The sequence below is a fragment of the Pseudomonas sp. ESBL9 genome, assembly GCF_036668715.1.
GTDB lineage: Bacteria > Pseudomonadota > Gammaproteobacteria > Pseudomonadales > Pseudomonadaceae > Aquipseudomonas > Aquipseudomonas lundensis.
Genome location: NZ_JAZEVV010000003.1, coordinates 344822 through 402492, shown reverse-complemented (window position 1 = coordinate 402492; position 57671 = coordinate 344822). Strand labels below are relative to the sequence as shown.

At 59.3% G+C, this 57671-nt stretch carries 44 protein-coding genes and 1 riboswitch (2 of these 45 running past the window's edge); of the genes, 16 read left to right on the top strand and 28 right to left on the bottom strand.

The window, feature by feature from the left end:
* Window positions 1-36: the beginning of an oligoribonuclease gene (gene orn, locus V6F78_RS11460; protein ID WP_048377049.1), read on the bottom strand. It extends 507 nt beyond the left edge of the window; the window shows 36 of its 543 coding nt (coding positions 1-36); its start codon is at window positions 34-36; the stop codon falls past the left edge of the window.
* A gap of 106 nt (window positions 37-142) precedes the next feature.
* On the opposite strand from orn, the gene rsgA reads away from it, so the two are divergent.
* A complete protein-coding gene (rsgA, locus tag V6F78_RS11455) occupies window positions 143-1174 on the top strand; it encodes a small ribosomal subunit biogenesis GTPase RsgA (RefSeq protein ID WP_047273113.1) in 1032 nt (343 codons plus the stop codon).
* Between the two features lie 42 nt (window positions 1175-1216).
* Here the strand turns inward: rsgA and motB are convergent, their stop codons facing one another.
* A complete protein-coding gene (motB, locus tag V6F78_RS11450) occupies window positions 1217-2209 on the bottom strand; it encodes a flagellar motor protein MotB (RefSeq protein ID WP_047275073.1) in 993 nt (330 codons plus the stop codon).
* A gap of 3 nt (window positions 2210-2212) precedes the next feature.
* On the bottom strand, window positions 2213-3064 hold the full coding sequence (gene motA / locus V6F78_RS11445) for a flagellar motor stator protein MotA (protein ID WP_047273111.1): 852 nt from the start codon (window positions 3062-3064) through the stop codon (window positions 2213-2215).
* 165 nt (window positions 3065-3229) lie between these two features.
* On the opposite strand from motA, the gene V6F78_RS11440 reads away from it, so the two are divergent.
* The 3 genes from V6F78_RS11440 to asd are packed head-to-tail and all read left to right on the top strand — an operon-like array spanning window position 3230 to window position 6501.
* A complete protein-coding gene (locus tag V6F78_RS11440) occupies window positions 3230-4768 on the top strand; it encodes an HDOD domain-containing protein (RefSeq protein ID WP_047291704.1) in 1539 nt (512 codons plus the stop codon).
* Window positions 4769-4812: 44 nt separating this feature from the next.
* Window positions 4813-5640 (top strand): rhodanese-like domain-containing protein, encoded by an 828-nt coding sequence (locus V6F78_RS11435; RefSeq protein WP_094990084.1) that lies wholly within the window; start codon window positions 4813-4815, stop codon window positions 5638-5640.
* A 9-nt stretch (window positions 5641-5649) separates the two neighbouring features.
* Window positions 5650-6501: an archaetidylserine decarboxylase gene (gene asd, locus V6F78_RS11430; RefSeq protein ID WP_094990083.1), complete on the top strand. Its 852-nt coding sequence runs from the start codon at window positions 5650-5652 to the stop codon at window positions 6499-6501.
* Window positions 6502-6548: 47 nt separating this feature from the next.
* Here the strand turns inward: asd and serB are convergent, their stop codons facing one another.
* Complete coding sequence (gene serB / locus V6F78_RS11425; RefSeq protein ID WP_047291636.1) at window positions 6549-7763, bottom strand: phosphoserine phosphatase SerB; 1215 nt, start codon at window positions 7761-7763, stop codon at window positions 6549-6551.
* A 132-nt stretch (window positions 7764-7895) separates the two neighbouring features.
* Between serB and V6F78_RS11420 the strand changes: the two genes are divergently transcribed.
* Window positions 7896-9434, top strand: a complete 1539-nt coding sequence (locus V6F78_RS11420) for an AhpA/YtjB family protein (protein WP_332727248.1) — start codon at window positions 7896-7898, stop codon at window positions 9432-9434.
* A gap of 111 nt (window positions 9435-9545) precedes the next feature.
* Here V6F78_RS11420 and V6F78_RS11415 read toward each other — a convergent pair whose 3' ends face one another.
* The 9 genes from V6F78_RS11415 to V6F78_RS11375 form a co-directional block, all read right to left on the bottom strand.
* Complete coding sequence (locus V6F78_RS11415; protein WP_169835834.1) at window positions 9546-10250, bottom strand: PqiC family protein; 705 nt, start codon at window positions 10248-10250, stop codon at window positions 9546-9548.
* A gap of 180 nt (window positions 10251-10430) precedes the next feature.
* Window positions 10431-12695, bottom strand: coding sequence for a DNA topoisomerase IV subunit A (gene parC / locus V6F78_RS11410; RefSeq protein ID WP_047273105.1), 2265 nt, complete (start codon window positions 12693-12695; stop codon window positions 10431-10433).
* An 11-nt stretch (window positions 12696-12706) separates the two neighbouring features.
* Complete coding sequence (locus V6F78_RS11405) at window positions 12707-13228, bottom strand: retropepsin-like aspartic protease family protein (protein ID WP_047273104.1); 522 nt, start codon at window positions 13226-13228, stop codon at window positions 12707-12709.
* Window positions 13225-14202: an esterase-like activity of phytase family protein gene (locus tag V6F78_RS11400; protein ID WP_047273103.1), complete on the bottom strand. Its 978-nt coding sequence runs from the start codon at window positions 14200-14202 to the stop codon at window positions 13225-13227. The genes V6F78_RS11405 and V6F78_RS11400 overlap by 4 nt, the downstream gene beginning before the upstream one ends.
* The gene (gene parE / locus V6F78_RS11395; RefSeq protein WP_047275061.1) at window positions 14202-16106 is read right to left on the bottom strand and encodes a DNA topoisomerase IV subunit B; all 1905 of its coding nucleotides are present in this window, start codon (window positions 16104-16106) and stop codon (window positions 14202-14204) included. Before parE ends, V6F78_RS11400 begins: the two co-directional genes overlap by 1 nt.
* 53 nt (window positions 16107-16159) lie before the next feature.
* Window positions 16160-16768: a YqiA/YcfP family alpha/beta fold hydrolase gene (locus V6F78_RS11390; RefSeq protein WP_047273101.1), complete on the bottom strand. Its 609-nt coding sequence runs from the start codon at window positions 16766-16768 to the stop codon at window positions 16160-16162.
* A 111-nt stretch (window positions 16769-16879) separates the two neighbouring features.
* On the bottom strand, window positions 16880-17695 hold the full coding sequence (gene cpdA, locus V6F78_RS11385; protein WP_169839389.1) for a 3',5'-cyclic-AMP phosphodiesterase: 816 nt from the start codon (window positions 17693-17695) through the stop codon (window positions 16880-16882).
* 106 nt (window positions 17696-17801) lie between these two features.
* Window positions 17802-18254, bottom strand: coding sequence for a DUF1249 domain-containing protein (locus V6F78_RS11380; protein ID WP_047273099.1), 453 nt, complete (start codon window positions 18252-18254; stop codon window positions 17802-17804).
* On the bottom strand, window positions 18245-18871 hold the full coding sequence (locus V6F78_RS11375) for an NUDIX domain-containing protein (RefSeq protein ID WP_169839390.1): 627 nt from the start codon (window positions 18869-18871) through the stop codon (window positions 18245-18247). The genes V6F78_RS11380 and V6F78_RS11375 overlap by 10 nt, the downstream gene beginning before the upstream one ends.
* Before the next feature lie 221 nt (window positions 18872-19092).
* Between V6F78_RS11375 and V6F78_RS11370 the strand changes: the two genes are divergently transcribed.
* Window positions 19093-19839, top strand: coding sequence for an RsiV family protein (locus V6F78_RS11370; RefSeq protein ID WP_047279938.1), 747 nt, complete (start codon window positions 19093-19095; stop codon window positions 19837-19839).
* Window positions 19840-19896: 57 nt separating this feature from the next.
* On the opposite strand, the gene cytX is transcribed toward V6F78_RS11370, so the two are convergent.
* The gene (cytX, locus tag V6F78_RS11365; protein WP_169839391.1) at window positions 19897-21159 is read right to left on the bottom strand and encodes a putative hydroxymethylpyrimidine transporter CytX; all 1263 of its coding nucleotides are present in this window, start codon (window positions 21157-21159) and stop codon (window positions 19897-19899) included.
* 112 nt (window positions 21160-21271) lie between these two features.
* Window positions 21272-23164 carry a phosphomethylpyrimidine synthase ThiC gene (gene thiC, locus V6F78_RS11360; RefSeq protein WP_047275051.1) on the bottom strand — a complete coding sequence of 631 codons (1893 nt, stop codon included), beginning with the start codon at window positions 23162-23164 and terminating at the stop codon, window positions 21272-21274.
* A 154-nt stretch (window positions 23165-23318) separates the two neighbouring features.
* A riboswitch (TPP riboswitch) is annotated at window positions 23319-23424 on the bottom strand.
* A 182-nt stretch (window positions 23425-23606) separates the two neighbouring features.
* Between thiC and V6F78_RS11355 the strand changes: the two genes are divergently transcribed.
* Both V6F78_RS11355 and V6F78_RS11350 read left to right on the top strand, forming a co-directional pair.
* Complete coding sequence (locus V6F78_RS11355) at window positions 23607-25043, top strand: TolC family outer membrane protein (RefSeq protein ID WP_047291625.1); 1437 nt, start codon at window positions 23607-23609, stop codon at window positions 25041-25043.
* A gap of 137 nt (window positions 25044-25180) precedes the next feature.
* Window positions 25181-29881, top strand: coding sequence for a dermonecrotic toxin domain-containing protein (locus V6F78_RS11350; RefSeq protein ID WP_332727241.1), 4701 nt, complete (start codon window positions 25181-25183; stop codon window positions 29879-29881).
* Here the strand turns inward: V6F78_RS11350 and waaA are convergent.
* Window positions 29878-31179 (bottom strand): lipid IV(A) 3-deoxy-D-manno-octulosonic acid transferase, encoded by a 1302-nt coding sequence (waaA, locus tag V6F78_RS11345; protein WP_047291623.1) that lies wholly within the window; start codon window positions 31177-31179, stop codon window positions 29878-29880. The two genes, V6F78_RS11350 and waaA, sit on opposite strands and share 4 nt — an antisense overlap.
* A 146-nt stretch (window positions 31180-31325) precedes the next feature.
* On the opposite strand from waaA, the gene V6F78_RS11340 reads away from it, so the two are divergent.
* The 4 genes from V6F78_RS11340 (at window position 31326) to V6F78_RS11325 (ending at window position 34759) form a co-directional block, all read left to right on the top strand.
* Window positions 31326-31658, top strand: a complete 333-nt coding sequence (locus tag V6F78_RS11340) for a DMT family transporter (protein WP_047273091.1) — start codon at window positions 31326-31328, stop codon at window positions 31656-31658.
* 106 nt (window positions 31659-31764) lie between these two features.
* On the top strand, window positions 31765-32940 hold the full coding sequence (locus tag V6F78_RS11335) for an NAD(P)/FAD-dependent oxidoreductase (RefSeq protein ID WP_314398293.1): 1176 nt from the start codon (window positions 31765-31767) through the stop codon (window positions 32938-32940).
* The gene (locus tag V6F78_RS11330) at window positions 32937-33749 is read left to right on the top strand and encodes an aldo/keto reductase (RefSeq protein WP_047273089.1); all 813 of its coding nucleotides are present in this window, start codon (window positions 32937-32939) and stop codon (window positions 33747-33749) included. Before V6F78_RS11335 ends, V6F78_RS11330 begins: the two co-directional genes overlap by 4 nt.
* Window positions 33750-33790: 41 nt before the next feature.
* Window positions 33791-34759: a hypothetical protein gene (locus tag V6F78_RS11325; RefSeq protein ID WP_047291617.1), complete on the top strand. Its 969-nt coding sequence runs from the start codon at window positions 33791-33793 to the stop codon at window positions 34757-34759.
* A gap of 41 nt (window positions 34760-34800) precedes the next feature.
* Here V6F78_RS11325 and hldE read toward each other — a convergent pair whose 3' ends face one another.
* Both hldE and msbA read right to left on the bottom strand, forming a co-directional pair.
* Complete coding sequence (gene hldE / locus V6F78_RS11320; protein WP_047291616.1) at window positions 34801-36222, bottom strand: bifunctional D-glycero-beta-D-manno-heptose-7-phosphate kinase/D-glycero-beta-D-manno-heptose 1-phosphate adenylyltransferase HldE; 1422 nt, start codon at window positions 36220-36222, stop codon at window positions 34801-34803.
* Window positions 36223-36391: 169 nt separating this feature from the next.
* Window positions 36392-38200 (bottom strand): lipid A export permease/ATP-binding protein MsbA, encoded by a 1809-nt coding sequence (gene msbA / locus V6F78_RS11315; protein ID WP_047291614.1) that lies wholly within the window; start codon window positions 38198-38200, stop codon window positions 36392-36394.
* Window positions 38201-38357: 157 nt separating this feature from the next.
* On the opposite strand from msbA, the gene V6F78_RS11310 reads away from it, so the two are divergent.
* Together V6F78_RS11310 and V6F78_RS11305 are read left to right on the top strand one after the other, a co-directional pair.
* Entirely contained in the window at window positions 38358-40226 is a 1869-nt protein-coding gene (locus V6F78_RS11310) for an O-antigen ligase family protein (protein ID WP_332727236.1), read from the top strand.
* A gap of 2 nt (window positions 40227-40228) precedes the next feature.
* Window positions 40229-41458 (top strand): acyltransferase family protein, encoded by a 1230-nt coding sequence (locus tag V6F78_RS11305; protein ID WP_332727362.1) that lies wholly within the window; start codon window positions 40229-40231, stop codon window positions 41456-41458.
* On the opposite strand, the gene V6F78_RS11300 is transcribed toward V6F78_RS11305, so the two are convergent.
* The 9 genes from V6F78_RS11300 to V6F78_RS11260 form a co-directional block, all read right to left on the bottom strand.
* Window positions 41455-42075 carry a CatB-related O-acetyltransferase gene (locus V6F78_RS11300; protein WP_332727235.1) on the bottom strand — a complete coding sequence of 207 codons (621 nt, stop codon included), beginning with the start codon at window positions 42073-42075 and terminating at the stop codon, window positions 41455-41457. The genes V6F78_RS11305 and V6F78_RS11300 overlap by 4 nt on opposite strands.
* 17 nt (window positions 42076-42092) lie before the next feature.
* Window positions 42093-42977 (bottom strand): glycosyltransferase, encoded by an 885-nt coding sequence (locus V6F78_RS11295; protein ID WP_332727233.1) that lies wholly within the window; start codon window positions 42975-42977, stop codon window positions 42093-42095.
* Complete coding sequence (locus V6F78_RS11290) at window positions 42974-44125, bottom strand: glycosyltransferase (protein ID WP_047273081.1); 1152 nt, start codon at window positions 44123-44125, stop codon at window positions 42974-42976. Before V6F78_RS11290 ends, V6F78_RS11295 begins: the two co-directional genes overlap by 4 nt.
* Window positions 44122-45006: a DUF6625 family protein gene (locus V6F78_RS11285; RefSeq protein ID WP_169839396.1), complete on the bottom strand. Its 885-nt coding sequence runs from the start codon at window positions 45004-45006 to the stop codon at window positions 44122-44124. Before V6F78_RS11285 ends, V6F78_RS11290 begins: the two co-directional genes overlap by 4 nt.
* A gap of 64 nt (window positions 45007-45070) precedes the next feature.
* On the bottom strand, window positions 45071-46465 hold the full coding sequence (locus V6F78_RS11280) for a PIG-L deacetylase family protein (RefSeq protein WP_332727231.1): 1395 nt from the start codon (window positions 46463-46465) through the stop codon (window positions 45071-45073).
* A 120-nt stretch (window positions 46466-46585) separates the two neighbouring features.
* Window positions 46586-47482 (bottom strand): antimicrobial resistance protein Mig-14, encoded by an 897-nt coding sequence (locus V6F78_RS11275; protein ID WP_047291603.1) that lies wholly within the window; start codon window positions 47480-47482, stop codon window positions 46586-46588.
* The gene (locus tag V6F78_RS11270; protein WP_314398281.1) at window positions 47482-48612 is read right to left on the bottom strand and encodes a glycosyltransferase; all 1131 of its coding nucleotides are present in this window, start codon (window positions 48610-48612) and stop codon (window positions 47482-47484) included. The genes V6F78_RS11275 and V6F78_RS11270 overlap by 1 nt, the downstream gene beginning before the upstream one ends.
* Window positions 48596-50353 carry a carbamoyltransferase family protein gene (locus tag V6F78_RS11265; RefSeq protein ID WP_095007718.1) on the bottom strand — a complete coding sequence of 586 codons (1758 nt, stop codon included), beginning with the start codon at window positions 50351-50353 and terminating at the stop codon, window positions 48596-48598. The genes V6F78_RS11270 and V6F78_RS11265 overlap by 17 nt, the downstream gene beginning before the upstream one ends.
* A gap of 153 nt (window positions 50354-50506) precedes the next feature.
* Window positions 50507-50833 (bottom strand): YceK/YidQ family lipoprotein, encoded by a 327-nt coding sequence (locus V6F78_RS11260; protein ID WP_047275030.1) that lies wholly within the window; start codon window positions 50831-50833, stop codon window positions 50507-50509.
* 173 nt (window positions 50834-51006) lie between these two features.
* Between V6F78_RS11260 and V6F78_RS11255 the strand changes: the two genes are divergently transcribed.
* Both V6F78_RS11255 and V6F78_RS11250 read left to right on the top strand, forming a co-directional pair.
* Window positions 51007-53109, top strand: a complete 2103-nt coding sequence (locus V6F78_RS11255) for a TonB-dependent receptor family protein (RefSeq protein WP_048377067.1) — start codon at window positions 51007-51009, stop codon at window positions 53107-53109.
* A 122-nt stretch (window positions 53110-53231) separates the two neighbouring features.
* Complete coding sequence (locus V6F78_RS11250; protein WP_332727227.1) at window positions 53232-57461, top strand: membrane-targeted effector domain-containing toxin; 4230 nt, start codon at window positions 53232-53234, stop codon at window positions 57459-57461.
* A gap of 96 nt (window positions 57462-57557) precedes the next feature.
* Here the strand turns inward: V6F78_RS11250 and V6F78_RS11245 are convergent, their stop codons facing one another.
* Window positions 57558-57671: the 3' end of a lipopolysaccharide kinase InaA family protein gene (locus V6F78_RS11245; protein ID WP_094990067.1), read on the bottom strand. 1335 nt of this gene lie beyond the right edge of the window; only the last 114 of its 1449 coding nucleotides appear in the window; the start codon falls outside the window, past its right edge; its stop codon occupies window positions 57558-57560.

The window sequence follows — 57671 nt, the reverse complement described above, 5'->3', positions numbered from 1 at the left end:
CAGGTCAATCCAAATCAAATTCTGTGGGTTTTGCATAGAAGGCTCCTGGGCTTAGTCGCGCAGTTTAGCTTAGGCACGCAGCCCACGTGCTAAACTCGCCAGCGTTTTACCCTCCTTATCGTTTTATCAACACGGAACACCCATGGCCAAACGCCAGCTCAACCGTCGCCAAAACTGGCGCATCGAAAAGATCCAGGGCGAGCGCGCTGCCCGCGCCGCCAAACGCGAATCCAGTGCCGTCGAAGCGCTTGAAGGGGGCGATCTGGGCCCCGAGCAACTCGGGCTGGTGATCGCGCACTTCGGTGTGCAGGTCGAGGTCGAGGCCCAGGAAGGCGAGCTCAAAGGCCAGATGTTCCGCTGTCACTTGCGTGCCAACCTGCCAGCCCTGGTGACCGGTGACACCGTCGTATGGCGCGCGGGCAACCAAGGGATTGGCGTGATCGTCGCCCAGTTGCCCCGCAAAACCGAACTGTGCCGCCCGGACAGCCGTGGCCAGCTCAAGCCGGTTGCCGCCAACGTCGACATGATCGTGATTGTGTTCGCGCCGATGCCCGAGCCACACGCCAACTTGATCGACCGTTATCTGGTCGCCGCCGAGCATGCGGGGATTCGTCCGTTGCTGTTGCTCAACAAAGCCGACCTGATTGACGAGCAAAACGCCCCTGCGCTGAATGCGCTGTTGGGGGTTTATCGTCAGTTGGGTTATCCGGTGCTGGAAGTGTCCGCACATCACGGCGACGGCATGCAGCAGTTGCAAGCCAAGCTGGACGGGCACATCAGTGTGTTTGTGGGTCAGTCGGGCGTGGGCAAGTCGTCGCTGGTCAACAGCTTGCTGCCCGAGGTCAACCTGCGGGTCGGACCACTGTCCGAAATTTCCGGTCAGGGCACGCACACCACGACCACGGCGCGGCTGTTCCACTTCCCGGGTGGCGGCGAGCTGATCGACTCCCCTGGTATTCGCGAGTTTGGTCTGGGCCACGTGAGCCGGGCGGATGTGGAAGCCGGGTTTATCGAGTTCCACGATTTGATCGGCCGTTGCCGTTTCCGCGACTGCAAGCACGACCGCGAGCCGGGCTGTGCCTTGCTGATGGCGCTGGAAGATGGCCGCGTGCAGCAACAACGCATGAACAGCTACCGCTCGATTATCGCCAGCCTGCCTGAGTCGAGTTACTGAACGGTGCCTTCACCCTCTGAGCGAGGGTGAAGGCATGCGGCATCAAGGCTTCGGTGTTGCTGGCGCCTTGTCATCAAACAGGTTCAGTTTTTCCCGTTCTTCATGCATGGCGGGTGGCACTTGGTCAGCCGGCAGGGTGATCGGGTCAATCGGGGTGGTCGGCGCCTGCGGCGTGGCCATCTCGGCGCCCTGCTCACCCTCAATCGCCTGCTGCGCTTTCTTCGTCAACACCACGATGTCGATGCGGCGGTTAATCGGGTTCAGCGGGTTGACCTTGTCGAACAGCACCGACGAGGCGTAACCCACAATCCGCGCGACCTGGTCCTGGGGATAACTGCCCGCGATCAATGCCCGGCGCGCTGCGTTTGCGCGGTTGGCCGACAATTCCCAGTTACCAAACTCCGCATCGCTGGCATACGGCGTGGCATCGGTGTGCCCGCTGATGCTGACTTTGTTCGGCACGGCTTTGATGGTGTCCGCCATGGCCAGCAATATGTCTTCGAAGTAAGGCTTGAGGCGCGCACTGCCGACGTCAAACATCGGACGGTTTTCCGCGTCCATGATCTGGATGCGCAGGCCGTCAGGCGTGATTTCGAACAACAGCTGGTCTTTGAATTTGCGCAATTGCGGATTTTCTTCGACCTTGTTCTGCAACTCCTGAAGCAGCAGTTCAAGCCGTTCTTTCTCGACCTGCTCGGCCATGCCTTCGACCTGATCGGTGTCGACCGTGATCTTGTCGGGCTGGGGCTGCATTTTTTCTTCAGGATTGAGGGTGGTGTCCGGCGCCAGGGTCGGCGTGCCCCCCAAGTCGATGATGTACGGCGTGCCGGTTTCGGTGAACCCGATCGGGTCTTTGAAGTAACCGGCAATGGCGATTTTCTGTTCCGGGGTGGCCGTGGACATCAGCCACAGCACCAGGAAGAACGCCATCATCGCCGTAGCGAAGTCAGCGAACGCAATTTTCCAGGCGCCACCGTGGTGGCCCGCCGCGAAGCGCTTGACGCGCTTAATGATGATTGGCTGATTGTTTTCCATGGATCAGCGACCGCGGACTACTTGTTCCAGCTCGGCAAAGCTCGGACGGTGCTTGGGATACAGCACTTTACGACCGAACTCGACCGCCAGCGACGGCGGCATGCCCGAGGCCGAAGCGACCAGCGACGCCTTGATGGATTCGTACACGTTGAGTTCTTCTTTCGCATCGTGGGAGAGCGAGGTCGCCAGCGGGCCGAAGAAACCGTAGGCCGCCAAAATACCGAAGAACGTACCGACCAGCGCCGCACCCACGTGCACGCCGATCATCGCCTGATCGCCGTCGCCCAGCGAAGCCATGGTCACCACGATACCCAGTACCGCAGCCACAATACCGAAGCCCGGCATGCCATCAGCAATCCCGGTCACGGCGTGGTACGGGTGCTCAAGCTCTTCTTTGAGGCTGAACAGCTCCATGTCAAACAAGCCTTCGAGTTCGTGGGGCGCCATGTTGCCCGACGACATGATGCGCAAGTAATCGCAAACAAACGCGGTCATGCGGTCATCTTTGAGCACGGAAGGGTATTTGGCGAAGATCGGGCTGGCCGCGGCGTCTTCAATGTCGCCTTCGATGGCCATCATGCCTTCGCGACGGCTTTTGTTGAGGATCTCGTAAACCAGCCCCAGCACTTCCAGGTAGAACGTGTGGGTGAAGCGCGAACCGAACATGCCGAGCGATTTTTTGATCACGTGCATGGTCATGTAGCCGGGGTTCGCCTGCAGGAACGCACCAAACGCCGCCCCGCCGATAATCAAGACCTCGAACGGCTGAATCAGCGCCCCGATCTTGCCGTGGGAAAGCACGTATCCGCCGAGCACGCTCGCGAACACGACAATGATGCCGATAATTTTAGCCATAGGAATTCAGGTACTTCTGCGTCGGGTTCAAGGTCATATTCGAGAGTTAAAAAACTCTTCTTCTACTTATCGGCAAAACTGCGCCAGACTATAGGCCATAAAGGCGAAAAGCCAGTTGGGCCCACTCCGGGCGTGTAAACAATGGATGATGACCACTCTCCCATCATGGCTAATGAAACCGGCAACGCGACTCCAATCCCCAATACCCTCGATGCGTGGGTCAAGCAGCTTGACGCTGTTCGCCTGCCCATCCCGCAAGACAGCCACGAGCGCGTCTGCAAGGCAATCAACGACAATCGCCGCTCGTTACGCGACATTGCCGAGCTGATGCAGGACAGTCCTGCATTGGCACTGAGCTTGATCCGCGACGCCAACCACCACACACACGGCAGTTTGAGCGAGCCGGCCGAGAGCCTGGAAGTGGCGATCAACCGCCTGGGGCTGGCCCGCACACAAGAACTGCTTGAACGCCTGCCCGCGTTGCCGTGGGAAGAAATCCCGCAGGCTTTTCGCCAGATTCAACTGATTAGCCAGCACGCTGCGCAACAAGCCAGCGGCCTGTTTGGCAATCGCCTGGCGCGCCTGTGGCAAGAAATCTATTGGGGCAGCCTGCTGTTTCTGTCGCCGCTGTGGGCCATGGCACTCACTCACCCCGAACAGCTCGAAGAGTGGGAACTGCGGGTGATTCACAAAGGTGAATGCGCAAGCAAAGTTGAACTCACACTGTTCGGCGTGCGCCTGTTTGAAATATGCCGCGCGCTGGCGCAATTGTGGCGACTGCCCGAATGGGTGCTGCAAGGTTACGCCGTCATCACCGACGAACAGCGCACGCTGGTCAGGGTGTTGCATATCGCCCGCGACAATCATCATCGTTTGCGTCAGCAGCAACGTCTGGACGCTGACCCGGCACTGCGCCGCTGGTTGAATCAGCCGTCGAACACTGTATTGCTGGCCAATGGCCTGGCCCTGTCGGCCCAGCAGGCCTGGGACACGCCTCACAACTTGCGCTGGCAATACCTGACCAGCCTGTACATGCAAATGCCGCTGGAAGAACTGCAACAACTGGTTCACCAGAACGCGGCCAGCAGCGCGCGCTATCACTCGATGCCCGACCTCTGGCACCCGGCTCAATCCCTGTTGTGGCCGTGGGGCGTGCGTCGCATGCACCGAGGCTTATTGCCTGCCCCGCCGCCGTCGGCCGAATCGCTGGTGGTGTGGCGCAAGCAATGCGGGCAACTGCTGGCCGAACCGAGTTCGTTCACCAATTCGATGCACCTGACCACCTGCGCCCGCGATGCGTTGGTGGCCTGCGGCATGCGCCGGGTGCTGCTGTTGATGGCCGATAAAACGTCGACCAGCCTGAGCGTGCATCAGATTGCCGGATTGCCCAAGGCAGCCTTCGACTTGAGCCTGCAAATTAACCAGAGCGCTGTCCTGCAACGCTTGATGACGCAACCGGCGCAATTTCGCCTGACACCCGAAAACAATGCGCAGATCACAGCGGTCCTGCCAAAAAGTTTGCGTAGCCTGTTTCCCGGCGAACACCTGCTGTTACGCTCGATCAGCAACAACGGCCGCGTGGTGATGCTGGTGCTGGCCGATCAGGGCGGCGGACCGTTTTCTGAGACCACCGTGCAGGCTTTCGGCAAAACCGTGCAATGCATCGAAAAAGCGCTCAACAGCTTTACCACGCGCGGACGTTGACGCTTGCGCTACAATTCGCCCCCTTTTCGCCCTGGAGACCTCACATGCCTGACTTCTCTGGCTTGCCGTTGGTGATTGAGCCCAAAGACCTGCATGATCGGCTCGACGCAGCGAACCTGATTATTGTCGACCTGACCAGCGAGGCACGCTACGCCCAAGGCCACGTGCCAGGCGCGCGCTTCGTTGATCCCAAGCGCACCCAACTCGGCCTGCCGCCTGCTCCGGGCTTATTGCCCGCGCAAGCCGCGCTCGAAAAACTGTTCAGCGAATTGGGGCACAACCCTGACGCGGTCTACGTGGTGTATGACGATGAAGGCGGCGGTTGGGCGGGACGCTTTATCTGGCTGCTGGATGTGATCGGGCACAAGGCGTATCACTATGTAGACGGCGGTATTCACGCATGGATCGCCGATGGCCTGCGCCAATCAACCGAGGTTCCGACGCCTAAAAACGCACCGGTCACGCTGACCCTGCACGACGAACCCACTGCCACCCGCGAATACCTGCAAAGCCGGTTGGGCGCTGCCGATCTGGCGATTTGGGACGCTCGCAGCCCGGCTGAGTACAGCGGCGAAAAAGTGCTGGCGGCCAAAGGGGGTCATATCCCCGGCGCGAAAAATTTTGAATGGACCGCAGGCATGGATAAAGCCCGCAGCCTGCGCATCCGCACGGACATGGCGCAGATCCTTGAGGATCTGGACATTACGCCCGACAAAGAAGTGATTACCCACTGCCAGACTCACCATCGTTCTGGCTTTACGTATCTGGTGGCCAAGGCGCTCGGTTACCCGCGCGTCAAAGGCTACGCAGGCTCCTGGGGCGAATGGGGCAACCACCCCGACACCCCCGTCGAACTGCCTGCCAAACATTAAGGACCCGTCATGAAAAAGCGTTTGTTTCTCCTCAGTCAGTACCTGTTGCCGCATCACCTGCTGTCGCGCCTGGCCGGCTGCGTTGCCGAGTGCCGCGTGCGCTGGTTCAAAAATGCCTTCACCACCTGGTTCGCCAAGCGTTATCAGGTGGACATGTCTCAGGCCCTGGTTGAAGACATCACCGCTTACGAGCACTTCAATGCATTCTTCACCCGCGCCCTGAAAGACGGCGCACGCCCGCTGGACCAGACGCCAGGCGCCATTTTGAGCCCGGCCGACGGGGCGGTCAGCCAACTGGGCGCGATTGAACACGGTCGCGTGTTTCAGGCCAAAGGCCACAGCTACAGCGTGCTGGAGCTGGTGGGCGGCGATCCGGCCGTGGCCTCGCCGTTCATGGGCGGTGAGTTCGCCACCATTTACCTGTCGCCCAAGGATTACCACCGCGTGCACATGCCGCTGGCCGGTACGTTGCGTGAAATGATCTACGTGCCGGGCCGCCTGTTTTCGGTCAACCAGACCACGGCTGAAAACGTGCCGGAACTGTTCGCCCGCAACGAACGCGCCGTGTGCATTTTCGACACCGAACGCGGCCCGATGGCCGTGGTGCTGGTGGGCGCGATGATCGTGGCTTCGATTGAAACGGTGTTCGCAGGGTTGGTCACGCCGCCCAAACGCGAGCTGAAAACCTTTCGCTATGACGAAGCGGCGCGTGCGCCGATCCATCTGGAAAAAGGCGCCGAGCTGGGCCGCTTCAAACTGGGTTCGACCGCAATCGTGCTGTTCGGGCCAGAACAGGTGAAATGGGCGCAAGAGCTGGCGGCGGGTTCGCCGGTGATGATGGGCCAGAAGATCGGCGAGTAAATCCTGGCATCGCTGCCGCAGGGTGCGGCAGCGACGACAGTGGCGGATTAACCCTGGCTGTTGCGGTCGCGCTGACCTAACAGATACAGCACGCCATCCAGGCCCAGCGTTGAAATCGCGTGCTTGGCCGACTTCTTCACCAGCGGCTTGGCACGGAACGCGACCCCAAGACCCGCGATGGCCAGCATGGCCAGATCGTTGGCGCCGTCCCCGACCGCAATGGTCTGCTCCAGGCTCAAACCTTCCTTTTGCGCCAGTTCGCGCAGCAAGTCTGCTTTGCGCTGCGCATCAACGATCGGCTCGACTGCCACGCCGGTCACTTTGCCGTCCACCACTTCCAGCTCATTGGCGAACACGTAGTCGATGCCCAGCTTGGCCTGCAACTGCTTGGCGAAATAGGTGAAACCGCCGGACAGAATCGCGGTTTTGTAGCCCAGACGCTTGAGTTCAGCGAACAGCACTTCTGCGCCTTCGGTCAAACGCAGCGATGCGCCGATGGCGTCCAGCACACCGACGTCCAACCCCTTGAGCAAGGCCAAGCGCTCTTTGAAACTGGCCTTGAAGTCCAGCTCACCCGCCATGGCACGTTCGGTGATTTGCGCCACTTGATCGCCCACACCCGCGGCTTTGGCCAGTTCGTCGATGACTTCGGCTTCAATCAGGGTCGAGTCCATGTCGAAAACAGCCAGACGGCGATTACGACGGAAAAGGGTGTCTTCCTGCAGCGCGATGTCGACGTTGAGCGCCTGCGACAACTCGAAGAACTCGGCACGCAAGGCATCAAGGTCAGCCACTTCGCCCGTGACGCGCAGCTCGATGCAGCTCTTGCTCAGACGCGTCGGCGCATCCAGCGGCACGCGGCCGGACAGGCGATCGGTCTGTTCAATGTTCAAACCGTGCTGGCTGATCACCGACGTCACGCGTAACAGCTCCTGGGCGGTGACCTGACGGCTCATCAATGTCACCACGTGACGCTTCTGGCTTTGTTCGTTCACCCAACGCTGGTAATGCGCTTCGCTAATGGGGTCAAAACGCAGTTGCAGCCCTTCATTGGCAATCAGGGGTTGCAGGTCTTTGAGCACGGCCGACACTTGATCGGCTTGCTCGATTTCAACCAGATACCCCAACGACAAAACGCCATGAATGACGGCCTGGCCGATGTCGAGCATGTTCACACCATTGTTGGCCAGCACCCCAGTGATGGCCGCAGTGAGACCCGGACGGTCTTCACCCGTGATGTTTATCAAGACGATTTCGCGCAAGGCACACCCCCATTCGCTAAAAAAAACGCATTCTACCCACTTTCAGTGACCATCGGGCATCGCCAAGGCTTTGCCGCCTGTGGGCCGCTCGCTATACTGCGCACCAATTTAACGGACTAAGAGCCGCGCTCAGTGAACCGGCCATCGCCTGTCAAAACCGATAACTTCTTCCTGCTGATCTTCCGGGCCCTGCGCGATCGCCGCATTCCGCTGGCTCTGCGTATTGCCAGCCATAACGTGATTCTGGTCGCCCTGGCGCTGGTGATTTACGCCGTGGTCATGGGCCTGCAATTCAAGCAGGCCATGCATGATCAGGCCGACGCACTGGGTCAGAGCCTGACCACGCAAACCGCGACGTCTGCCACCGAGCTGCTGGTGTCCAATGACATCCTCAGCCTCAACGTGCTGCTCAATAACCTGACGAAAAACCCGTTGGTGGCGCACGCGGCTATTTATAGCGTTGACAACCGCATCCTCGCAGAAGCCGGTGAACGACCGAAAAACGGCCTGCTGGGCGAAGCCGAAGGCATGTACCAGACCAAGATCACGTTCCAGGACGTGACCGCCGGGCATCTGCGCATCAGCCTCGACATGAACCAGTTCCAGCAACCGATGACCATCAGCCTGCAAAGCATGGGCATCCTCAGCGCAATTTTGCTGGCGCTGGCACTGGCCTTGAGCCTGCGTCTGGGGCGTCACATTTCCACCCCGTTGTTGCAATTGCGTGTGTGGCTGCGCGAGCCTGATCCCTACACCCCGGCGATCAACCGCCAGGATGAAATCGGTGATCTGGCGCGCCAGCTTCACACTCGCCTGGCACCGCCTGCGCCCGAGCCCGAGCCCGAGCCCGAACCTGAGCCCGATTACGACGACAGCGACTACGAAGACGACGAGCCAGAGCCCTCGTTCGAAGTGCGCAACCTGCGCGACCCGGACTTTGACGAAGCGCCTGCTGCGCCAGCCCCCAAAGCGGCCCCGCGGCACGTGGTTCATGCTGAAGAAGACGACAGCGACGAAGACCCTTTTGCCGAGCTGCGCGACACGGGCAGTGCCGCCCCGGCGACCCTGGCCAAGCCGCAGCCGACCGCACCCTCCACACCACAGCCGAGCGCTGTGCTGGCCGTGCAACTGGGTGCGCAGGATCAACTGCGTCGCCTGCCCCGCGCCCGCCTGACCGAATTACTGGAACGTTATCGCGACTGCCTGGAGCAAGCCGCCTCGCTGTATGACAGCGAGCTGCACACGCTCAACGATGGCAGCACGCTGATGCTGTTCCACAGCGAAGACAGCGGCGACGACTACCTGACCAACGCCATTTGCTGCGGTGAGCTGTTGCGCGCACTGGGTCACGCCTTGCAAATCGAAGTGGCAGACAGTGGCATCACCTTGCAGCTGCAATTGGGGCTGGTGGTGGGCGAAGGCCTGACGGGCATGAGCCAGATCGACTTGCTGCTGACTGAAACCGCGCAAGACGCGCTGGCGCTGTCACAACACAGCCGCAACTTGCTGCTGGTTGAGCGCAAGATCAGCGACGATGCGCTGATTCGCCAGCGCGCCCGCATCCGCCCGATTGCCAGCCCTGAAGGGGCGTGCTGTGTAGAGCGCTTGATGGAACCGTACCCGTCGATGCTTGAACGCCAATTGGCGCGCATGCACGAGAAGCGCGGGTAAATCCACAAACGCACTCACCCTCTCCATCCGGGTGAGGGCTGGGGTGAGGCGCTTTTGACCTGCAAAAAAAATCCCGCTCAGATGCGGGATTTTTTTGTAGTGGTCACTGACTCAGAAGCGAAACACTTCCATGTCGGTGCGAATCGGTGAAGCCATCGGAATGCGGGGCTTGTCTGATTCTCCTTTGCGGGCCGGCTTTGGCTCCGGCTTGCGGGACTCCACCAACGGCGGCTGGTTGGCCAACGGTTTAAGGGCCACCGCCAATTGCTGACTCATCTGTTGCAACAACTCGCCTTGAGCCTTGACCTGAGAGGCCGTGGTGCCATCGTGCTGTTTTTCCAGATGCACCATGCGGTTATCACGCACCTGACCGCGACGGTCAATCAGACGCCATTGCGCATCAAGGATGGCCGGCTGATTTTTGCCAGAGTCCAGACGCGTAATCGACAACAGCACTTGCACGTCCGGGGCGAAGCCCGCAGGGGCCGGGGCCAATACCACGCGCTGGCTGTCCAGACGCCAGGCCAGTTGGCGAAGCAGCAGTTGATCGATATCCGCCGACAGGCTACCTGCCCAACGACCATCGGTGGCCGCGCTCAGGCTGCCGTCGGTTTGACGTTGCAGCAGGGTTTCACGTTGCAGGTAGTCAGCCACGGTGACCGGGCCGAGTACCACGGCCATGCCGGCGCTTTGCGCGGGCTGGCCGGGGGTGCCGCTGTCCAGTTGGTACAAGGCCGCTGGCTGATGCGTGGAGCACCCCGCCAGACCGAGCACACCGGTCAGCAACGCAATTAAAGGAAGGCGCAGAACGTTCATCATTCCATCCAGGTGGCAGCCATCGGGCGCGCCACAGTGTGATTCTCGAAAAAGTCGCTGGCCACAGCGCCAAGGGGCGGTGCCGCAAGTGCGCCATATCATCCGCGAATATCCAGCCCGACTCCAGCGCCGCAGAGCCGATCTACGTGAAAAAACGCAGATCGGGCGCTCTAAACCGGCTTAATTGGGCGTTTCTACCAACATCGCGTCCACGCGCTGGAAACCACGGGGCAATTTGTTGCCTCGACGTCCGCGTTCGCCTTTGTAATGTTCGAGGTCATCAGGCTTGAGCGACAGGTTGCGTTTGCCAGCCTGCAACACCAGCGTGGCGTTGTCGGGTAACACGGCAATATCGGTCACGTATTCTTCGCGACTGGCCACGCGATCGCCGGGTATACCGATGATCTTGTTGCCTTTACCTTTGCCCAGCTGCGGCAAGTCGCTGACCTTGAAGATCAGCAAACGCCCTTCCGTGGTTACCGCCGCCAGCCAGTTATGCTCGCGGTCGGTGACCGGGCGCGGCTGCATGACCTTGGCGCCCTTGGGCAGGCTGAGCAAGGCTTTACCCGCCTTGTTCTTGGCTTGCAGGTCTTCACCCTTGACCACAAAGCCATAACCCGCGTCGGAGGCAATGACGAACAGCGCGTCGTCTTCAGGCAACAGCACGCATTCAAAACTGGCACCCGGTGGCGGCGTCAGGCGACCGGTCAACGGTTCGCCCTGACCACGGGCCGAGGGCAAGGTGTGCGCCGCCACCGAATAACTGCGCCCGGTGGAGTCGATGAACACCGCAAACTGGTTGGAACGCCCCGCCGCCGCGGTTTTGTAGCCGTCACCCGCTTTATAGGAGAGCCCGGTGGCATCGAGGTCATGGCCTTTACCGCACCGGACCCAGCCCTTTTCAGACAGCACAACGGTCACAGGCTCAGTCGGGACAAGCTCGTTTTCCGACAGAGCCTTGGCTTCTGCACGGGCCACGATAGGCGAACGACGGTCATCGCCGTAGGTTTTGGCATCTTCCAGCAATTCGCTGCGCACCAGTTTTTTCAGCTTGGCTTCGCTGCCGAGCAGGGCTTGCAACTTGGCCTGTTCTTTACGCAGGGCATCCTGTTCGTCACGCAGCTTCATCTCTTCGAGACGCGCCAACTGGCGCAAGCGCGTGTCGAGGATGTAGTCGGCCTGTGTTTCGGTCAGGGCAAACCGTGCAATCAATTCAGCCTTGGGGTGCTCCTCGGTGCGGATGATGTGAATCACTTCATCGAGGTTCAGGTAAGCCGTCAGCAAACCGTCCAACAGGTGCAGGCGACGCTCGACTTTATCGAGGCGGAACTGCAAGCGCCGACGCACGGTGTTGATACGGAATTCCAGCCATTCCACCAGCAGCGCCCGCAGGTTTTTCAACTGCGGCTTGCCGTCCAGGCCAATGATGTTGATGTTGACGCGGAACGTGGACTCCAGATCCGTCACGGCGAACAGGTGCTGCATCAGTTCGTCGAGGTCGACCTTGTTATTGCGGGGAATGATGACGATGCGGCACGGGTTTTCGTGGTCCGATTCGTCACGCAGATCAGTCACCATCGCCAGCTTGGTCGGCTTGGCCTGCATCAATGCGGCAATTTGCTCCAGCACCTTGGCGCCCGAGACCTGATGCGGCAAGGCGGTGACGACGATATCGCCGTCTTCCACGTGATACACCGCGCGCATGCGCACCGAGCCACGACCGGTCTGATAGATCTTCAGCAGGTCGGCGCGCGGGGTGATGATTTCAGCTTCGGTAGGGTAGTCCGGGCCTTGAATGTGTTCGCACAGTTGCTCAACCGTGGCCTTGGGCTCATCGAGCAAACGCACGCAAGCGGTGGCGACTTCTCGCAGGTTGTGCGGCGGTACATCCGTGGCCATGCCCACGGCAATACCGGTGGTGCCATTGAGCAGGATATTCGGCAAACGTGCAGGCAACACAGCCGGTTCGTCCAGCGTGCCGTCGAAGTTGGGTACCCAGTCCGCCGTGCCCTGACCCAGTTCGCTGAGCAGGACTTCAGAGTAACGCGACAAGCGCGCCTCGGTGTAACGCATGGCGGCGAACGACTTGGGATCGTCCGGCGCACCCCAGTTGCCCTGACCGTCAACCAGTGTGTAGCGGTAGCTGAACGGCTGCGCCATCAGCACCATGGCTTCGTAACAGGCCGAATCGCCGTGGGGGTGAAACTTGCCGAGCACGTCACCGACGGTACGCGCCGATTTCTTGTGCTTGGCGTCTGCGTCCAGCCCCAACTCGCTCATGGCGTAGACGATACGCCGCTGTACAGGCTTGAGGCCGTCGCCGATGTGCGGCAAGGCCCGGTCCATGATCACGTACATGGAGTAGTTGAGGTAGGCCTGTTCGGTGAAGTCGGCCAGTGACCGGCGTTCTACGCCGTCCAGGCTGAGATCAAGGGAGTCGCTCATGCGGACCTCATTCAGTTCGTTGTCTGGCGCAGCAGCATGGTGCCGCCGCGCTGGGTGAATTCAAGTTTTTTCAAAGCGCTCATGCCCAGCAACACCTGTTCGCCGTCCAGCCCCGGCGCAGCCACTGCGCGCACGTTGCGCAACACAATGGCACCCAGTTGCAGGCGGTCGATGTGCGTGCGATAGCCCTGCGCCTGCCCGTTGGCGGTATTGAGGGTCACGGGCACGCCCTTGGGCAATGCCAGTTGCCGGGCCAAATCCAGCGGGACCGCCACGTCGGTGGCCCCGGTATCCAGTAAAAATTCCACCGGCACGTTGTTGATACGGCCGCTGGCGACGAAGTGCCCCTGCACGTTGGCTTGCAGCTTGACGTCGATGAAGCCTTCGCCCTGTTCCGAAACCACGTCGCGGTTGGGGTTCTCCTGACGCTGCTCCCAGCGCCCGAAAAACTGGGTCGCCAGGTACAGGCCCGCACACCAGGCCACGATCATGAAGACACGACCGGCCCGTTTGCCCGGTGGCTGCTGGCTCATGACCGGGCGCCCCAACCACCGGGCGGCGCCGCAAAGCGGTAGACCACCGGACGCGCCTCGCCATCGGCACGCACGTGGTTGCCATTGTCGACACCGATCCAGGCCCCTTGAGCGTCGACGCTCAAGGCTTCGGCATTGCCGTAGGCCGAGGCGTAGCGGCGCGCGGCGGTCAGTGCGTCATTGGCGAACGACCAGCAGCGCTCCACGTGCCCGGTGGCAGGCGTTCGGCGGCACACGCGATAGGCCATGCGTTCGAGGGTGAACAACTTGCCTTCGAACACCGCCAGATCTGCGAAATCCTTGGCCTGCGATTTGGCTTTAAGTTGCGGTGGCGGCTGTTGCGGCCCCGCTTCACTCATGATCACGCAGCTGTCTTCACAGGCCCACACGCTTTGTTTTTTGTGCAGGGTCAGCAAGCCACGGCGCTCGCGCTCTGCCGCCAGCCAGATCTGATTGCCTTGCGGGTTGATCGCAATGCCTTCAAACAAGGCATTGAAATGCAGCAGCATGCCGCTGGCCCGCGCCTGACGCACCAGACCGGCGTCGATTTTCAGCCAGGAGGCGTTGCCCTGCGGCGCGATCAGCACCACACCGGCATGGGATTCACTGACCACGTAACGATTGCCCGCCGCGTCGCAGGTGATGCCTTCAAAATCCAGATCGCCACCGCGCAGCGGGCTGATGGCTTTGCCCATCATGCGCACGCCCCACGGCAAACCGGTCTTCGGCGGCTGGGGTAAGTGGAGGCTCACGGCTTCAGCCAGCCACTCGGGATAACGGGTATCGAGCCGGTAAATCTGATCATCATCGCGGTCAGACACAGCCCACATTTCACCCTGGCACACCGCCAGCCCCGACAGATTGCCGCCGCGCATGCCTTCCACCGGGTGCTCAGACTGCAACACCAGTGCTGGCCATGTTTCGGCCATTACCGGGGTCGCCAGCACCTGCAGCGCCAACAAGGCTCTGCGCATCAGGCCAGCACCTGCGCCAGATTGCCTTTGGATTCCAGCCAGGTCTTACGGTCGCCCGCCCGTTTTTTCGCCAGCAGCATGTCCATCATTTCGGAGGTCGCGGCGAAATCTTCCAGCGTGAGCTGCACCAGGCGACGCGTGTTCGGGTCCATGGTGGTTTCACGCAGTTGCGGCGGGTTCATTTCACCCAAACCCTTGAATCGCGTGACCTGCGGCTTGCCGCGTTTTTTCTCGGCCACCAGACGGTCAAGAATGCCATCACGCTCAGCCTCGTCGAGGGCGTAGAAAATCTCTTTACCCAGGTCGATGCGGTACAACGGCGGCATGGCCACGTACACGTGACCGGCGTCCACCAGCGGCCGGAAGTGCTGCACAAACAAAGCGCAGAGCAACGTCGCGATGTGCAGACCGTCAGAGTCGGCGTCGGCAAGGATGCAGATTTTGCCGTAGCGCAGCTGGCTCATGTCGGCCGCGCCCGGGTCCACACCGATGGCCACGGCAATGTTGTGCACTTCCTGGCTGGCCAGCACTTCGCTGCCATCGACTTCCCACGTATTGAGGATCTTGCCGCGCAACGGCAGGATCGCCTGAAACTCTTTGTCCCGCGCTTGCTTGGCGGAACCGCCAGCGGAATCGCCTTCCACCAGAAACAGCTCGGCGCGCATCGGGTCCTGGCCCGCACAGTCAGCCAGTTTGCCCGGCAACGCCGGCCCCTGGGTGATGCGCTTGCGCTCGACTTTTTTACTGGCCTTGAGGCGGCGACCGGCGTTGTTGATCGCCAGCTCAGCCAATTGCATGCCCAGTTCAGGGTGCGCGTTGAGCCACAGGCTGAACGCGTCTTTGACCACACCTGAGACAAACGCGGCCGCTTCGCGGGACGACAGGCGCTCTTTGGTCTGGCCGGAGAATTGCGGCTCCTGCATTTTCATCGACAGCACGAACGCAATGCGCTCCCACACGTCTTCCGGGGCCAGTTTCACGCCACGCGGCAGCAGGCTGCGGAATTCACAGAATTCACGCATCGCATCGAGCAGGCCCTGACGCAAACCGTTGACGTGGGTGCCGCCCTGCGCCGTCGGAATCAGGTTGACGTAGCTTTCCTGAACACTGTCGCCGCCTTCGGGCAGCCACAGCAGCGCCCAGTCAACGGCTTCTTTATTGCCCGCCAGGGTGCCGCAGAACGGCTCGTCGGGCAGGCGCTCGAATTCACTGACAGCGTCCACCAGGTACGAACGCAAGCCGTCTTCGTAATGCCACTCGACTTTTTCGCCGGTGTTTTTGTCCTCAAACGTGACCAGCAGACCGGGACACAACACGGCCTTGGCCTTGAGGACGTGCTTGAGGCGGCTGACCGAGAATTTGGGGGAGTCGAAGTATTTCGGGTCCGGCGCAAAGTAGACGCTGGTGCCGGTATTGCGCTTGCCGACGGTGCCGATGATTTCCAGGTCGGTGGCTTTGTAGCCATCGGCGAAGGTCATCTGGTACTCGTTGCCATCACGCTTGACCTTGACCCGGACCTGGGTCGACAAGGCGTTAACCACCGAGATCCCCACGCCGTGCAGGCCGCCGGAGAACTGGTAGTTCTTGTTCGAAAACTTACCGCCCGCGTGGAGCTTGGTGAGGATCAGCTCGACGCCCGACACGCCTTCTTCGGGGTGAATGTCCACTGGCATGCCGCGCCCGTCATCGCTGACTTCCAGCGAGTGGTCGGCGTGCAGGATGACGTTGACCGATTTGGCGTGACCGGCCAGGGCTTCGTCGACACTGTTGTCGATGACTTCCTGAGCCAGGTGGTTGGGCCGACTGGTGTCGGTGTACATGCCGGGGCGTTTGCGCACCGGGTCGAGGCCCGAGAGGACTTCGATGGCGTCGGCGTTATAAGAGCTAGCGCTGGGAGTGGCCATAGGGTCTCGTCGTCAGTCGTAAATAAAGAAAATAAAGGCCATTCGCCGGTGCCTCACAGGGCCGCGAAGTCGATGGCCTGGTACTGTTCTGCTGCTACTCCGGCAAAGCTCAGCAGCGCGGGCAGTTGCCGGGCAAAACCTTGATAACTGTGATCGCCCCCGGCCTGAATGCGCAAGGCACACGCTGCGTAGTACGTTTCAGCGTAGCGGTAGTCGAGGGTTTCATCGGCGGTCTGCAGCCACACTTGAATGCGCTGCGGATCGCGGGGCGCCGGGACTTCAAGCTCGGCCAGGGCGTTCACGTGATCGTGGGTCAGCTCCCAGGTCTCGCCGCTGTACAGGTTGGTCTGGGTGCCCAGATAACCGTCAAACATGCGGTGCGGGCTGACGGCCGGGTTGACCAGCAAGGCTTTGAGGCCGTGGCGCTCGGCAAGCCAGGTCGCATAGTAGCCGCCGAGGGAGCTGCCCACCAGCAGCGGGCTGCCCAGCTCGCCAATGGCGGCCTCAAGCTGTGCGATCGCCTGTCGCGGGTGATGGTGCAGGGCTGGCACACGCAGTTGCTCACCAAGACCCATTTGCTGCATCACCGACGTCAATTGCGAAGCCTTTTTGGACTCGGGCGCGCTGTTGAAACCGTGGATATACAAGATGGAACCCGACATGCCATTACTCCCGAGTACAAATTCAGCCAGACACAGCCTTGAGAAAGACGCGCAGTTTAGCCTGACTCGGGGTGAATGACTCGACCCATCATCTGTAAGTTTGTCCAGTGGTCAATATTTGTCTTGGGAGTAGTCGGGTTCGAAGTCAAAGCGCGCCACCCGCGAGATCCCGGTATGCAAAGTGCCATCAGGGTTCAGCTGCAGCCAGCGGTAGCCGGGCGCCTCGCTGCTGACCTTGAAATCCTCGCTGTGGGGCGCGAACTGGAAACAGGTCGAAGGGGTGGCCAGCAACCTGACCGCCTTGCGCTGCTGATCGAAAGGCTGATGCACATGCCCCCACAACACCGCTTTGGCCTGGGGGAAGCGGTCTACCACCGCCCAGAACGCATCAGCATTGAGCAGGCCGATGGGCTCAATCCACTGGCAACCTACCGGGACCGGATGATGATGCAGGCAAACCAAGTGATGACGTTCCGGCGCTTCGCTCAGTGATTGCGCCAGTCGCTGGAGTTGGTCGTCCTCCAGATAACCATGGCTTTTATTCAGCACGTTGGAATGCAACAACGTGATGCGCCAGTTGCCAACATCGACACGCGGCTCCATCAACCGGCTTTGAATGGCCGCCTCGCGCATCTGCTGAACATCGTCATGGTTGCCCGGAATCCAGCGCGCCACGGGCGCCAACGCGGCGGTGGCCTGTCGAAAATACTGGTAGGCCGCGACGCTGCCGTCCTGGGCCAGATCGCCGGTGGCCAACAACACGTCGACAGACGGCTGCTCGGCACTGACCAAGTCGATCACCTGTTGCAGGCTGCGCGCGGTGTTAAGCCCCAGTAGGGAACCGTTTGCATCAGCAAACAAGTGGCTGTCAGAGAGCTGCACCAGCAGCACCGGGTCTTCAGTGGTCAGGGTGGAAACACTCGGCAAGGCGGCTCTCCCGGAGGGCGTCGATGAAGGGCGCGATTATGCCATTAGCCTGAGCGCCTGCGCTGTCGATCGCAGCCTCACGATTCGACAGCGACTTGAAGCGGTGTTACCTGACTTGTGCGTATTCGTGACCGCACGTCAGGCAGTGGCTCAACCACTCACCCAGAAACACATTGAGCTGGGCTTTTTCGTCAGGCTGGTGCATGGCGTCATTGGGATAAGGGTAGATGCTGCGAAAGCGTCGTGCATGCTCGGCGCCAATCACTTCGGCCATGCGCGCATCGTGATACACCTGAACCTGCAACTCGGGCACCGGCAACCACGGCAAGCTATGTTCCTGACGCACGCGCAGGGTGCTGGTGTACGGGCAGTCGAGCATCACTTCAAGGGTCAGTACGCCCAGCATCTGATCACCCTGGGTCACGGCAATGCGCCGCGCATCAGGCTGCTCGCGCATGTCGGGCAACAAACGCATCAGGCGCGCGTAATTGGCCTCGCAGGCAGCCTGCAAGCCAATCAAGTCGACCCGATAACGGTCGCGCACCCCGTTTACGACCATAACCCCCTCACCTCGGCGCGATTGAGCGCCAGCCATTGCAGGGCAATGATGCTCGCTGCATTGGAAATTCGACCATCGCGTACTGCCTGAAGCGCATCTTCGTACGCCCAAACTGTCACTCGAATATCTTCCGCCTCTTCCTCAAGGCCATGCAAGCCACCAATGCCTTCGGTGCTGCACCGCCCCACGTACAGGTGCACAAATTCGGTGCTGCCGCCCGGCGACGGGAAGTAGCGGGTGATCGGCCACAGCGAGGTGAAGGTCACACCGGCCTCCTCTTCACCTTCGCGGTGGGCCACGTCTTCAGGATTGACCTCGCCTTCCTTGTCGATCAAACCGGCCACCAGCTCGATCAGCCACGGCGTGTCGGTCTTGCCCATGGCGCCGACGCGGAACTGCTCGATCAGCACCACCTCGTCGCGCTGCGGGTCGTAGGGCAACACGCAAACCGCATCATGGCGCACAAACACTTCGCGACTGATCTCACGGCTCATGCCACCGGCAAACAGTTCGTGGCGCAAGTGCACGCGGTCCAGTTGGTAGAAACCTTTAAAACACTGTTTGCGCTTGACGATCTCGACTGTGCGGGGCGTAGTCGCCTTCGTGGTATCCGTCATTTCAAACCTCTTGCTGGCTAATTCCTGCCGGGGTGGCCCGCGGCATCGCGCATCCTAACGCGCATGAACGCCGCGATGCAGCCACTTTTCTGACACGGGGATAGACGGATCACCCGCAAACCAACTCTAATTGGCACCTTTAAGCTTAGTGGCGAACGGATGCCCTCGCAGGCAGTCGAACCTCCATAATTTTGCTTTTCTTTTGTTGATGAAGGACGACCATGTCGCTTTTAAAGTTTGCCTCCCTGACCTGCATCGCCCTGACCCTGGGCGCATGCCAGAGCGTATTTCAAGCGTCCGCGCCAAAACCGCTGGCCTTCACCCCTGATGCCTCGGAGCAGCTCAAGGCCGGGTGCAAGGGCCAGGATTGCCCGCTGGTGAACATCGACACCGTACACCCGCAGGGCGACCCCAAACTGGATGCGCTGATCGAAAGCCGCCTGCTGAAAATGACCGTCTTCTCGCCTGAAGACAAACTGGCGCCCTCTCTCAATGCCTACCGCGAACAGTTTTTGCGCACCGCCGACAGTCGCAACAGCAGCTATTTGCAGGCCAAGGTACGTGAGCAGCATGACGACCTGGTGATTATTGAGCTGTCGAGCTATCTGGACACCGGTGGCGCGCACGGCATGCCAGGCCGTGGCTTTATCAACTATTCGCGTAAGGATCAGCGGGAAGTGACCTTGCAGGACATGTTGATTCCAGGTCAGGAGAAAGCCTTCTGGGCTGCAGGAAAAGTCGCGCACAACAACTGGTTGATCAGCACCCGCTTCGGTAACGATCCCGAGTTCGTCAAAAACTGGCCGTTCCAGCAGACCCCGCACGTGGCCTTGCTCAAGGACAATGTGGTCCTCAAGTACGATGTGTACAGCATTGCGCCGTACTCCGAAGGCCATGTCGAACTGAAAATCCCTTACTCGCGCCTCAACGGGATTCTCAAGCCGCAGTGGTTCCCTGCACAACGGTGAGCCTCCCCAGCCCACCCCAACCCTCTCCCACAGGCAGAGGGTTGGGGTGAGGGGCTTTTAGCGGCGACGCCCAAAAGCCCAGTGCAATACCCCCGCCAGCACCAACGCTGGCAAGGTCGCACCCACATCCGGATACACATTGGCCAGCAGGTGATAAGTACTCACCCCGCCCGCCCACGCCAGCAATGCCGGCCAGCAGAACAACGCCGTGGTCACCTGCGCGCTGCGTTTGCGCACAAGGAAGTGATCCACCAGCACCACGCCAAACAACGGCGCAAACGCCGAGCCAATCAGCAACAAGAAGTTCTGGTACTGCGCCAGCGGCGCAAAGCAGGCGATAAGGGTGCAGATCCCCCCGATGGCCAACGCCAGATGTTCAACCTTCAATCGCCACAACACCCCGCCCGACACTGCCGCCGAGTGAATGTCCGCGAACGCGTTTTCCGACTCGTCGAGCAAGATCAGCAACAACGGAATCCCCAACCCTGCCCCGGCCAGCGCCAACAACAACGCATTCACCTCGCCACTGGGGGCAAACGCCAGGGTGTACGCCACGCCGAGGCTCATCAGCCAGACGTTACCCAAAAAGAAGCCCGCAGCCGTGCCGCCAAAGACCTTTTTCGCGCGTTTGCCGAAGCGTGAGTAGTCCGCGATCAAGGGCAACCAGGACAATGGCATCGCAATCGCGATGTCAAAGCCGACCGCCAGCGGCAGTGAACCGTCGCCCTTTTGCGCCCATAACGCGCCAAGGTCAGCTTTGGAGAACAGGTTCCACGTCAGCCAGAGACAAGCCGCCAACAGCAACCAAATCCCCCATTTGCGCAGGACTTTGCGCACAAACGTCAGCGGCCCGCTGACAGCCAGCAAGGTCGCCAGCGCCCCGAAAAACAACGTCCACAGCAGCGGGTTGCTGAACACGCTGGCGTCGCTGAACGCCCGGGCGCCGAGCAGGCTGGCGGCGTCGCGCATCACGATGATTTCAAACGCGCCCCAGCCAATCAGTTGCAGCACGTTGAGCAGCGCCGGGAGCAGCGCACCGCGACTGCCGAGGCTGAGCTTGAGCGCGGCCATGGACGACAGGCCGGTGTCGCAGCCAATCACCCCGACCGACGCCAGTAAGGCGACACCAACCAGCGTGCCGAGAAAGGTTGCCAGCAATCCACCCGACAGGCCCAGGCCGGGCGCCAGTAACGCGCCGGTCTGTAACACCATCAAGCCAATGCCGAGGGAAAACCACAGGGAAAACAGGTCGCGTGCACCGAAGACACGCTGGTCCGCCGGGACCGCAGAATCCGGGGAATACAGGCCGGGTACGTTCAAAGAATGTGTCTCGAAAAGAGGAGGACAACCCTGTCAGGGTCTGTGGCCGTTGCCTGATCAGGTAACCGCCGTCGAGGCGCAGTGACACACCTCGACAGGGGCTGCCCTGACGTCACACTTTTTTGTACAGCTGACTGCCTTCCTGCTTGAAGCGCGCGGCCTGCTCGGCCAGGCCTTGGGCCACATCAACGTCAACCGCGTCGATGCGCTGGTTGGCGGCATAGATGCGCACTTCCTGCGTGATTTTCATCGAGCAGAATTTCGGCCCGCACATGGAACAGAAATGCGCGACCTTGGCCGAATCCTTGGGCAGGGTTTCGTCGTGGTACGAGCGGGCGGTGTCCGGGTCCAGGCCGAGGTTGAACTGGTCTTCCCAGCGGAACTCGAAACGCGCCTTGCTCAACGCGTTGTCTCGGATTTGCGCACCCGGATGGCCTTTGGCCAAGTCGGCAGCATGGGCCGCGATTTTGTAAGTGATGATTCCGGTCTTCACGTCATCCTTGTTCGGCAACCCCAAGTGTTCCTTGGGCGTGACGTAGCAGAGCATGGCGCAGCCGAACCAGCCGATCATGGCGGCGCCGATGCCCGAGGTAATGTGGTCGTAGCCCGGCGCAATGTCCGTGGTCAGCGGACCCAGGGTGTAGAACGGCGCTTCGTCGCAGCACTCAAGCTGCTTGTCCATGTTCTCTTTGATCAACTGCATCGGCACATGGCCCGGGCCTTCGATCATGCACTGCACGTCGTGCTTCCACGCGATCTTGGTCAGTTCGCCCAGGGTTTCCAGCTCACCGAACTGTGCCGCGTCGTTGGCGTCGGCAATCGAGCCCGGACGCAGGCCGTCGCCCAGCGAGAAGCTGACGTCGTAGGCCTTCATGATTTCGCAGATGTCGTCGAAATGGGTGTAGAGGAAGTTTTCTTTGTGGTGCGCCAGGCACCACTTGGCCATGATCGAGCCACCCCGGGACACGATGCCGGTCACGCGCTTGGCCGTCAGCGGCACGTAACGCAACAGTACACCCGCATGGATGGTGAAGTAGTCCACGCCCTGCTCGGCCTGTTCGATCAAGGTGTCGCGAAACAACTCCCACGTCAGGTCTTCGGCCACCCCGTTGACCTTTTCCAGCGCCTGGTAAATCGGCACGGTGCCAATCGGCACCGGCGAGTTGCGGATGATCCACTCGCGGGTTTCGTGGATGTGCTTGCCGGTGGACAAGTCCATGACGGTGTCCGACCCCCAGCGGATGCCCCAGGTCAGTTTCGCCACCTCTTCTTCGATCGAAGAACCCAGCGCGCTGTTGCCGATGTTGCCGTTGATCTTCACCAGGAAGTTGCGCCCGATAATCATGGGCTCCAGCTCAACGTGGTTGATGTTGGCCGGAATAATGGCGCGGCCGCGGGCGATTTCTTCGCGCACGAACTCAGGGGTGATTTCTTTCGGGATGTTGGCGCCGAAGCTGTGCCCGGCGTGTTGCTGGTCCAGCAGACCCGCCGCACGCGCTTCTTGCAGTTTCATGTTTTCGCGGATGGCGACGTATTCCATCTCGGCGGTGATGATGCCTTGACGCGCATAGTGCATTTGGCTGACGTTGGCACCGGCCTTTGCCCGACGCGGGTTCTTGACGTGGGCGAAACGCAGTTGGGTCAGTTCGGCGTCTTCAAGGCGCATTTGGCCGAAGTTCGAACTCAGCCCCGGCAGGCGTTCGGTGTCGTTTCGGTCGTCGATCCAGGCCGAGCGCACATCGCCCAGGCCTTTGCGCACGTCAATCTGCACCGACGGGTCGGTGTAGGGGCCTGAGGTGTCGTAGATCAATACCGGGGCGTTGATTTCGCCGCCAAAATCAGTGGGCGTCACGTCCAGGCTGACTTCGCGCATCGGCACCAGAATGTCCGGGCGCGAGCCCTGTACGTAGACTTTTTGCGAGCGGGTAAAGGGCTTGACCGACTGTTCATCGACTTTGGCCGAATCACTGAGGTTGATTGCGTTTTTTAGTTTTGTCGTACTCATCACGGCTCTCCAGACTGCATCCAGGCGGATTGTCGGAGGGAGAACCTGAAAAATGTACGGACTGACCCAAGGACTGGGTGCTGAGTGACGGCCTCGAACGATTGATCATTTTTTGAACAATCGATCCCGGACGGTACTCAAGAGGACTCGCCGGGTGACGAGAAATCTTGTTCCCTACGCAGGCGTTAACCTGATCAGGTTCAACGGGATCCGAAATTATTCGATCTCAGCCTCATAGCAAGGCACCCCGACAAGAACCCGGCCAGTCTAGACAAGACTGAGGCAGAACGCCAACCCCGGAATAATCAGCCTGATAAAAGTCGCAACAACGGCATTGTTGCAAGGTGTCACCGCTACTACACTCGCTACGTCTTGACACCACGAGTGCCACACGAGGCCTCGGGAGTTTATTTTCTCCGCATTATTGAACTAGGGATCGCTCATGCTGCGCAAACTCTCACTGGCTATCGCCGTGTCTTGTGCGACCAACGTAATGGCCATGCAAACCCAGGCCCCTTTGGCCAGCCAGACAGGCCTGGTCAGCGTGTATCACGAGGCGGTGGATAACAACGCCGACCTGGCGGCCGCCCGTGCCGACTACGCGGCACGCAAAGAAGTGGTGCCGCAGGCCCGCGCCGGCTTGCTGCCCAACCTGTCGGGCGGGGCCGAGTCGAGCAGCGTTCGCACCTCCATTGACCAGCCTTCGTTGACCACTACACGCAGTGCGGTGGTGTATCAGGCAACGCTGGCGCAGCCGATCTTTCGCATTGACCGCTGGTTCCAGTTAAAAGCCGCCGAATCGGTCAACGAGCAGGCCGCGCTGCAACTGTCGGCCACGGAACAAAACCTGATCCTGCAAACCGCCGAGTCTTACTTCTCGGTGTTGCGTGCCCAGGACACGCTGGCCGCGACCAAGGCTGAAGAAGCGGCGTTCAAGCGCCAGCTGGATCAGTCTCGCGAGCGCTTTGACGTGGGTCTGTCGGACAAAACCGACGTGCTGCAATCCCAGGCCAGTTACGACACCTCGCGCGCCAACCGAATCGTGGCACAGCGCCAGGTCGATGACGCATTTGAGGCACTGATCACCCTGACCAACCGTCAGTACAACTCGATCGAAGGCATGCGCCACACGCTGCCGATCCTGCCGCCGTCACCGAACAACGCCAAAATCTGGGTGGAAACCGCCGCGCAGCAAAACCTCAATCTACTGGCCAGTAACTTTGCCGTGGACGCCGCGCAGGAAACCCTCAAGCAACGCAAGGCCGGTCACGCGCCGACCCTCGATGCGGTGGCGCAGTACAAGACCGGCGACAACGACGGTTTTGGCCTGAGCAACCCCAATGCCTTGCAGCAGCGCTACAGCGGTGACGTGTCGCAGCGCAGCATCGGCATTCAGTTGAACATTCCGATCTACAGCGGCGGCCTGACCAGTTCGCAGGTCCGCGAGTCCTACTCGCGCCTCGATCAGACCGAACAGCAACGTGAAGGCTTGCGCCGTCAGGTGGTCGAAAACACCCGCAACCTGCACCGCGCGGTCAACACTGACGTCGAACAGGTTCAGGCGCGCAAGCAGTCGATCATTTCCAACCAGAGCGCACTGGAAGCCACGGAAATCGGTTATCAGGTGGGCACGCGCAACATCGTCGACGTGCTGGACGCCCAGCGCCAGCTGTACAACTCGGTGCGTGATTACAACAACACCCGTTACGACTACATCCTCGACAACCTGCGCCTCAAGCAAGTCGCCGGCACGCTGAACCCCGGCGATCTGGACGCGCTGTCGCGTTACCTGAAAGCCGACTACAACCCCGACAAAGACTTCCTGCCGCCCGATCTGGCTCAAGCAGCCGAAGCAAATATGCGCTCACCAGGCAACTGAAGCCGTTGACCGGGATCTGGGCTACGGCTGCGATCCCGGTTTTCATCGGCATACCCCGCTACCACCTGTACCTGTCAATTGCAGTGGTTAATACGGCATCGGTCGTGTGACTTCTGGAACCCATAACAGGTACGCCTATGCCTACATCCCTTGCAATAACACCAGCCCCGGTTTCCCTCACCCCTGCTGCCAGCGCTGTTAAGGCTCAGTTTGCTGACCCGCCAGATCTGGAGGCGATGGCACGCACCCTGCTGAGCAGAGCGATTGTTGAAAAATACCCCTCTCTGACAATCGACCTGACACACACCAAGCTAGCGGTTCCGCGTGACACCTTGGGTTGGGACTTACAACCCTTTTTCCCCATGGTGCTGGACTATCTTGGTAATGGCACAGCGCTGGATTTCACCCCCCGCAACAATCAACCCTATTTCCTTTGCGACGACCCACCCCATAGGCTCGCGCCTGCTGACGGCACGCTGGACATGAACGTCATCAAGGAGGTGGTCGAAGAACTGACCTGGCGTCTGCCAATCAGCTTGCAGAACGCGCTGAGTGATTTCTGGTCAGCAGCCTCCAACACCGGTATCAGCCGCTGGCTATGGCTTAGCCATATGTTCAGAGACAACCTGACCATCAGCGTCGCGCAACAGCCCGACCTGACAAACGACACTCGTAGCGCCATCCAGCAACTTATCGACTACCCCGAGAGGAGGAATCGGCTCGCCCAGTATGGGTCAAAGGCTGCCCGCGCCTATTTGCTCAAGGCCACCCTCAGCAATGGGGGGGAGCGTTCGAGTTTGAGCTCAATCATGCTCATCGAAAGCCCTGGCCAATTGCTTTGCTGGTTCCAAAATGGCCAGATAGGTTCGTTCAGATCCTGGGATTCATTTACCCTTGCCTGGGGAACGAGAATGGGGATTTCCGGGACCGTAAAGAGCATTTACACCAAGCGCTTTGAGATCGATGGCGACGTGTTCGAAGCCCGCAGTGCCGCCGAACTCAACCAACAGCTGGAAAGCCTGATCCGGCTCAAATTACCGGCGAGTATTGGCTGGTACTCATTGCAAACGGTGTACAAGGAGATCGCTGATCCGTCTGTGCGATTCCTCACTACGGCCAAGGCTGACCCGCAAACACTCGCCACTCTCGAACAACACCTGCCGGACTGGCTCAAAAAAGCGTCACTCTCGGATCAGGCGCGCTACCGTCAGTTCAGCCTGGCGCTGGCGAGCACGAAAAAAAACCATCAAGGGAAAACATTCCTGAGTGATATCGCCGATATTCACGTTTATACCGTCGAGGTTTTGCATCAACTGCTGCGACGCGATTTACACAAATTTGAGCCTGACGCCAAGCATCGGAGCCCCGAAGACCGGTTGGCGCCCAACGATATTGAGCTGACATTTCACACCGTGACAGGGCTGCCCGGCACGATCGGCATCGAAGAACGGGTGCACATGAGCCTGACCGAACTGGCCCTGAAAAACCTGATGGGGCTTCCTACTGGCCGCTTGACCCTGCGTCATCGAACAGGGTTTGACCTGCCCGCCTGGTTGACCCCCGAATACATCACCCGTCGTAACGGGTTGATCGAGCAAGCCAATATCGGTGAGGTCTACCCCAAGCACCTCGAAAGCCTGCTCTTGAGTGATACCCCCGACACCCAGGAACGCCAACGTCTGTACGCCGAGTACCTGCGTCTACAGCTGCCATTGCTGGCGCTGGAATTGAGCCTCAAAAAAGAGAATGGCGTGACCGCCCGGGGCGCCCGCTATGTCGCTGCGCTGATGAACCGGTTGTCGGTTGATCGGCAGGTCGATGGGCAAACAGTGGTCATTCGTCATTTGGGATTTTTGCGCGAAAAAGAAGCGGTGCCGGATATAGTCAGCAACATGTTCATCATTGAATCGGACAGCATGGAGAGGGGCCCGCACCTGCTCTATCGCCCTTTTTACGCGCACCCCCTGATCGAGTTCACGACCCGCGCGACCTTAATGAGCGCAATCGCGGAACCCGGCGCGCTGCAAGACAGCGTGCTCACTTGGCTGAGTGACAGCGCCCGCCCGATCTACACCAACGGCGGCTTCAAAGAACCGCATATCGTGCGGTTTGGAGTCGGCGATGAGTTCGCCCCGCTCTCTGTTCCAGAACCTGCCCAACTCGCAACCAATGGCGCCAGCAACGAGTTATTGCTGTATTTACTGAACGGTCAGTTGATGCTGTCGCTGTACGGGAGTAACGCCAGAGCCCTGATCGACCAGGCCGAGGCGGCGTCCGTCTCCAACAGCGAAAGTCGATGGGGCATTTTTCTGGAAGGTGGCGGGCTGATTTTCAACAGCCTTATGCAACTGCCTGGTTTGCCTCGCCCCCTGATGTTAGCGGGCTGGCTGCTGGGCCTGGCTCAATCGGCGATTGGCGACATACCGGCACTCGAGAGCCATGACTCAAACGAAAGAGAGCTGGCATTGGTCGATGTGCTGATCAATGTCGGCCAACTGCTCTTGCACCTGGCTCCGAAGGGTAATCCAGAACGTCTGCCAGCGCTAAAACAACTGAAACAAAGCGCCGTACGTCCTTTTGCACCGCCTCGCGTTGCCGAAGAGTGGCCCGAACCGCCACCCCCTCGCATCCATGAGGGCGCCGTGGCCTTACCCGGAGAGTTCCCCAACAGCGAGAGCACGATCCTGGACTTCAGCTTTGCCAGCGCTCGCAATCGCCTGACCCCCAGCCAGCGCGAACGGCTGGTGGCCTTGCAGATCACCCGACCTACACCCTTTCCACCCGCCCACGCCAACGGAGCCGCCAAAGGGCTGTACTCCATTCAAGGCAAATGGCATGTGCTGATCGACACAGCGCTGTTCTTCGAAGTTGAACTGCAGCCTGAGGGGCATGCCACCATTGTTTCGCCTACGGGTATTCGCCACAGGGGGCCTAACGTTCGGGCAGACGCTAATGGTAACTGGTCCCTGGATTTGGGCTTGCGCCTGCACGGCGGGATGCCACCCAAGCGCATCGCCGCGTTCAAACAGCAAAAACAGACACGGATCAACGAACTGAAAGCCACGCTGGAAGCCTTTTTCGATCAAGAGAAACCGCTTCACGATAACCTGCGCACCACACAAGCCATCTATTTACACGCCAGCAAAGACCCCCGCTTTACGATTGAACAACTGACGCAGTTTCGCGATAAGTTCCAAGCTGCCATCGCCCGACAACAAACCGCGTTGCAAGAACTCCTGGACAGCATTAACGAGCGCAGCGAACTGCACATACCGTTTAGCGAACAAGTGGTCATTTCATTGCTGGAAAAGGCATTTGATAATCGCGCCGCAGCGTTGTTCGGCCTGGCTTCTGAACAAAGGGTGATCGCCCGGCAATGGCCACAGTTCACCACCCCTGGCCCCGCACAGGAAGTGGCCGCACACACCGCCCCTCAAGAATTCCTGCACTTCATCAAAGTGCAAATAGAACTTAATGAGCGCGCCGTCGACTACCTGGACACCCGCAACAGCTTCATCGAGCGACTAAACAACCTGAGCAACGCAGGGGTTGAGGCCGCGAATAAACTGATCGAGAGCCTCTCTGCAGAAGAACACAGCAGTCTGGCGCTCAAGAGTTTCCTGCTCAACTGCCTCAAGCTTGCCAGCTCCAAGAGCGGTGCCGGCATCAAGGTTGAAAGCAGCCTCGACAATGCCATCGACCCTCTCAAGGAATATGTTCAGACCCATAACCAACTCAACACCCTTGAGCTTGAGCCCGGTAAGCGTCTGGAAGTGCTGGATAGTGTTGTCGAGCACTACGGTCACGCGCTGGACGCCCTGCAAGGGATCGAACTGATCAACAGAGATGAACTGGACATCGATTACTTCAACAAACTTCGCCAACTGCTGACTGACCTCTACAAAGAGGCAACCGGGCAACTGGCCGCAGAAATAAAACCCCCTGCAAAACCTCGCAAAAAAACCCGCAAACGCACACCCTCGGTAACCGGCAAGCCACAACGCAAGGTGATCAATGCGCGCGGCAAAGGCAGTTTGATTGGCAGCGTTCTTCCGGCGGGTGGCGAATGGCCGATTGAGGTGATAGAGATACGCGCCGAGTACGACAACAAATTGCTCTCCACCTATGCACAGCACGGGGAGGAATGGGTCGAGATCCAGGCTTCACGTCCCGCCGCCCCCATTGTCAAACGCATGCTGGACGTGGTTAAGGGCCAGGCGCGCAAGCTCTACGCGATGTTTGAGCACATCAAACGCAGGGCCGCACGCTACAAACGCCAGGTACGCCACCCTGAAGAAATAGAAGAAATCCTCAGCCATGAAGCGTCCAAGTTCGACAAATTGGCAGACGAACTTAACGCGGCACTGCAGGAAAAGCCGGAAACAGACCGTTTGCCTGCTGATCAAATGTTGGTCAATGACATGCATAGCGCGGCCCAGCAACTGGATCAGACCGGTAAAGCACTGCGCCTTCAGCTCTGCCTTGAGCTACCACCGACCCAGGGCAACCTGCAATACCTGCTGGATGGCAGGCGGGTACAAATTGCGGGCCTGAGAGGGCGCGTTCAGTTAACGGGTGAACGGCGGGATTATATTCAAGAGTTTTCCATCAGTGAGCCGGGCAAGCCGCCCCTGTGGTATGCCCACTTTCACTACGAGCACGCCACCACGCCTAAAGAGAATTACACCGTGGCCCACCTGAAAACCAAAGAGCAACGCAAGCTGAGTTATTTTTCCCAACTGAACACGGCGCAAAGCGAACAAGCCATTGTGAACGTACACCGTGGTCAAATCGGTAAAAACATGGCCGAGCGCTGGTTCTTACCTTTAGCGCACTAAGGGTTCTGCGTCACCGGATGGATAGGCGATAGCAAACGCGCCAATCCATCCAGTAAATGCTGCAAGGCCCCCTGATTGGCCCGCATCACACTCAGACCCGCCTGAGCCATGTGCTGTGCATCCTGAGGCAACTCGAACAAACGCCGAACCGCAATGGCCAGCCCTTGAGCATCGTCCACTTCCTCCAATGCACCGGCCTGACGCAATAGCGCTGCAATTTCCAGAAAATTGAACAGGTGGGGGCCGCTCAGCACAGGCTTGCCCAGCGCGGCCGGTTCCAGCAGGTTGTGCCCGCCGTTGGGAACCAGGCTGCCGCCAACAAACGCGCTGTCGGCCAATGCGTACAAAAACAACAACTCACCCATGGTGTCCCCCAGCAGCACTTGAGTGTGCAGGCCGACCGGCGCGGCTGTAGAGCGGCGCACCGTATCGAAACCTTCACGCTGGCACAGCTCGAACACGCTGTTGAAGCGCTCGGGGTGACGCGGGACAAGAATCAGCAACGCATCGGGATAGTGGCCGAGCAGTTGTCGATGGGCCGCCAGGATGATTTCGTCCTCGCCTTCATGGGTGCTGGCCGCAATCCACACCGGGCGTTCTTGCGCCTGCCATTGTTCACGCAACGCTCGCGCCGCGGTGAGCAGTTGCGGGTCGATGGTCAGATCGAATTTGATCGAGCCGGTCACTTGCACACACTCAGGGCGCGCGCCCAACTGACGGAAGCGCTCGGCTTCGGCTTCGGTCTGTACCGCGATCAAGCTCATTTCTTCGAGCATGGGCCGGGTGAGTTTGGCGAAGCGCGCATAGCCTTTGGCCGAACGGGCCGAAAGCCGGGCATTGGCCAGCGCCACGGGGATCCCGCGCTTGGCGCACTGGTGGATGTGGTTGGGCCACAGCTCGGTTTCCATGATGACGGCCAGTTTGGGCTGCACCCGCGCTAAAAAGCGCGCCGCTGCCCACGGCAAGTCGTAAGGCAAATAACAATGCTGAATGCGCGGTTCATCGGCAAACAGGGCCTCGATCCGCTGTGAACCGGTCGGCGTCATGCAGGTCACAGTGATCGGCATCTGTGGATAACGTGTGAGCAGCGCCCGAATCATGGGCGCGGCAGCAATGCTTTCGCCCACTGACACGGCATGCACCCAGATCCCGCCCGGCTGCATCACGGGCAGGTTCAGGGCGAAACGTTCACCGATGCGTTTGGCGTAAGCGGGCGCCTTGCGTGCCCGCAGCCACAAGCGAATCGCTACCAGCGGCAGCCCCAGATGAAACAGCAAGGTGTACAGGGTTCTATTCATGGGCGCGGAGTTTACTTGAAAACGACATCCACGATGATGGCACCGAACAAGGCCCGCGCAAGGTGCAATAAAAATCGCTACACACTTTTACAATCACTAGAATGCCGTGCTGTTAAATTGCTGCGCCCCTCATTCAGGACTCCAACATGAACGCTTACTACTACTTGGCCATCGCCATTTGCGCCGAAGTGATTGCCACCGTATCGATGAAAGCGATCAAAGGTTTCAGCACGCCCTTGCCCCTTGTGCTGGTGATTGCCGGTTACGCCACGGCGTTCTGGATGCTGACGCTGGTGGTGCGCACCATTCCGGTCGGGGTTGCCTACGCTGTGTGGGCGGGCATGGGGATCGTGATGGTGAGCGTTGCCGCACTGTTTATCTACGGACAGAAACTCGACGTGCCGGCCATGCTGGGCATGGCGCTGATTGTGCTGGGCGTGGTGGTGATTCAGCTGTTTTCCAAAACCGCCGGTCATTAACCCGCTGCACGCCGTGGCGCTGAAGCGCGGCGTCGCAGGGTTAGCCTGATAGGGGCGCGATCAGGATGTATACTCCCGGCCTTGTCTTTGAACGCTGAGGTCGCCCATGCCATCTGTAATTTCCACCGACGTATTGATTGTCGGCGCTGGTGTCGCCGGCCTCTGGCTCAATGCCCGCCTGCGTAAACAGGGCTTTTCCACGATTGTGGTCGAGCGCGAAAGCCTGGGCGGCGGCCAAAGTGTGAAGTCTCAAGGCATCATCCATGGTGGCGCCAAGTACGCGCTGCATGGCGCACTGACCGGCGCCTCCGAAGCCATTGCCGACATGCCGCGCCGCTGGCGCGAAGCGTTGGCCGGTGACGGCGAGCTGGATTTAAACGGCGTTCGCATCCTGTCCCAGGCCCATTACCTGTGGTCACCGGGCACTCTGGCGGGCAACCTCACCAGCTTCTTTGCCAGCAAAGCCGTCCGTGGCCGTGTCGATCAGGTCAAGGGCGAGCAATTACCGCCGGCCCTGCAAGACCCGCGCTTCAAAGGCAAGGTGTACCGTCTGGCCGAGCTGGTGGTCGACGTGCCGAGCCTGATTGAACGGCTGGCCAACCTCGCAGGGGATGGCTTGCTCGCAGGGCAATCCATCGAGCCGCTGTTCGAGAACAACGATCTGGTGGGCTTGCGGGTCGACGGGCGCGACATCCACGCGCAACGTATCGTGTTCAGCGCCGGGGCCGGTAATGCCGAGCTACTGGCCAGTGCAGGCATCAGTGTTCCCGCGCAACAGTTACGACCTTTGCACATGGTGCTGGTCAAGGGGCCTAGCCTCAAACCGCTGTACGCGCACTGCCTGGGCGGCGGTCCCAAGCCGCGCATTACCGTGACCACCCACCCGGCGGCCAATGGCGAGTGGGTGTGGTATCTGGGGGGCGATATTGCCGAGGCCGACGGGGTGGCCCGCGAACCGGCCGAGCAAATCGCCGTGGCGCAAAAAGAGCTGAGCAACCTGCTGCCGTGGGTCGACCTGAGCCAGGCGCAATGGGCCACATTGCGGGTCAACCGTGCTGAACCCGCGCAATCGGGTCTGGTGCGCCCGGACAACGCCTTTCTGTCCGATCAGGGCCGCTTGCTGGTGGGCTGGCCCACCAAACTGGCGCTGGCACCGGATTTCTCGGACCGCGTGCTGCAAGCCCTGGAGCAGGACGGCATCAAACCGGGTCATGCCCCTGCCCTGCCTGAGCTGCCACGCCCGCCACTGGGCCAGACACCCTGGGAGCAACTGCTGCCATGAGCCAACCTACCTTGCACGACCTGCATCGCCCGCTGGGCAGTACCGGCCTGTCGGTGTCCCCGCTGGGGCTGGGCACCGTCAAGCTGGGCCGTGACCAAGGGGTGAAATACCCCAGCGGTTTTCAGATCCCGGATGATGACGAAGCACGCATGCTGCTCAAGCTCGCGCGCGACCTGGGGATCAACCTGATCGACACCGCGCCGGCCTATGGCCGCAGTGAGGAACGCCTCGGGCCGCTGTTGCGCGGGCAGCGTCATGAATGGGTGATCGTCAGCAAAGTCGGTGAAGAATTCGTCAACGGCCAGTCCAGCCATGACTTCAGCGCCGCCCACACCCGACAGTCCGTGGAGCGCAGCCTTCAGCGTTTAGAAACAGACGTCATCGATCTGGTGCTGGTGCACTCCGATGGCAATGATCTGGCCATTCTTAATGAGGGCGAGGTCTATGAAACACTGGCCGAACTCAAGCGCGAAGGTAAGATCCGGGGCTTCGGCCTGTCAGGAAAAACCGTTGAAGGCGGGCTGAAAGCCCTGCAAACCGGCGATTGCGCCATGGTCACGTACAACCTGAATGAGCAGGCCGAAAAGCCGGTTATCGATTACGCGGCGGCGCATGGCAAGGCAATTCTGGTCAAAAAAGCGCTGGCCAGCGGCCACGTCTGCTTGAGCCCGGGGGTTGACCCGGTGCGGGCCAGCTTCGAACTGGTGTTTGGCCATCATGGGGTTGCCAGTGCTATTGTCGGCACCATCAATCCTTTGCACCTGGCCCACAACGTGGCAACGGTAGCGCAGGTGTTGCGCACCCCCTGATGCCGCCGACGCGGCCGACCCCGACGCAAGAAGGAGCCGACATGCCGCGTTCACTTATCCGCAAGAATCCCAGCGACTTCAAAACCCTGGCTCTGTTTGTCGAGGCCACTGCCGAAGGCTTGAGTTACCAAAGCGTCGGCATGCCGCTCAATTTTGCGCAAACCCTGCAAAAGCGCCGACAGGTCGACGTGGCCGATACCGGGCGCTTCGGGCTGGAGCTGGCGAATCTGGGCGTGTCCGTACGCCTGACGCTGCAATGGCAGGGCCGCGATTACTGGGTATTGGTGCGCCAGCGGCGTCAGGATCGTGGCGATGTGGTGCTCAAGCTGATCTCCGGCTACGTCCCGGCCCATGAGGTGAATCTACCGCTGCACACCGCCATTCAGGAAGTGGCCGAAGAATGCCTGCTGGAAACCCCCGAAGGCTGGCTCGGCGGACGCTTCAACGAGACCTGGCTGCCAGCCCCCTACATCAGCGCGCTGCATTACCGCGAAGCCCTGCCCTTTCGCCTGACGCCCAACTCGGGCGCGGCGCGTCCCGTGCGCTGTGGCAGCCAGCCCCTGCTGGAACGTCCGCGGGCCTACGTGCATTTGCCGACGGCATCGCTGCAACTGGTCTATGACTTGCGCCTGGAAGTGCCCAAAGAAGCCAAATCCCTGAGCCTGTTTCATGTGGACGAACGGCTCGAAGGTGATCAACTGGTGGCGCGCCTTGATCGCAAACGGCCTGATTTGTACCTGATCCCGCTGACCGATGGCCAGCCGTGCGCCGAGATATACACCCTGAGCAAAGACACATTGCACGCGGCAAGTACCCGTGGGCTGCATCTGGCCGAAAGTTTTGCGCTTCAGGAGGGCTGGGTGGTGCGCGAAGAGCGGATTCGCTGGAAAGACTGGCTCAAACAGCAAGGCTTGAGCGAACCGGGAAAAGCGTCAAGGCTTAAACGCCTGACCGGCAAAGCGCGGCAGATGTTCAGAAAGGTAGTGAAGAGCAAAAGCCCTTCACCCTGACTTTCTCCTGGAGGGAGAGCGTCAGGATGAGGCCGCTTAGATCACTGACCGCGGATTTTCTCGACGATGGCCGTGGTCGAGCTGTTCTCAACCAGCCCCAGCACTTTCACCGTGCCGCCGTAGGCCGACACAATGTCAGCGCCGACTACCTGATCGATGCCGTAGTCGCCACCTTTGACCAGCACGTCAGGCTTGACCTGAGCCAGCAGGTTTTCCGGAGTGCCTTCAGGGAAGCTGATGACCCAGTCCACCGCGCCCAGCCCGGCCAGTACCGCCATGCGGCGGTCAACGCTATTGATCGGACGGCCCGGGCCTTTGAGACGGCTCACCGAGGCATCATCGTTGACCGCGACGATCAAGCGATCGCCCTGGGCACGGGCCTGTTCCAGATACGTGACATGACCGGCGTGCAGGATGTCGAAGCAGCCGTTGGTGAACACGATTTTCTCGTTGTGGGCACGTGCATCGTCGATAGCCAGCAGCAGTTGCTCCAGGCTCAACACACCCCGCTCGGACCCTTCTTCGCGCTGGATGGCGCGACGCAGTTCCGGCGCGCTGATGGCTGCCGTACCGAGTTTGCCCACCACAATGCCAGCAGCCAGATTGGCCAGCGCGACGGCGTGGGGCAGTTCTTCACCCGCGGCGATCGCGGCAGCCAAGGTAGAAATGACCGTGTCGCCTGCACCGGTCACGTCAAACACTTCACGGGCCCGGGCTGGCAAGTGCATGGCCGGGAAGCCCGGACGCAGCAGGGTCATGCCGTGCTCGCCACGGGTTACCAGCAGCGCACCGAGGTCGAGATCGGCCATCAGGCGGGCGCCCTTGGCAACCAGATCGGCCTCATCGGTGCAGCCACCCACAATGGTTTCGAACTCGCTGAGGTTAGGCGTGATCAAGCTGGCGCCACGGTACACCGAGAAGTCCTTGCCTTTGGGGTCAGCCAGCACCGGAATGCCTTTGGCGCGAGCGGCCTGGATCAACACTTGATGGTTTTTCAACGCGCCTTTGCCGTAATCCGACAGCACCAGCACCTTGATGCCTTCGAGCAAATGGTCGACTTCAGCACCCAATGCCAGCGCATCCGTGGCGAAGGGCTCTTCAAAATCGATGCGCAGCAATTGCTGGTGACGGCTCATGACCCGCAGCTTGACGATGGTCGGCTGATGGGCAATACGCTGAAACAGAGCGCGTACGCCTGCACCTTGCAGGCTATTGGCCAGACTGTCGGCGGCTTCATCATCGCCCGTCACGCCCACCAGTGAGGCAGGCGCACCCAGTGCAGCGATGTTGAGCGCAACGTTGGCAGCGCCGCCCGGGCGGTCTTCGATTTGCTCGACTTTGACAACCGGTACTGGCGCTTCAGGGGAAATCCGTGAGGTTCCGCCATGCCAATAACGGTCGAGCATGACATCGCCTACCACCAAGACAGGGGCTTGATCGAATCGCGGCATGGACAACTTCATGGAGAACCCACATACAAAATGAACAGGGGCGCGATATTAACACAGGGTGAACGCTGGTCAGTTCACGGTATTTATCGCGGGGAATGAGAATCAGACGTGGCTTACAGTACCCGTATCGACCTACACACGGGCAAACGCGGGAGAGGGCAAGCCCGTCTCCCGCGCAGGGTCAGGCGATGTCGCCCGAAGTCAGGGGCGCATCCAGCCCCATGGAGTGCAGGCGCGCGTAGTAACCGTTTTGCGCCAACAGCTCGGCATGGGTGCCGCGCTCAACGATCTGGCCCTGATCCATGACCAGAATCAGGTCAGCCTTCTCGATGGTCGAAAGACGGTGCGCAATCACCAACGTGGTACGCCCTTCCATGACGTGATCCAGTGCCGCCTGAATGTGGCGCTCGGACTCGGTATCCAGGGCCGAGGTCGCTTCATCCAGAATCAGCAGCGGCGCGTTTTTCAACAAAGCCCGCGCAATTGCCAAACGCTGGCGCTGACCACCGGAGAGCAACACGCCATTTTCACCGACCTGAGTGTCAAGGCCTTGGGGCAGTTGCTCGATGAAGTCCATGGCATAAGCGTCGCGCGCGGCTTTTTCAATGTCGGCACGCGGTGCGCCGGCCAGGTCGCCATACGCAATATTGTTGGCGACCGTGTCGCTGAACAGGGTCACGTGCTGAGTCACCTGCGCGATATGACGGCGCAGGTTAAGCAAGCGGTACTGCTCGATTTCTATGCCGTCGAGCAGGATTTCACCCGAGTTGTGATGGTAGAAACGCGGAATCAGGTTGGCCAGCGTCGACTTGCCGCTGCCCGAACGCCCGACCAACGCCACCATCTGGCCCGGCTCGGCCGTGAACGTCACGTCCTTGAGCACCTGACGATCCGTGTCCGGGTAGGTGAAGTTCAGGTGACGGACCTCGAGGCGACCGCTGACGTGATCGCGCTCCACCGTACCGGTGTCCACTTCCGGTTTTTCGTCCAGTTGCTCAAAGATGCTTTCAGCGCCCGCCACCCCTTTCTGGATGGTGGAGCTGACTTCAGACAGTTGGCGAATCGGCTTGGGCAACAGACCCGCCAGCGTGATGTAGGCAATCATGTCGCCCGCCGAGGCATCGCCGCGCATGTACAGCACCAGAAACATCAAGATGCCCATGGCCACGTAGATCACCAATTGCAGCATCGGCGTGTAGATAGCCCCGGTACGGGTCATGCGCAGTTGTTTGTCGGTGTTGCTCTGGCTGGCTTTCAGGAAGCGTTGTTGCTCGTACTTCTCGCCGCCGAAGCTGCGCACCACGCGGTAACCCTGGATCGTTTCGGACGCCACGTGCGTCACGTCGCCCATCGCCACCTGAATCTTCTTGCTCTGTTTGCGGAATTTTTTACTGGCCGTGCTGACCATGACCGCGATCAGCGGCAGGATGGCGATCATCACCAGCGTCAGACGCCAGTTCATCCACAGCAACGACGCAAACAGGAACACCACGGTCATGCCTTCACGGATGACGACCTTGATCGCATCGGTGGCCGCACCGGTGACCATGGTCACGTTGAAGGTGATGCGCGAGATCAGGTGCCCTGAGTTGTGCTTGTCAAAGTAACGGTTGGGCAGCACCAGCAGGTTGTTGAACAACTGGACCCGCAGGTCGTGAACCAGGCCCAACGAAACCTTGGCCAGGAAGTAGTTACCCAGGAACGAGCCAAAACCTTGCCACGCTGCAATCAATACGATCAGCAACGGGACCGCCTGCAGCAGGCGCAAGTCTCGCAAGTAGGGAACCGAGGGGAACAACACCGCATCCGGATTGGACAGGCCATCCACGAAGTACTTGAGGATGTAGCCCAGCATCGGCTGGGTGGAAGCAAAGATAAGGAAGCCGATGATGCTCAGCAGAAACAGACCGATATAAGGCCGGACATAACTGAGGAGGCGCAGATAGATCTTCAAGCTCGATTCGCTTGAGCTGGGGCTGGATTCGGTCATATCACGCGACAGTTGTGAAAAAAGGTTGCTGACTTTATCACAGCTTCTCTGGTGTACTGCCAGCCGGTTGGGACAAGGTCTCACAGGACGCCTAAAACGACATTAAATGGCCATTACGTTAATATGGTCATCCAAAACCTGGAATGAACCTTTCAGCATGCAATTCAGTTACTTGAGCTACTCAAAACATCGGATGTTCGATTTCATTTGCCTGTGGCTTTTGCCTGTCGGGCTTTTTTTGCTTCTATCTGATTTGTATTTTGTGCCCGACCGCAGCATCCACCACAAACTGTATTACGGTTTGTTCAGTATTCCGACACTGATTGCCCTTCTCTTGCGACCACGCGAGATGAAGACCTTGCTTCAAGAGCCCTTGATCCTGGGCATGCTCGCGTTTATCGCCTGGGCAATGATCACCCTGATCTGGAGCCCGACCGATAACAGTCCGCTCGGCCTGCTGAAGCCTCCGCTGCATATCCTGATGCTGTTTTTGGGGTGCTCGCTGCTGGTCAAATACCGCAGCGAAAGCCTACAACCCGTGTTCTTCGGCGCCGCCGTCGTTGCGCTGGTGATGACCGTTTACAACTTGTATGTGTTTGCCGGCATCTATTCACCAGAAGCGCGGATGGCGGGCACTGGTGCCTTCGACAACCCGCTCCTCAGTTCCCATGCGTTTGGTTTCTTTTGCATTTACTGGCTGACCCTCGGCATGACCAGCAAGCGCCAAGCCATTGTTCTGGCAGCGGCCCCCGCGTGCCTCATCATGTTTGCCGCGCTGCTGGCCACAGGCTCCAGAACACCGCTGGTGGCGGTGGTGTTGAGCATGATCTGGCTCAGTTTCATTTGCTGGAATCGTCGATCGCTGGCGCTTGTCGGCATGCTCATTGCTGGCGCCATTGTGGTTTTCACCCTGTTCTCAGACATGATTTTCAGCCGTGGCAGTTCCTTTCGTCTCGATATTTGGCAGATGGCGCTTGAGCTGATTGCCCAGAAACCTTTCATCGGATATGGGTATGAAGCCCCTGTATCGTTCGATCTTCCGGGGGTTGGCTATTCACTCAAAGAACCCCACAACTTTGCGTTGGGCGTACTGTATTACGTCGGAATTATCGGCTTCTTGCCTTGGGCGTTCATGCAGCTTTGGGGCCTGTACAACAGCTGGCGCCATCGCGTAAATCCCCTGTTCATTCTGGCTTCAGCCTGGCTGGTGTACGGCATTGGCGCCTCGCTGACAGAGGGCGGCGGAATCTTGCCACGCCCAAAGGAACACTGGTACCTGCTGTGGATTCCCTTGGCGCTGATCGCTGCATTGAGCGTGGGCCAGCGACTCAAGGCCATCCTAGACCGACCGGTCAAATGCCTGAGCAACGCCGATTACAAAGCGCTTGAAGTCAATGCCAAGGTGATCGAAGAAGACGGCCTGGGGCCAAAAGTCCTTCGACTGGAAAACGGCAATTTCCTGAAACTCTTCCGCGAGCGTCGCTGCTATACCTCCGGCAGTTTCAATCCTTATTCACAGCGCTTTGCCGTCAATAGCGAGCGCCTGCAAGCACTGGGCATTACCGCACCCGCCATTCTGGACCTGTATGTCTTTGCCGACGGCAGCAGCGGCGTGCTGTATCAGCCATTGCCTGGCCAAACGTTGCGACAAGTGATGCAGTCGATGGGCTCCGGCGCGATGCGACAGGCGCTGGTGGAGCGTTTCGGCAAGTTTCTGGCGTTGCTGCACGAACAAGGCGTTTACTTCCGTTCACTGCATCTGGGCAACGTCTTACTGATGGACGACGGTGAGTTTGGCCTGATCGACATTGCCGACCTGCACCTGTACCCGTCGCCCTTGAGGCTTGCTTTACGCCAACGCAACCTGCGCCACATGCAGCGTTACCCCGAAGACCGCCGCTGGCTGTTCGAAGAGCAGTTGCAAGCGTTGCTCGATGGCTATGCCAGCCTTGCGCCGGAAATTGCCGTTGGCCGCTTGAGGCGCCAGATTGAACAGCTGGGCCAGACTGGGAGCACCGTCAGTTGAGCCTGGGGAGCAACAACCCGTTATGGGCCGTGATTGCTTACGCACTGGCGATTACCACTTCAGCGTTGTTGCTCCGCTATTTCCCGCGAATCCGGGGAAGCCTTGAGCATGTCGGTGAAAACCGTTTTTCCAGTGTGGATGGACTGCGCGGGTATTTGGCGTTCGGGGTGTTTATCCATCACGTCGCCATTACGTGGGTCTATTTGCACACGGGTGAGATAAACGTCCCGCCGAGCAAATTTTATACGCAGATTGGCCTGGCCAGCGTCGCACTGTTCTTTATGATTACCGGTTTCCTGTTTTGGGGACGCCTGCTCAAGCATGGGCGCCACCACGACTGGCTGGCATTTGCCGTGTCGAGGGTATTCCGGCTTTATCCACTTTACCTGCCGCTATTGGCACTGGTGATTTTCAGCGTTCTCTACATTCAGGATTGGGAGCTGAAAGACTCGCCTGGCGAGGTGGTACGGCAAGTTTTGGCATGGCTCATTTTCGACCGTCCTGATATCAACCAGTATCCTCAGACCGGGATGCTGATCTCCAACGTCACCTGGACACTCAACTATGAGGTGTTCTTTTACATGGCACTGCCGCTGTTCGGTGCCGTGTTCCTGTACCGAAAACACTGGATTCAGGTGGTAGCGTGCCTGATCGGCATCTATGCCCTTTATCAAGTAATCGGCTGGGAACACTCGCTGAAAAAGCACATCCTGATGAGCTTTCTAGGCGGTATAGCGGCTGCCTACTGGGTGCGCAAGCCAGAGCGAATGGCGTGGGGGCAGACCCCGAAAGCAGGCCTGATTGCATTATTGGCGCTGGCCATTGAGCTCCTGCTGTTTCGTAAAAGTTTCGCCATTTTCCCGCTGATGCTACTGACCGTTTTTTTTACGATTGTGGCCTCGGGCAACACACTCTTCGGTGCACTGAGACTGCGCAGTATCCGCTGGATGGGAGAAATCAGTTACAGCACCTACTTGCTGCATGGCTTCGTCATCTGGCTATTGATGCAACGCTTGCCACTGGCGCTGCCATTCGACACCAAGGAACCCTTGGTTTTCCTGACTCTCACAGCCTTCAGCAGCTGTCTGTTGATAGCGGTCAGCAGCTTGACGTTTTTGCTGATTGAGAAGCCAGGCATTAATGCTGGCAAGCGTTTTCTGTCTTGGCTGCGCAGAAAGTCGCCAGACGATAGCCACGTCAAGCCAGCCTCTGAAACCCACAACGCAGACTAAACGCTGCGTTGTCTCGCATAGGCCAGAAAACCGTCAATGTCGTCACTGCACAACGCACCGACCACTTGCTCGAGCTCCGGTAATGGCCAGTCCCACCAGGCACTTTGCAGCAACGCGAGACGCTGCTCTTGCGGGAAGCGCCAGCGCAAAAAGCGCGCCGGATTACCGCCGACAACGGCATAAGGTTCTACGTCGCGAGTCACCAGCGCACCGGCTGCCACAATAGCGCCATGCCCGATGGTCACCCCCGACAATAAGGTGCTGTTAGAGCATAACCACACATCATTGCCAATCACGACATCGCCACGGGTACCGTTGTAATCAGCGATATGTTGCGCCGATTTGAGCATGGCAGGAAACGGGAACGTGGTGACCCAATCAGCACGATGATGCCCGCCCAAAAAAATGTTAACCCCCTCGGCGATCGAGCAAAAAGCCCCGATGCGCAAGGTTGAACCTTCCTTCCAGTCGTGCACCTGCGGCAGCCCGTAGCTGCCATAGCCGATGGCGTAATCCGGATACTGTTGCTTGAAACGCGCGACACCCCGCTCAATTTTTGGCAGTTTTCGAATAGCGCGCTTGGCACGCTTTTCCCGATAACGCTCCAGCCATCCCATAACGACTCCCGGTTCGCTCAGCTCTTTTCCAACGGCGAAAAATACAACCGCCCCAGACCGCGCCAGGTTTTGCCGGTCCAATGTTTGAACGGGATCTGCTTGAGCAGCTCTCGCGCCAGCGCCCGGTCACGGTTGGCTGTTTTGAGGAACATGGAGTTGAGAAACTTGTACCGCACCTCGTCGTAGAGCGGGTGATCGCTGAACAGGGCGTAGATGCGCAGAATGCTGTCGATCATGAACCGGTGATTTTTGTACGAGTTGGTCGCGTGCTTGCGGTATTGCGCCATCACCACGTTCAGGCCGTCGATAAAGTACCCGGCGTGGGTGATTTTCAGCTCGATGTACAAATCTTCCAGACGAATGCTCGGGTCAAACCCTCCCACCTTGTCCAGCGCTTCGCGGCGAATCATCAGCGTGGTCGCCGGCGGGTAAGGCTTGCGCTCAAGGAACATGTCATCAAAGTCCAGACGACGGAACGGCACATCACGGCGCTGGCGTTTCTCGGGATATAAATTGCCTTGGGCATCGATCAGTTCAATGTTGCCCGCGCAAATACCGACTTCGGGTTTGCCGTCCATGTATTCCACCTGAACCGCAATGCGGTCGGGTTTCATGATGTCGTCGGAACCGAACGGTACGATCAACGAACCCTTGGCCCGCGCGATAGCGCCGTTGAGGGTGTTGGTCAGGCCCTGATTCTGCTGCACGCGAAAATCAAACCCATGGACCGCCTGCAAGCGCTGGATACGCGCCACGCTGTCGTCGGTCGAGCCATCGTCGACCACCAGCAACTCGATGTTCGGATACGTCTGATCCAGAACGCTCTGAATGCTCTGTTCGATGTAGGGGGCGTGGTTGTACGAGGCGATGATCACCGTCACCAACGGTTGAGCGTGTGTCATGAGCGTTCCTTGCGAGCCTGACTCAAGCCTGAGTCGATCAAATCTAAATACGCCTGGCGGAACACCTCGATGTCATGGTGCTCTTGCAAATAGCGGTAAGCCTGTTCGCCCTTGGCGCGCAGGGCTTCGTCCGGCAGCGCCAGGTAGTCATCGAGCGCAGCGGTCAGGGTGGCGACATCGCTGGGTTTGACGGCCAGCCCGCCAGCGCCCTGAATCAACGGCAACATGGCCGGCACCTCGGTAGCAATCACCGGCAGGTGGCCGCTCATGCCTTCCAGCAATGCCAGCCCCAGCCCCTCGGCCAGTGACGGCATGGTCCAGATGTCGAAAGCGCGCACGTACTGCAAGGCGTTTTCCTGAAAGCCCAACAAATGCGCCCGGCCATTGAGGCCCAACTGCTGGATTTGCTCGCGCAAGCGCGACTCTTCTCGCCCGGCGCCAATAATCGCCAGTTGCGCGTTCGGGTATTTGTCTTTCAACGCGGCAAAAGCCTGCAACAAGAAGCGGTGCCCCTTGATAGGCACCAGTCGCCCCAAGGCCCCCACCATGCGTGCATCTTGATCCAGCCCGAGCTTTTCGCGTGCCTGAACGCGCGGCAATTGCAGGGCTTCGGCCTGCTCAATGTCGATGGCATTGGTGATCGCGTAGGTATTTTCGTCAGTAAAGCCGCATTTGCAGTCCAGCAAGTACTGCTTGACCGCAGGCGACACGCCAACAAAACGCCACGCCTTGTCGATCAGGCGTTTGGCCTGGCTGCGGCGGTACACGCGATCGTACTCACCAAAGCCGTGGGAAATTCCCACGCACAACGGAATTTTCAGCCAGCGATTAAGCTGCAACATCATGTTGACCGGCTTGAAGCGGTTGCAGATCACCACGTCGAATTGCTCTTTGCGGCAGAACTTGTACAACGCCCACATCGCGCGGATGCGCATGCCTTTGAGCGCCTTGTCGCTGAACTCGAAGTACACGGAATGATCCGCCTTGCTCACCGGCTCGCCCGGACCGGGACGCCCGCGCAAAAACGCGGCGGTGATCTCGTAACGCTCACGGGGCAGCGCACGCACGATTTGCTCGGCAAGGTCGGCAAAGTCGTGGGATTTGACGTTGTAATCAGGCTGCAACTGCAAAACCTTGGAACGTTTCATAGCTCTCCCCGGTGGAATCCGGTGGCATCAATAATCCAGGCGGGCTCTGCGGCCAGACGCTGGACAGTGACGGGATCGGGTATGGGCAAGGCCGCCCATTCATTGCGCTTCCAGCAGACGAAGTGAAAGTACGGAAAGGTGTGGTCACCGTCACGATCATTCGTTAATTGGCCGTTCTTCCAGAACCATTGGCCCGGGAAATTTTCTGTGCCGTCATGCCATTTGATGCAGCCACCCGGCGTACTGAACGCCTCGGTGAAATCGCTGGTACGACGCAACGGGTTGAACTTGCCCACAAGATCAAACAAAGGCTTCGGAAAATTCTTGCGCCACAAGAAGATGCGGCTGAATGCGCCTTCATCCAGCGCATGATGCTGATCATCGGTAAAACGCTGCTGCCAGTTTTCGATTTTCATGAACAGCTCGCGCTTGCAGCGCGTATTGCGCATCAGGCACAGATGGCCGGCCACGCGGCGCTCGTGGGTCGAGAACAGGTCATAGCGCGACAGACGCTCAGCCGTGAAGTAGCTGCGCAAGTTGCCGTACACCAGGTCAATGTCGCCAAACGCCCAGAAATCGTAACCCTGAAGGCGGTCTTCATGGATGTAACCCAGCGCGGGCTTGATGTCACACAACTTATAAGCAGCTTTGGGCGCGAAGTGGATATTCAGACGCTCAGACACAATGCGGCAATAGTCGCCAAAACTGATGCTCTGGATTGTTACGTTGGGTGGCAGGTTGTCAGGCACGCCGCAGTCGCTGAACAGCAGCCAGTCAATGTCTGGGTTGCGCCGGCAACTTTCCAGAAAAAAAGGCATCCAGAACGGCCACTGGCCGAAGTATGGAATGACAAACACAATACGCGGCGATGGTTTTATCACGGGGAACTCAATGTAAAGGTCGAGATAGAGGGCAATGCTATGCCCCTGATTACGGTGATTCTTATTATTTGAGCCGCCAAAACAACTCATGGTGGCGAACCGCTTTACGGAAAAACTCGTTTTCACCCCAAGGCGATGGCTTTCGGCCAGCCAAGAGTGTCTGTATCGACCGCCGCACGCGGCGCTTGAGCGCTGCACGCGGTTGCAGGTCATGCATCATGCCCAACGCCATGGCCTTGTCACGCTGCTGCTCTGAACTCAACAACAGGCAGCAGGGCTGCAACGTGAGTGCGGTGTCGAACACCGGTGGCAACGCGATGCCATCACCGCTGTTGCCCATCGGCCAGCGGTCATTGTCATGCAAATGGTTGGCGTAGCCCAAAATCGTCTGCGGCTGCCACTCCAGCCCTTCAAGCGCCTCAATGACCGCTGCATGGGCGCAGACATGGTCGGGGTGTGGATCGATGGCGGGATGCGGCAATACCAACACATCAGGCCGGGCCCGCAAGATCAATGCGCGCACATCAGCCAACAGGTTGTTCCAGGTCGGCGCACCGTCCAGGTCACCTGGCAGTGCGAACGCGTTCAACTGGCGAAACAGCCGAGTATCGGTCAGGTCGGCTTCGCGTGAAGGCACCGGCTGGTCAGGGGCTGCCTGCATGGCGGGCAGTTGCAGGCAGAAGTACCCCAGTTGCGCGCATTGGGCTTCGGGCACCCCGGCCCAGCGCGGCACAGCCAGACTGTCCCAGGCGCGCAAACGGCCCTTGAGCCGCGCCGCTTCGGCGCGTCCAAGGCCCATCTGCTGATAGTGCTCGGCCTCGATTTCGCCCGCCGTCAGGGTCACGATCCACGCCTCGTTGGCCTGACTGTACAAACCGAACGCCGCCAACTCGGCATCATCGGCGTGAGGCGCAATCACCATGACACGCTGCTCGCGGTAATCAGGCTGGCGCATAACCCACAGTTGAGGCGGGCCCATGACCCGGCAATAACGACCACGAAGGTTCAACTCACCTGCGATCAACGCGTCGGCATTGCCCGTGAGGTTCACATAGCGCAAGCCGTTAACGCCCCGCTCGAAGGTTTGGCGGTCATCGGAAAACACGACAAACGGGTCGATAAAACGTCCCAGCCAGCTGCTTTTGACCTTGAGCGCGAGGATCAGGGTTTCGTTGCCGCACAGGTCAATGGGCGCGTCCAGTACCAGGCGACTGCCTTCAAGGCGAACAGCCGGGCACTCGCTATCAGGTGTAAAACGGTACTGATAGTCGTCTTGGGGCGCGTAAAACAGGTGGTCGGCAAACCACGCTTCGTGGGCGATCCAGCCCAGGACGGCCAGTACTAACGGCAGCCACCAGGCCACCAGCACCCCGCAGGCAATCAGTATCACCAAGCCGATCAGCAAACTGATGCGCTTGTTGCGTCGATGGCGCTTTAGGAGTTGTTGCTTGCGAGTCATGACTGGGCTCTTGGTTGCTGGCGGTTTGCCTTTAGACGCGCGCTGACCCCGTGATGGCGTTAACCCGGTAGCTCACACACCGCACCGGCTGCATCGCGAGACGCGCGCTTGCGCGTCCATTCACACCTTGAAGACAGGCACCGGGTTGCACCAGCGCTCTTTGTATTCGCGGTCGGCGCGGCCGAACGAGAACCGCAGAGGCTTGTCGACGCTACGGGCCTGTTCCCAAGCCGACTGGGTATTGAGAAAACTCAGCACACTGCCGGGACTGAACGCACGGGTTTCGGGGTCGACGCCGCCATTGACGTATTCGACGCTGATCCATTGCGGCGATTCAACCCGATACACCAGCTGGATTGCAATCGGGGCATCGTTGAGGAAAATCACCGATCCCATCAAAAACTCGCGCAGCAGTTCAATCACCTCTGCCATACGCTCGGCCCCGGTGGCGACAAACCCCCAACGGCGCAGAAACAAATCGCAATAGATTGCCGACAGCTCGACACTGGAGAACGACGAAACCGGGTGTATCACGCCGCCCGCCTCTTCCAGCAAACGCAGTTCGCGACGCTGGTTGTAACGGAATTTCTTTGACAGCTCTTCCGGCGTGCGCGCCATGGCCAACTGTTCGGCTTGCGGCTGCAAGGTGCTGAAGCGCCCCTCATTGAGCTGCGACAAGTAGCGCCCACGATGGCGCAACGGCGCGTGTGCGTCTGCGGCGGCAGGCAGGATCAACTCGGCATTGCCCAGATCGAAGAGGCCTTTTTTGCCGTGACGCTTGAGCACATCTTTGGATAACGCCAGGTCGCGTCCCCAGGTCGGGATGGCAGCTTTCAGCTCGCCGTTGTGCTCCCAAGCCAGGTAACGCACCGGGATGCCGGCCAGGTTGGCGAGACGTTCCACCACCTGCGGGTGTGTTGCGACGCTGCCACCAAAACGCTGCCAGGCAGCGGCATAGGTGTGCGCGTCAACTGCACGCCAGCCGCGCTCGCGCCAGCCTTGAAATCGATTAAGCATCAGGACTCCGCAGTCAGGTCGGTGACGTGCGGCAACTGCCAGAACGTGTCGCGCACGGCCTGATCGCAGAAGCGTTCGTGCAGGCGCGCCAGCATCAGTTCACCGCACGCTTGACGCTGAGCGTCATCGAGTTGCGCCAAATGCTGTAAACCTTGAGCCAGATGATCGGCGTCGCCCAGCGGGAACAGAATCCCCACGCCCTCGACCACTTCCCTGGCACCACCGCACGCCGTGGCCAGCAGGGGAACACCCGCCGCCATGGCCTCAAGCAGCACCATGCCAAAAGGCTCGTGGTCCGAACTCAGCGCAAACACGTCGAAAGCACGGAAAAAGCGCCGGGCGTCGGGCACCTGCCCCAAGAAATTCACCTGAGCGGCGATCCCGAGCGCGTTGGCCAGTTCCTTGAGGTCCTGTTCCAGACGGCCCTTGCCCATGATCACCAACTGACTGCCAGTAGGCAGTTGCGGCAATGCCTTGGCAAACCCCTGGATCAGGGTGGCCTGGTCCTTGTCGGGATGCAGGCGGCCGACGTTGCCCACGATGAAGGCTTCAGCGGGCAGGCCAAGGTCGGCGCGAGCTTCGGCACGTGGCAACTGACTGGCTTGTACCGCCTGAATGTCGATACGGTTGTAGAGCGTACGAATACGCCCGGTCGGCCACTTGGGCAGGCACGCGCGCATGTCATCGCGCACTGCATCCGAGACGCCCAGCAGGCTCAGGCGCTTACGGAACAGGTGCGCGAACAGCTTGCGACTGCGACGCTGGTAGTCGCCAAACGCGTGATGCACGCCGATCACCGGCACGTCAGTGGCCAACAAGGCGATGTATATCGGCTTGAAACGGTGGGCGATGCAAAAACTGAACGAGCGCGAGGCGGCAATTTTGCGCATCTCGCGGATGGCCTTTAACTTCAGGCCACGAATGGCGCTGGAGCTGAATTCCATGAACAGCACTTCGTCCGACCCGCAGCCCGCCGCCACCTCGGGGTCGGCCGCCCCGGTCAGAAAGACCGTGGTGACCTTGTACCCGGTGCCCGCAAACAGGCTGGCGTATTGACGGGCGCAGTCCAGAAACGGCCCGTCATAGCCGTGGCAGAACTGCAACACATGACGCTCAGTCGAGCGAGTCATAAGCGTCCGCGCCGTCTTTGACTACCAGAATGTCTTCCATGATCAGGTACTGCAGATCCGAGCCGAAGAACATGTTCAGTGCGTCGGTCGGTGAGCAAACCATCGGCTCGCCACGGCGGTTGAGCGAGGTGTTCAGCGACACGCCATTACCGGTCAGCACTTCTAGGGCTTTCATCATGTCGTAGTAGCGCGGGTTGTATTCACGCTTGAGCACCTGAGCACGCGAAGTACCGTCTTCGTGCACCACTTCCGGCACACGGGTTTTCCATTCTTGCGCCACTTCAAAGGTGAAGGTCATGAACGGTGCCGGGTGATCGACCTTGATCATCTGCGGGGCCACGGTGTCGAGCATTGACGGGCAGAAAGGCCTCCAGCGCTCGCGGAACTTGATTTGCTCGTTGATGCGGTCAGCCACGCCTGCGCTGCTCGGGCATCCGATGATTGAACGGCCGCCCAATGCGCGCGGGCCGAACTCCATACGGCCCTGGAACCAGGCCACCGGATTGCCATCAACCATGATTTTGGCGATGTTTTCAGGCGTGTTGTTGATCTTGCGGTACGCCGGCTTGCCAGGGTGACGGGCACACGCGGCAATCACGTCTTCGTTGCTGTACGCAGGGCCGAGGTAGACGTGCTCCATCTTCTCGACCGGCACGCCACGGGCTTCGGACACGTAGGCTGCCGCGCCCACGGCCGTGCCTGCGTCACCGGAGGCAGGCTGCACGAACAGCTCCTTGACGTCAGGACGGGCGATGATCTTCTGGTTCAGCTTCACGTTCAGCGCGCAGCCACCGGCGAAGGCCAGCTTGCCGCTTTCCTTGAGGATGTCACCCAAGTAGTAGTCGATCATCTGCAGAGACAGTTTTTCGAACAGCGCCTGCATGCTGGCCGCGTAGTGGATGTAAGGTTCATCGGCGATATCGCCTTCACGCTTGGGCCCCAGCCACTCGATCAGTTTTGGCGAGAAGTAGAACCCCTTGCCTTTCTCTTTGTAACGACGCAGGCCGATCACGTTGGCGTATTCGGTGTTAATCACCAGTTCGCCGTTCTCGAACGAGGCCAGACGCGAGAAATCATATTTGCTGGCATCGCCATACGGCGCCATGCCCATGACCTTGAACTCGCCGTCGAGCATCTCGAAACCCAGGAACTCGGTGATCGCGCCATACAGGCCACCGAGGGAGTCCGGGTCGTAGAATTCCTTGATCTTGGTGATCTTGCCGTTTTCGCCATAGCCGAAGAAGGTGGTGGCGTACTCACCCTTGCCGTCGATGCCGAGGATCGCGGTTTTCTCTTTGAAACCCGAGCAGTGGTAAGCACTGGAGGCGTGCGCCAAGTGGTGTTCAACCGGTTCGATCTTGATTTTTTTCGGATCGAAACCCAGCTGCTCAAGGCACCAGACAATCTTGTTGCGATAGCGCTTGTAGCGACGATTGCCCATCAGGATGGCGTCGAGCGCACGATCCGGGGCGTACCAGTAACGCTTGGCATAGTGCCAGCGCGCCTCACCGAACAAGCTGATCGGTGCGAAAGGGATCGCGACCACATCAACGTCAGAAGGCTTGATACCCGCCTGTTCAAGGCAGAACTTCGCGGACTCGTAAGGCATGCGGTGCTTTGCATGCTTGTCGCGGACAAAACGCTCTTCTTCGGCCGCTGCTACCAGCTTGCCGTCGATATAGAGGGCCGCTGAGGGGTCATGGCTCAGGGCGCCGGACAGGCCAAGAATCGTCAATGCCACAGGTTGTGCCTCTTTTGAATGCAGGCAGGCGGCGGGCGCCTGAAAAAATGAAGTGCTTCCTGCACAGCAGGAAACAACTAAAGGGCGGGATTATAGCGTAAAGAGTGCCGCAATGACCCAGCGCTATTTGCCGCGCCCTGGCGCCCTGCCCGTCTACTTCAATAGCAAGCTGCCATCGCGGTTCTGCAGAAAAATCGTGTAGGGCAGCACCACCGAGTCGACGACCGCGCTGGCCAGCACGTCAAAAAAGAAAATCGGCACAAACCCTTCGGGCACGCCACTGACGGTATTGGGCGTGGCATTCAGCACACACAGGTCGAACGCCACGCCGCTATAAACACGCGGCACCGACTCACAATAGGTGCGCTGTTTTTTCAGGTCCCGGACCACGCTCGCATCGCTGCCGATCAGGGTTTTGGCGGTTCCGCAGCCGATTAACAGGCACGGCAAGACACACAACAGAGCACGTTTGCAGGTCATCAGATTGACTCCAGAAGGATTGGGCAACCTAGCACCCGGCTTACTTGATTTGCAGGTCATGGTTTCTGAAGTCCTCGTATGAACGCTCTTACGCCCGCTAAACTGCGCCCCCTCTGCTAGCCTGAAACCCGTCGCCCTGACGGGTCGCGTCACACGGAACCCCGATCCCCCTCATGAAATTTTTTGTACCCGCCCGTTTTGCCCTTTTGCTGCCGGGCCTGTGCCTCGCGCCCTTCAGCGTTGCTGACACACTGGAACTCGACCCCAGTGTCATCACGGGTTCGCGCAGCGCCAGCCCCAGTTTTGACCTGCCCTACTCGGTAGACAGCATCAATCAGCAGCAGATCAGTGATGGCCAATTGGGCATCAACGCGTCGGAAGTGCTGTCCCGCGTTCCAGGCCTGGTGGTGCAAAACCGGCAGAACTACGCGCAGGACCTGCAGATCTCGTCCCGTGGCTTTGGTGCCCGCTCCGCGTTTGGCGTGCGCGGCATCAAACTGATTGCGGACGGCATCCCCGCCAGCACACCGGACGGCCAGGGCCAGGCCGCGACCTTTAATCTCGACACCGCCGAGCGCATCGAAGTCTTGCGCGGCCCGGCAGCCACGCTTTACGGCAGCAATGCTGGCGGGGTCATTCAGATGTTCTCCAGAGACGGCGAAGGGCCGCCTCGTATTGGCGCCGAAACCCTCATTGGCAGCGACGGCCTGAGCAAAAACCACCTCACGGCCGAAGGCGCCGCCGATGGCGTTGGTTTTGTGCTTGATGCTTCGCGCATGGACACCGACGGTTACCGCGACCACAGCGCCGCCCGCCGCGATCAGACCTTTGCCAAGCTCAACCTCAAACCTGACGAAGACAGCAAACTGGCGCTGATCTACAGCAGCCTTGAGCAAAACGGCACGCAAGACCCACTGGGGCAAAGTTGGGACGCCTACAAAGCCGACCCACGCTCAGTCACGCCCAACGCACTCACGTACAACACGCGCAAAAGCATCGATCATCAGCAACTGGGCATGAACTACGAGCGCTACTTTGGCGACGCGACCTTGCAGGTCAATGCGTACACCGGTACGCGCAGCGTGATTCAGTATTTGGCGATTCCGAAGTACATCGGGAATACCAACACGCTCAACCCGGCAAACGCTCGCGGTGGAGGTGTCGTCCAATTTGATCGTAAGTTTTACGGTGCCAATGTGCATTGGATTCAGCCCATAGAAAGCGCACCGGGTGAACTGGTTATCATCAGCGGCCTGGACTTTGATCAGAGCCGTGATAACCGTCACGGCTATCAAAACTACAATGGCGACCAGCTAGGCGTTAAAGGTGAAATGCGTCGCGACGAAGTAGACACAGCACGCAGCCTGGACCCCTTCGTGCAAGCTAACTGGGCCATCGATGATTGGACACTTCAAGCCGGGTTGCGCTACAGCACTATGGAAATGGATGTCGACGATCACTTTTTGAGCAACGGTGATGCCAGCGGCACCAAGCGCTATGAAAAAGCCACACCGTCGATGAGCGTGATGTATGCCTTCACGCCCGAATTACATGGCTATATCAGTGCCGGAAAAGGGTTCGAAACACCCACTCAAGCCGAACTGGCCTACGCGCCGGGCAATCAGGAAGGCTTCAACTTTGGCCTGAAGCCTTCTGAAAGCACTCAGTATGAAGTCGGCCTGAAAGCACAACTCGACAACACCCGCATCAACGCTGCGATCTTCCAGATCACCACCGAGGATGAGTTGGTCGTCGCGGGCTCGGTGGGCGGGCGTACCAGTTACCAAAACGCCGGCCGCACCCTGCGCCGCGGTTTTGAGCTGGGCGTCGAAAGCCAGCTCAGCGAACACTGGACCACCACCCTCGCCTACACCCGTCTCCAGGCCACTTACGACAGCGACTTCGCCAGTAGCAAAGGCCCGGTGGACAAAGGCAACTACTTGCCCGGCGTGCCTCAAACCACGCTGTTTGCCGAAGTGAACTGGAAGCCGACCGACTGGGTCAGCACCGCCGTCGAAGGCATGTACCGCAGTAAGGTGTACGTCGAAGACACCAACAGCAAGAAGGCGGCACCGGCTTACAGTGTGTTCAACTGGCGGGCGCAGTTTGAGCAGAAGGTCGAGCACTGGACCTTCCACCAGACCCTGCGCCTGGACAACTTGCTGGACCGCCAATACGTGGGTTCGGTGATTGTGGCCGACGGCAACGACCGTTTTTACGAAGCAGCCCCCGGCCGCTCGTGGTACGCGGGGGCTGGCGCGCAGTACAGCTTTTAAGGCGTGTAAAGCGAGAGAACACCACCGGCAGTAACTATCTACCACCCTAGCCCGACTCCGTTCATATCTCCTGTCAGCACTGGCTCGCGCGATCCCCGCGCGGGCTCTGACAAGGACGTCATATGACCACGCACCTGGATCGCCTCAAAAGCGCTGAACATAAGCTGCACACTCTTCGTTTGCACGTGCCCACGCTGGAGGCGGCCTTTAATCATCGGCTGTGCAAAACCTTCCCGCGGCTTCCCCAAGACAGCCGGACCGAAGGTTTGCACATCAATCACGAAGCCCTGCCCGAGCCGGGGCAGTCCCCGGTGCTCGTCAGCAAGACCCTCAGCTCGCAGATCGAAGGCAGCTTTCTGGCACAAACTCCGCCTACCTTCGTACAAGGCCAACACCATGTTTACAGCCAGGCCTACTCCGTGGACGAGGCGCATCGAACTCCGGGCCTGACACCCGTCGACCTTGAAAGCTACCTTGAGCATGTCATTCGCAACTATGACCTTTGTGTTCAGGACGTTTGGGCTGACTTCTGGCAAACGCCGCATGCCGAGTTCCAAGCGATGCCGCCCCAGCAATGGTTGACCCAGTGTCTTCAGCATTTGCTGTTAGACGAGGCTGCGGTGCGCCTTGAAGACCAAACCTTGAGCCGCGCAGCGGCCGATGCAATCACTCACTGCTGCAGTTCGGTTATGCCTAAGCACTCCTCAACACAAGGGCTGTACGAAGTTTTCCTGAAGGCCGAAAGGCCTATGCCTGATATCAAGCTGAGGGGGGTGTTTGCGATTACCGACAAACACCTGAGCGACACGGACGACTCAAGCCTGCGCAATGTCGTGTTTTACACGCCTGACAACGGCCTTGAGGCGTTCGATTCGCTGCATCTGCTGACACAGGAACTCAACGCCAGGCTCAAGGACCCTGACCAGCGCGCCGCTTTACTTAACCTGGTGCTGGCCAAAGAACACCCACACACACAGGGTCTTGAGCAGGTCAGACTGGTCTCGACCGAACAAGAGGCCCCGTCCCTTTGCGCAAAAGGCTTAATCGAGAAGCTCAAGCACGACATGCTGCATGCCTGCGCCGAAGCCAGACGCAATCACCTCGCAGGGACAACATTCGTGTCCCCGCAACGGCTGTTCAAACGGATCGAACAGTCCGTGAACGCGAGCTGGTTCGTGAACCCGGCGGCCATTGTGCGTTCGCGCTATGCCCACCTGTTTGAGAAGCAGTTGCCGCACTGGCTCAAAACAGCAACCGACGATGAAAAAGCGCAATGGCGGCTGGCCGCAGCACGACTGATCCATGAACAGCAGGCCTGCGAAGCCCCGGATGCCTCCCCCATCACCGAAAGCGGTAAGAAACACACGCTGCTGGGTTACGCCCGCACGCAACTCAAGCAGCAGATCAAAGCCGACCACGGCATTGAGTGCGACCCCGACAGCCTGTGCATCCTGACCACTGAAGCGGTTCAAACAGGCCCCGTGATCTTCCCCACGTTTGGTTCGGCCTACACCGCCGGGAACAGCATCGACAGGACCGGCCCTACGATCAGCTATGTCACCCACCGCATGAGCCTGACCCAGCTGGCACTCTCCAATGTCGGTGTGTGGGACGTGACGTTTGCGCTCACGGCCCAGATCATAGAGGCCAATGGCACCCCGCACCCGGTCCTCACCAAGGACTACATCAAGACGCTGGTCCGCCAGCTGGATGTGGGCGACAGCTATATCAAACACTTGAATCATGTGTTGGTGACGTCGTCACAAGCCGGCTGGCGTAAAGAACGCTACGTAGCGCTAAAGCAGGCACAACTAAGCCTGGACCTGCTTGAAGCCAAATTGGCCGGCACCCTGAACGCCACGCAAGTGGCCATCGTACAAGCCGTGCTCGATCAGCCCGATGACGCAACACGTGCAAAGGTCGAGGGTGCGCAGGTCAGGGCACAGCTATTGATCGTGAATAAGAACGTGCTGCCCGGCGTGATGGTGTTCAGTTCGACCGCAAGCACCGAGCTGCTCTGTTACCTGCCTGATGCGCCCGACAATAGCCGGTTTCTGGTGGCGAACGCTCGTCAGGCGCTGGGGCAGTTAATGTCCCGCGAGCATTTGCACAGCTATGTGCAACAGCGTGTGACATCCGCTCGCCAGCCTTACCTCACGCCCCTGTTGAAAGCAGGCCTGGATGAATCCAGCACCCAGCTGCAGATCATCTATGACCATGCGTTCGAAGCGTCATACAACAATGAAGTGTCCTACGCGTTCCGGGACGCGGATGAGCAAACGACCTCCACCTACGAAAGTAACGTCAACACTGCCAAGGACGCGGTGCTGGCCGTCGTTGATGTGGTGTCCTTCGTATTGCCTGTCCGCGTGCTGCTGCCCATTGTGGCGCTGCGCTTCATTTATCAAATCACGCTGGGGGTGGACGCACTCGCACGCGAAGAAGAACACGAAGCCTTTTTGCACTTCATGGGGGCTATCGCCCATGTGACCGATGGCGCTTCAGATTTCGCGGGCTCCTCTGTTTTCGCGCGCGCCATCCGCCAGCGTGTCAAACCCCCAGCGGCAACACTCAGTCCCGGCGCGGCATGCGCGAAGCCCGGCAGCGACCTGCTTCTGAAAACGGGCGGGGCCTATGGCGGCGGTGTGTATGAGTCAGTTGCAAGCGCAACCGGGCCAACGCGGCACTATATAAAAGATGAAACCGGCAACGTGTACCGCGCTCGCTACGACACGCTGGAGAACACCTGGCGCGTGATTGATGAACGCAACCCCAACGCACCGTATCAGGCGCCTGTGCGGGAAGTCTCGGCCGGGCGCTGGGGCGTTAATGTGGTGGCACCATTCTTCCAACGAAAGAGCGCCCCTGTACGCCTCGTGGAAAGTGCACGGGTGACTGGCGTGAACCTGTCAGCTCATACGGCTGACAGCCAGGGCATCTATCACCTCAATAACAAGCGTTACATACAGGAAAACGGCCATGTATATGAGGTGTACAAAGGTTGGCTGGGCCGCAACGTGTATGTGCAAACACCCGGCGGATCAGCACAGCGTGCCGGCCCGTACAAACTGCGTAAAACTGCGGAGCACTGGGAAATCAAGCTGGGGCCAAACTGCTGGCGGTCACTGCGAAACCCCGATATTGAACTGCCTGCTGCCCTGCCCGTAGTGCCTGAAGGTCATTACGACGTACCTGCGCAATACAACAAAGCCCTGCAACTTCATATTGAAAACACGCCCAAGTTTCTGGACAGCCACTATATTTTCCCCAATCCCGAAATCGCACGGCTGGCTAAGTTCTTCACTGAGTTTCGGTTTAAGTTGCTGGCCGACGCTCAACACTTTTTCGCAAGCAACCCTATAAAGCCACGACCTGCACGCCCCACGTTGCCGGCGCCCATGGCGCCACAGGATTTTTTCAAGCGGTTACATGAAGACTTCAACGGCATCGTGGTCGGTGAATGCCACTCGGACATCGGCGCCAAAAAGATTCTTATCGAGAGCATGAAGTCTCTGTCTAAAAACAAGGTGAAGGTGATTTATCTCGAACACCTTCAAACCGACGCGCATCAACCGTTGCTCGATAAATACTTTAAAACCGGAAAGATGGATCGACCGTTAAAGCAGTTTCTTAAAAACCAGGATGCGGGTCACCAATTGCCCGAGGGCACCCCCTATACCTATAGCAACCTGGTACGAGAGGCGAGGCGTTACGGGATTGAAATGAAAGCCCTCGATTGCATGGCCAGTTACTACTCGCAGGACTTGCCAATAACCGCCTTTAATCTGGAACGGTATGAAATGTTCAGTTACGTCGCTTCTCGTGTTATCCAAAAACATATGGCAGACACCGGCGGACACAAATGGATCGCCTTGACAGGCAATTCACACGCCAACACGTTCAAAGGTGTACCGGGTCTGTCAGAACTTGAAGGGGCTGTTGGAATACGAGTGACCGATGCCGCTTGCGGCACACCCTACACCCTTCGCCAAGACATCAGTGACCTGATAAAGAGCAGGCCCGGCGCTGACTATAAATTGCTGAAAAACGATTATTGGCTTGAAGTAAACATCCAAGGTGCCCAGCCCAACAGGCCACCCTTGAGCGTAGAGCAGCTTGAACATCAACTGGATAAACCCGGCACATTCCTGCTCGACAACTCCCCGCAAGGCGCACGGTTAATACATCGATCCACTTCCAATGAAATCGTTTATACGCCTTTGAAAACAACCGAATCAGGGCACTTTTTTATCGAGCGCCCTCGCTGGCAACCCGTTCATGAAAAGCGCTACGTTTTCGTCAAAGACTTGATAGAAGACCTTCACGCTATCGGCCTGCGGCATGCCCCGTAAATTAACTACATAGCAGTCTGGCACGGCGCCTGTCTGTCAGGCACCGCCGAAAGGGGCGGGGCCTTGCAGAGGGGCGCGCGGGTCAACCCACATCGATCAGCACGTGGGCAGGCGCGCGTCCAGCAAACGATGCAACGCTGAAGCCTGGGGCCAGTTGCGCATAAAACGCGCCCTGTCACGGGCGTAGGCCGCGGAGAAGCTGGCAGTGCT

What these genes read in the sequence shown, in the direction of transcription:
- rsgA (WP_047273113.1), top strand. Translation starts at nt 143, where the DNA reads ATGGCCAAACGCCAGCTCAACCGTCGCCAAAACTGGCGCATCGAAAAG.
- motB (WP_047275073.1), bottom strand. Translation starts at nt 2,209, where the DNA reads ATGGAAAACAATCAGCCAATCATCATTAAGCGCGTCAAGCGCTTCGCG.
- motA (WP_047273111.1), bottom strand. Translation starts at nt 3,064, where the DNA reads ATGGCTAAAATTATCGGCATCATTGTCGTGTTCGCGAGCGTGCTCGGC.
- V6F78_RS11440 (WP_047291704.1), top strand. Translation starts at nt 3,230, where the DNA reads ATGGCTAATGAAACCGGCAACGCGACTCCAATCCCCAATACCCTCGAT.
- V6F78_RS11435 (WP_094990084.1), top strand. Translation starts at nt 4,813, where the DNA reads ATGCCTGACTTCTCTGGCTTGCCGTTGGTGATTGAGCCCAAAGACCTG.
- asd (WP_094990083.1), top strand. Translation starts at nt 5,650, where the DNA reads ATGAAAAAGCGTTTGTTTCTCCTCAGTCAGTACCTGTTGCCGCATCAC.
- V6F78_RS11415 (WP_169835834.1), bottom strand. Translation starts at nt 10,250, where the DNA reads ATGAACGTTCTGCGCCTTCCTTTAATTGCGTTGCTGACCGGTGTGCTC.
- parC (WP_047273105.1), bottom strand. Translation starts at nt 12,695, where the DNA reads ATGAGCGACTCCCTTGATCTCAGCCTGGACGGCGTAGAACGCCGGTCA.
- V6F78_RS11405 (WP_047273104.1), bottom strand. Translation starts at nt 13,228, where the DNA reads ATGAGCCAGCAGCCACCGGGCAAACGGGCCGGTCGTGTCTTCATGATC.
- V6F78_RS11400 (WP_047273103.1), bottom strand. Translation starts at nt 14,202, where the DNA reads ATGCGCAGAGCCTTGTTGGCGCTGCAGGTGCTGGCGACCCCGGTAATG.
- parE (WP_047275061.1), bottom strand. Translation starts at nt 16,106, where the DNA reads ATGGCCACTCCCAGCGCTAGCTCTTATAACGCCGACGCCATCGAAGTC.
- V6F78_RS11390 (WP_047273101.1), bottom strand. Translation starts at nt 16,768, where the DNA reads ATGTCGGGTTCCATCTTGTATATCCACGGTTTCAACAGCGCGCCCGAG.
- V6F78_RS11380 (WP_047273099.1), bottom strand. Translation starts at nt 18,254, where the DNA reads ATGGTCGTAAACGGGGTGCGCGACCGTTATCGGGTCGACTTGATTGGC.
- V6F78_RS11375 (WP_169839390.1), bottom strand. Translation starts at nt 18,871, where the DNA reads ATGACGGATACCACGAAGGCGACTACGCCCCGCACAGTCGAGATCGTC.
- V6F78_RS11370 (WP_047279938.1), top strand. Translation starts at nt 19,093, where the DNA reads ATGTCGCTTTTAAAGTTTGCCTCCCTGACCTGCATCGCCCTGACCCTG.
- thiC (WP_047275051.1), bottom strand. Translation starts at nt 23,164, where the DNA reads ATGAGTACGACAAAACTAAAAAACGCAATCAACCTCAGTGATTCGGCC.
- V6F78_RS11355 (WP_047291625.1), top strand. Translation starts at nt 23,607, where the DNA reads ATGCTGCGCAAACTCTCACTGGCTATCGCCGTGTCTTGTGCGACCAAC.
- V6F78_RS11350 (WP_332727241.1), top strand. Translation starts at nt 25,181, where the DNA reads ATGCCTACATCCCTTGCAATAACACCAGCCCCGGTTTCCCTCACCCCT.
- waaA (WP_047291623.1), bottom strand. Translation starts at nt 31,179, where the DNA reads ATGAATAGAACCCTGTACACCTTGCTGTTTCATCTGGGGCTGCCGCTG.
- V6F78_RS11340 (WP_047273091.1), top strand. Translation starts at nt 31,326, where the DNA reads ATGAACGCTTACTACTACTTGGCCATCGCCATTTGCGCCGAAGTGATT.
- V6F78_RS11335 (WP_314398293.1), top strand. Translation starts at nt 31,765, where the DNA reads ATGCCATCTGTAATTTCCACCGACGTATTGATTGTCGGCGCTGGTGTC.
- V6F78_RS11330 (WP_047273089.1), top strand. Translation starts at nt 32,937, where the DNA reads ATGAGCCAACCTACCTTGCACGACCTGCATCGCCCGCTGGGCAGTACC.
- V6F78_RS11325 (WP_047291617.1), top strand. Translation starts at nt 33,791, where the DNA reads ATGCCGCGTTCACTTATCCGCAAGAATCCCAGCGACTTCAAAACCCTG.
- hldE (WP_047291616.1), bottom strand. Translation starts at nt 36,222, where the DNA reads ATGAAGTTGTCCATGCCGCGATTCGATCAAGCCCCTGTCTTGGTGGTA.
- msbA (WP_047291614.1), bottom strand. Translation starts at nt 38,200, where the DNA reads ATGACCGAATCCAGCCCCAGCTCAAGCGAATCGAGCTTGAAGATCTAT.
- V6F78_RS11310 (WP_332727236.1), top strand. Translation starts at nt 38,358, where the DNA reads ATGCAATTCAGTTACTTGAGCTACTCAAAACATCGGATGTTCGATTTC.
- V6F78_RS11300 (WP_332727235.1), bottom strand. Translation starts at nt 42,075, where the DNA reads ATGGGATGGCTGGAGCGTTATCGGGAAAAGCGTGCCAAGCGCGCTATT.
- V6F78_RS11295 (WP_332727233.1), bottom strand. Translation starts at nt 42,977, where the DNA reads ATGACACACGCTCAACCGTTGGTGACGGTGATCATCGCCTCGTACAAC.
- V6F78_RS11290 (WP_047273081.1), bottom strand. Translation starts at nt 44,125, where the DNA reads ATGAAACGTTCCAAGGTTTTGCAGTTGCAGCCTGATTACAACGTCAAA.
- V6F78_RS11280 (WP_332727231.1), bottom strand. Translation starts at nt 46,465, where the DNA reads ATGACTCGCAAGCAACAACTCCTAAAGCGCCATCGACGCAACAAGCGC.
- V6F78_RS11275 (WP_047291603.1), bottom strand. Translation starts at nt 47,482, where the DNA reads ATGCTTAATCGATTTCAAGGCTGGCGCGAGCGCGGCTGGCGTGCAGTT.
- V6F78_RS11270 (WP_314398281.1), bottom strand. Translation starts at nt 48,612, where the DNA reads ATGACTCGCTCGACTGAGCGTCATGTGTTGCAGTTCTGCCACGGCTAT.
- V6F78_RS11260 (WP_047275030.1), bottom strand. Translation starts at nt 50,833, where the DNA reads ATGACCTGCAAACGTGCTCTGTTGTGTGTCTTGCCGTGCCTGTTAATC.
- V6F78_RS11255 (WP_048377067.1), top strand. Translation starts at nt 51,007, where the DNA reads ATGAAATTTTTTGTACCCGCCCGTTTTGCCCTTTTGCTGCCGGGCCTG.
- V6F78_RS11250 (WP_332727227.1), top strand. Translation starts at nt 53,232, where the DNA reads ATGACCACGCACCTGGATCGCCTCAAAAGCGCTGAACATAAGCTGCAC.